At 44.7% G+C, this 57,132-nt stretch carries 57 protein-coding genes and 3 pseudogenes (2 of these 60 running past the window's edge); 23 read left to right on the forward strand and 37 right to left on the reverse strand.

What is annotated here, in order from left to right; genetic code table 11:
- The 3 genes in view from ACTJKG_RS18295 to ACTJKG_RS18305 are tightly spaced (at most 51 nt apart) and all read left to right on the forward strand, a layout consistent with a single transcriptional unit that may run on beyond the window.
- Positions 1–881, forward strand: partial view of an NmrA family NAD(P)-binding protein gene (locus ACTJKG_RS18295; protein WP_440740042.1) — the 3' portion only. Its footprint begins 25 nt before the window's first position; only the last 881 of its 906 coding nucleotides appear in the window; the start codon falls outside the window, past its left edge; the stop codon is at positions 879–881.
- Between the two features lie 13 nt (positions 882–894).
- Positions 895–1,506 (forward strand): TetR/AcrR family transcriptional regulator, encoded by a 612-nt coding sequence (locus ACTJKG_RS18300; RefSeq protein WP_440740043.1) that lies wholly within the window; start codon positions 895–897, stop codon positions 1,504–1,506.
- 51 nt (positions 1,507–1,557) lie between these two features.
- Positions 1,558–2,010 carry a hypothetical protein gene (locus ACTJKG_RS18305; protein WP_440740044.1) on the forward strand — a complete coding sequence of 151 codons (453 nt, stop codon included), beginning with the start codon at positions 1,558–1,560 and terminating at the stop codon, positions 2,008–2,010.
- A gap of 84 nt (positions 2,011–2,094) precedes the next feature.
- On the opposite strand, the gene ACTJKG_RS18310 is transcribed toward ACTJKG_RS18305, so the two are convergent.
- The 11 genes from ACTJKG_RS18310 to ACTJKG_RS18360 form a co-directional block, all read right to left on the reverse strand.
- Positions 2,095–2,934 carry an SDR family NAD(P)-dependent oxidoreductase gene (locus ACTJKG_RS18310; protein ID WP_440740045.1) on the reverse strand — a complete coding sequence of 280 codons (840 nt, stop codon included), beginning with the start codon at positions 2,932–2,934 and terminating at the stop codon, positions 2,095–2,097.
- The gene (locus ACTJKG_RS18315; RefSeq protein ID WP_440740046.1) at positions 2,912–4,138 is read right to left on the reverse strand and encodes a multidrug effflux MFS transporter; all 1,227 of its coding nucleotides are present in this window, start codon (positions 4,136–4,138) and stop codon (positions 2,912–2,914) included. Before ACTJKG_RS18315 ends, ACTJKG_RS18310 begins: the two co-directional genes overlap by 23 nt.
- Positions 4,139–4,395: 257 nt before the next feature.
- Positions 4,396–4,845, reverse strand: a complete 450-nt coding sequence (locus ACTJKG_RS18320; protein ID WP_440740047.1) for a peroxiredoxin — start codon at positions 4,843–4,845, stop codon at positions 4,396–4,398.
- 310 nt (positions 4,846–5,155) lie between these two features.
- The gene (locus tag ACTJKG_RS18325) at positions 5,156–6,070 is read right to left on the reverse strand and encodes a helix-turn-helix domain-containing protein (RefSeq protein ID WP_440740048.1); all 915 of its coding nucleotides are present in this window, start codon (positions 6,068–6,070) and stop codon (positions 5,156–5,158) included.
- A gap of 286 nt (positions 6,071–6,356) precedes the next feature.
- Positions 6,357–7,847, reverse strand: a complete 1,491-nt coding sequence (locus ACTJKG_RS18330; RefSeq protein WP_440740049.1) for a catalase — start codon at positions 7,845–7,847, stop codon at positions 6,357–6,359.
- A 154-nt stretch (positions 7,848–8,001) separates the two neighbouring features.
- Complete coding sequence (locus ACTJKG_RS18335) at positions 8,002–9,561, reverse strand: MFS transporter (protein WP_440740050.1); 1,560 nt, start codon at positions 9,559–9,561, stop codon at positions 8,002–8,004.
- 19 nt (positions 9,562–9,580) lie between these two features.
- Positions 9,581–9,892, reverse strand: a complete 312-nt coding sequence (locus ACTJKG_RS18340; RefSeq protein WP_440740051.1) for a putative quinol monooxygenase — start codon at positions 9,890–9,892, stop codon at positions 9,581–9,583.
- A gap of 63 nt (positions 9,893–9,955) precedes the next feature.
- Complete coding sequence (locus ACTJKG_RS18345; RefSeq protein ID WP_440740052.1) at positions 9,956–10,585, reverse strand: Crp/Fnr family transcriptional regulator; 630 nt, start codon at positions 10,583–10,585, stop codon at positions 9,956–9,958.
- A gap of 80 nt (positions 10,586–10,665) precedes the next feature.
- A complete protein-coding gene (locus tag ACTJKG_RS18350) occupies positions 10,666–13,260 on the reverse strand; it encodes a BamA/TamA family outer membrane protein (RefSeq protein WP_440740053.1) in 2,595 nt (864 codons plus the stop codon).
- A gap of 5 nt (positions 13,261–13,265) precedes the next feature.
- Positions 13,266–14,507: a Pycsar system effector family protein gene (locus ACTJKG_RS18355; RefSeq protein WP_440740054.1), complete on the reverse strand. Its 1,242-nt coding sequence runs from the start codon at positions 14,505–14,507 to the stop codon at positions 13,266–13,268.
- 234 nt (positions 14,508–14,741) lie between these two features.
- On the reverse strand, positions 14,742–15,719 hold the full coding sequence (locus ACTJKG_RS18360) for a zinc-binding dehydrogenase (protein ID WP_440740055.1): 978 nt from the start codon (positions 15,717–15,719) through the stop codon (positions 14,742–14,744).
- A gap of 505 nt (positions 15,720–16,224) precedes the next feature.
- Here ACTJKG_RS18360 and ACTJKG_RS18365 point away from each other — a divergent pair.
- Positions 16,225–16,911, forward strand: coding sequence for a type 1 glutamine amidotransferase domain-containing protein (locus ACTJKG_RS18365; RefSeq protein ID WP_440740056.1), 687 nt, complete (start codon positions 16,225–16,227; stop codon positions 16,909–16,911).
- Between the two features lie 70 nt (positions 16,912–16,981).
- Here ACTJKG_RS18365 and ACTJKG_RS18370 read toward each other — a convergent pair whose 3' ends face one another.
- The gene (locus tag ACTJKG_RS18370) at positions 16,982–18,556 is read right to left on the reverse strand and encodes a GMC family oxidoreductase (RefSeq protein WP_440740057.1); all 1,575 of its coding nucleotides are present in this window, start codon (positions 18,554–18,556) and stop codon (positions 16,982–16,984) included.
- 352 nt (positions 18,557–18,908) lie between these two features.
- Between ACTJKG_RS18370 and ACTJKG_RS18375 the strand changes: the two genes are divergently transcribed.
- Positions 18,909–19,412, forward strand: a complete 504-nt coding sequence (locus tag ACTJKG_RS18375; protein WP_440740058.1) for a DUF1569 domain-containing protein — start codon at positions 18,909–18,911, stop codon at positions 19,410–19,412.
- A gap of 378 nt (positions 19,413–19,790) precedes the next feature.
- On the opposite strand, the gene ACTJKG_RS18380 is transcribed toward ACTJKG_RS18375, so the two are convergent.
- The 11 genes from ACTJKG_RS18380 to ACTJKG_RS18430 all read right to left on the reverse strand — a co-directional run bounded on the left by ACTJKG_RS18380 (position 19,791) and on the right by ACTJKG_RS18430 (position 29,355).
- Positions 19,791–20,171, reverse strand: a complete 381-nt coding sequence (locus ACTJKG_RS18380; RefSeq protein WP_440740059.1) for a tautomerase family protein — start codon at positions 20,169–20,171, stop codon at positions 19,791–19,793.
- Between the two features lie 50 nt (positions 20,172–20,221).
- A complete protein-coding gene (locus ACTJKG_RS18385; RefSeq protein WP_440740060.1) occupies positions 20,222–21,265 on the reverse strand; it encodes an aldo/keto reductase in 1,044 nt (347 codons plus the stop codon).
- Between the two features lie 306 nt (positions 21,266–21,571).
- Positions 21,572–21,991, reverse strand: a complete 420-nt coding sequence (locus ACTJKG_RS18390; RefSeq protein WP_440740061.1) for an OsmC family protein — start codon at positions 21,989–21,991, stop codon at positions 21,572–21,574.
- 296 nt (positions 21,992–22,287) lie between these two features.
- A complete protein-coding gene (locus tag ACTJKG_RS18395; protein ID WP_440740062.1) occupies positions 22,288–23,142 on the reverse strand; it encodes a helix-turn-helix domain-containing protein in 855 nt (284 codons plus the stop codon).
- Between the two features lie 65 nt (positions 23,143–23,207).
- Positions 23,208–23,561 carry a hypothetical protein gene (locus ACTJKG_RS18400; RefSeq protein WP_440740063.1) on the reverse strand — a complete coding sequence of 118 codons (354 nt, stop codon included), beginning with the start codon at positions 23,559–23,561 and terminating at the stop codon, positions 23,208–23,210.
- Between the two features lie 43 nt (positions 23,562–23,604).
- Positions 23,605–24,531: an SDR family oxidoreductase gene (locus tag ACTJKG_RS18405; RefSeq protein ID WP_440740064.1), complete on the reverse strand. Its 927-nt coding sequence runs from the start codon at positions 24,529–24,531 to the stop codon at positions 23,605–23,607.
- A gap of 1,158 nt (positions 24,532–25,689) precedes the next feature.
- Entirely contained in the window at positions 25,690–26,436 is a 747-nt protein-coding gene (locus tag ACTJKG_RS18410) for an SDR family oxidoreductase (RefSeq protein ID WP_440740065.1), read from the reverse strand.
- Positions 26,437–26,479: 43 nt separating this feature from the next.
- Positions 26,480–27,388 carry an SDR family oxidoreductase gene (locus ACTJKG_RS18415; RefSeq protein WP_440740066.1) on the reverse strand — a complete coding sequence of 303 codons (909 nt, stop codon included), beginning with the start codon at positions 27,386–27,388 and terminating at the stop codon, positions 26,480–26,482.
- 3 nt (positions 27,389–27,391) lie between these two features.
- Positions 27,392–28,408 carry a zinc-dependent alcohol dehydrogenase family protein gene (locus ACTJKG_RS18420; RefSeq protein ID WP_440740067.1) on the reverse strand — a complete coding sequence of 339 codons (1,017 nt, stop codon included), beginning with the start codon at positions 28,406–28,408 and terminating at the stop codon, positions 27,392–27,394.
- 10 nt (positions 28,409–28,418) lie between these two features.
- The gene (locus tag ACTJKG_RS18425; RefSeq protein ID WP_440740068.1) at positions 28,419–28,715 is read right to left on the reverse strand and encodes a putative quinol monooxygenase; all 297 of its coding nucleotides are present in this window, start codon (positions 28,713–28,715) and stop codon (positions 28,419–28,421) included.
- Between the two features lie 10 nt (positions 28,716–28,725).
- Positions 28,726–29,355 carry a nitroreductase family protein gene (locus ACTJKG_RS18430; RefSeq protein WP_440740069.1) on the reverse strand — a complete coding sequence of 210 codons (630 nt, stop codon included), beginning with the start codon at positions 29,353–29,355 and terminating at the stop codon, positions 28,726–28,728.
- 113 nt (positions 29,356–29,468) lie between these two features.
- Here ACTJKG_RS18430 and ACTJKG_RS18435 point away from each other — a divergent pair, with 113 nt between their 5' ends.
- On the forward strand, positions 29,469–29,894 hold the full coding sequence (locus tag ACTJKG_RS18435; protein WP_440740070.1) for a winged helix-turn-helix transcriptional regulator: 426 nt from the start codon (positions 29,469–29,471) through the stop codon (positions 29,892–29,894).
- Positions 29,895–30,298: 404 nt separating this feature from the next.
- Here the strand turns inward: ACTJKG_RS18435 and ACTJKG_RS18440 are convergent, their stop codons facing one another.
- Positions 30,299–30,640, reverse strand: a complete 342-nt coding sequence (locus tag ACTJKG_RS18440) for an EthD domain-containing protein (RefSeq protein ID WP_440740071.1) — start codon at positions 30,638–30,640, stop codon at positions 30,299–30,301.
- A gap of 116 nt (positions 30,641–30,756) precedes the next feature.
- Between ACTJKG_RS18440 and ACTJKG_RS18445 the strand changes: the two genes are divergently transcribed.
- The 8 genes from ACTJKG_RS18445 (at position 30,757) to ACTJKG_RS18480 (ending at position 36,679) form a co-directional block, all read left to right on the forward strand.
- On the forward strand, positions 30,757–31,332 hold the full coding sequence (locus ACTJKG_RS18445) for a Crp/Fnr family transcriptional regulator (RefSeq protein ID WP_440740072.1): 576 nt from the start codon (positions 30,757–30,759) through the stop codon (positions 31,330–31,332).
- A gap of 69 nt (positions 31,333–31,401) precedes the next feature.
- On the forward strand, positions 31,402–31,743 hold the full coding sequence (locus ACTJKG_RS18450) for an EthD domain-containing protein (RefSeq protein ID WP_440740073.1): 342 nt from the start codon (positions 31,402–31,404) through the stop codon (positions 31,741–31,743).
- 32 nt (positions 31,744–31,775) lie between these two features.
- Positions 31,776–32,309 carry a hypothetical protein gene (locus ACTJKG_RS18455; RefSeq protein ID WP_440740074.1) on the forward strand — a complete coding sequence of 178 codons (534 nt, stop codon included), beginning with the start codon at positions 31,776–31,778 and terminating at the stop codon, positions 32,307–32,309.
- 36 nt (positions 32,310–32,345) lie between these two features.
- Complete coding sequence (locus ACTJKG_RS18460; protein WP_440740075.1) at positions 32,346–32,822, forward strand: SRPBCC domain-containing protein; 477 nt, start codon at positions 32,346–32,348, stop codon at positions 32,820–32,822.
- Positions 32,823–32,836: 14 nt separating this feature from the next.
- The gene (locus ACTJKG_RS18465) at positions 32,837–33,736 is read left to right on the forward strand and encodes an SDR family NAD(P)-dependent oxidoreductase (RefSeq protein WP_440740076.1); all 900 of its coding nucleotides are present in this window, start codon (positions 32,837–32,839) and stop codon (positions 33,734–33,736) included.
- 171 nt (positions 33,737–33,907) lie between these two features.
- On the forward strand, positions 33,908–34,687 hold the full coding sequence (locus ACTJKG_RS18470; RefSeq protein WP_440740077.1) for an alpha/beta fold hydrolase: 780 nt from the start codon (positions 33,908–33,910) through the stop codon (positions 34,685–34,687).
- 213 nt (positions 34,688–34,900) lie between these two features.
- A complete protein-coding gene (locus ACTJKG_RS18475; protein WP_440740078.1) occupies positions 34,901–35,767 on the forward strand; it encodes a helix-turn-helix domain-containing protein in 867 nt (288 codons plus the stop codon).
- Between the two features lie 63 nt (positions 35,768–35,830).
- Entirely contained in the window at positions 35,831–36,679 is an 849-nt protein-coding gene (locus ACTJKG_RS18480) for an NAD-dependent epimerase/dehydratase family protein (RefSeq protein WP_440740079.1), read from the forward strand.
- Between the two features lie 61 nt (positions 36,680–36,740).
- Here the strand turns inward: ACTJKG_RS18480 and ACTJKG_RS18485 are convergent, their stop codons facing one another.
- Positions 36,741–37,160 (reverse strand): SDR family oxidoreductase, encoded by a 420-nt coding sequence (locus ACTJKG_RS18485; protein WP_440740080.1) that lies wholly within the window; start codon positions 37,158–37,160, stop codon positions 36,741–36,743.
- 737 nt (positions 37,161–37,897) lie between these two features.
- Here ACTJKG_RS18485 and ACTJKG_RS18490 point away from each other — a divergent pair.
- Positions 37,898–38,278 carry a hypothetical protein gene (locus ACTJKG_RS18490; RefSeq protein WP_172337259.1) on the forward strand — a complete coding sequence of 127 codons (381 nt, stop codon included), beginning with the start codon at positions 37,898–37,900 and terminating at the stop codon, positions 38,276–38,278.
- A gap of 660 nt (positions 38,279–38,938) precedes the next feature.
- Here ACTJKG_RS18490 and ACTJKG_RS18495 read toward each other — a convergent pair.
- From ACTJKG_RS18495 to ACTJKG_RS18510, 4 genes and pseudogenes are all read right to left on the reverse strand, one after another.
- Positions 38,939–39,376 (reverse strand): annotated as a pseudogene (locus ACTJKG_RS18495) (Hsp20/alpha crystallin family protein).
- A gap of 128 nt (positions 39,377–39,504) precedes the next feature.
- Positions 39,505–40,314: a helix-turn-helix domain-containing protein gene (locus ACTJKG_RS18500; protein WP_440740081.1), complete on the reverse strand. Its 810-nt coding sequence runs from the start codon at positions 40,312–40,314 to the stop codon at positions 39,505–39,507.
- Positions 40,311–41,357, reverse strand: coding sequence for an SDR family oxidoreductase (locus ACTJKG_RS18505; RefSeq protein WP_440740082.1), 1,047 nt, complete (start codon positions 41,355–41,357; stop codon positions 40,311–40,313). The genes ACTJKG_RS18500 and ACTJKG_RS18505 overlap by 4 nt, the downstream gene beginning before the upstream one ends.
- An 80-nt stretch (positions 41,358–41,437) precedes the next feature.
- Positions 41,438–41,783, reverse strand: a pseudogene (locus ACTJKG_RS18510) (zinc ribbon domain-containing protein YjdM).
- A 93-nt stretch (positions 41,784–41,876) separates the two neighbouring features.
- Between ACTJKG_RS18510 and ACTJKG_RS18515 the strand changes: the two are divergent.
- Together ACTJKG_RS18515 and ACTJKG_RS18520 are read left to right on the forward strand one after the other, a co-directional pair.
- Positions 41,877–42,071: a hypothetical protein gene (locus tag ACTJKG_RS18515; RefSeq protein WP_172337256.1), complete on the forward strand. Its 195-nt coding sequence runs from the start codon at positions 41,877–41,879 to the stop codon at positions 42,069–42,071.
- An 11-nt stretch (positions 42,072–42,082) separates the two neighbouring features.
- Positions 42,083–42,280: a hypothetical protein gene (locus ACTJKG_RS18520; RefSeq protein WP_172337255.1), complete on the forward strand. Its 198-nt coding sequence runs from the start codon at positions 42,083–42,085 to the stop codon at positions 42,278–42,280.
- Positions 42,281–42,827: 547 nt separating this feature from the next.
- Here ACTJKG_RS18520 and ACTJKG_RS18525 read toward each other — a convergent pair.
- The 7 genes from ACTJKG_RS18525 to ACTJKG_RS18555 all read right to left on the reverse strand — a co-directional run bounded on the left by ACTJKG_RS18525 (position 42,828) and on the right by ACTJKG_RS18555 (position 51,066).
- Positions 42,828–46,469, reverse strand: a complete 3,642-nt coding sequence (locus ACTJKG_RS18525; RefSeq protein ID WP_440740083.1) for a hypothetical protein — start codon at positions 46,467–46,469, stop codon at positions 42,828–42,830.
- A gap of 21 nt (positions 46,470–46,490) precedes the next feature.
- Positions 46,491–47,381 (reverse strand): ABC transporter ATP-binding protein, encoded by an 891-nt coding sequence (locus tag ACTJKG_RS18530; protein WP_440740084.1) that lies wholly within the window; start codon positions 47,379–47,381, stop codon positions 46,491–46,493.
- The gene (locus ACTJKG_RS18535) at positions 47,378–48,121 is read right to left on the reverse strand and encodes a hypothetical protein (protein ID WP_440740085.1); all 744 of its coding nucleotides are present in this window, start codon (positions 48,119–48,121) and stop codon (positions 47,378–47,380) included. The genes ACTJKG_RS18530 and ACTJKG_RS18535 overlap by 4 nt, the downstream gene beginning before the upstream one ends.
- Positions 48,118–48,513, reverse strand: a complete 396-nt coding sequence (locus ACTJKG_RS18540) for a GntR family transcriptional regulator (protein WP_172337251.1) — start codon at positions 48,511–48,513, stop codon at positions 48,118–48,120. The genes ACTJKG_RS18535 and ACTJKG_RS18540 overlap by 4 nt, the downstream gene beginning before the upstream one ends.
- Position 48,514: 1 nt before the next feature.
- Positions 48,515–49,288 carry a hypothetical protein gene (locus ACTJKG_RS18545; protein ID WP_172337250.1) on the reverse strand — a complete coding sequence of 258 codons (774 nt, stop codon included), beginning with the start codon at positions 49,286–49,288 and terminating at the stop codon, positions 48,515–48,517.
- A complete protein-coding gene (locus ACTJKG_RS18550) occupies positions 49,281–50,129 on the reverse strand; it encodes an ABC transporter ATP-binding protein (RefSeq protein ID WP_440740086.1) in 849 nt (282 codons plus the stop codon). The genes ACTJKG_RS18545 and ACTJKG_RS18550 overlap by 8 nt, the downstream gene beginning before the upstream one ends.
- A 556-nt stretch (positions 50,130–50,685) precedes the next feature.
- Positions 50,686–51,066, reverse strand: coding sequence for a hypothetical protein (locus tag ACTJKG_RS18555; protein WP_440740223.1), 381 nt, complete (start codon positions 51,064–51,066; stop codon positions 50,686–50,688).
- On the opposite strand from ACTJKG_RS18555, the gene ACTJKG_RS18560 reads away from it, so the two are divergent.
- On the forward strand, positions 51,007–51,228 hold the full coding sequence (locus tag ACTJKG_RS18560) for a hypothetical protein (RefSeq protein ID WP_440740221.1): 222 nt from the start codon (positions 51,007–51,009) through the stop codon (positions 51,226–51,228). The genes ACTJKG_RS18555 and ACTJKG_RS18560 overlap by 60 nt on opposite strands.
- Here ACTJKG_RS18560 and ACTJKG_RS18565 read toward each other — a convergent pair.
- A complete protein-coding gene (locus ACTJKG_RS18565) occupies positions 51,178–52,065 on the reverse strand; it encodes a helix-turn-helix domain-containing protein (RefSeq protein WP_440740087.1) in 888 nt (295 codons plus the stop codon). The genes ACTJKG_RS18560 and ACTJKG_RS18565 overlap by 51 nt on opposite strands.
- Positions 52,066–52,323: 258 nt before the next feature.
- Between ACTJKG_RS18565 and ACTJKG_RS18570 the strand changes: the two are divergent.
- The 5 genes and pseudogenes from ACTJKG_RS18570 to ACTJKG_RS18590 form a co-directional block, all read left to right on the forward strand.
- Positions 52,324–53,533, forward strand: a pseudogene (locus ACTJKG_RS18570) (alpha-L-fucosidase); the annotation flags it as partial.
- Between the two features lie 222 nt (positions 53,534–53,755).
- Positions 53,756–53,947, forward strand: coding sequence for an alpha-L-fucosidase C-terminal domain-containing protein (locus ACTJKG_RS18575; protein ID WP_440740222.1), 192 nt, complete (start codon positions 53,756–53,758; stop codon positions 53,945–53,947).
- Between the two features lie 247 nt (positions 53,948–54,194).
- Positions 54,195–54,797, forward strand: a complete 603-nt coding sequence (locus ACTJKG_RS18580) for an RNA polymerase sigma factor (RefSeq protein ID WP_440740088.1) — start codon at positions 54,195–54,197, stop codon at positions 54,795–54,797.
- Positions 54,798–54,872: 75 nt separating this feature from the next.
- Positions 54,873–56,057, forward strand: a complete 1,185-nt coding sequence (locus tag ACTJKG_RS18585; RefSeq protein ID WP_440740089.1) for a FecR domain-containing protein — start codon at positions 54,873–54,875, stop codon at positions 56,055–56,057.
- A 273-nt stretch (positions 56,058–56,330) separates the two neighbouring features.
- Positions 56,331–57,132, forward strand: the start of a protein-coding gene (locus ACTJKG_RS18590; RefSeq protein ID WP_440740090.1) for a TonB-dependent receptor. Its footprint extends 2,465 nt past the window's final position; the window shows 802 of its 3,267 coding nt (coding positions 1–802); its start codon is at positions 56,331–56,333; the stop codon falls past the right edge of the window.

Genomic DNA, 57,132 nt, shown 5'->3' on the forward strand with positions numbered 1-57,132 from the left:
GCGTGCTTGTGCTTGGGGCAACGGGACAAATAGGAAGCCTTATCGTTCAAAAATTGAGAGAAGATGAAAATGTCGAGCTCAGGGTAACTTCCCGGAAACCTGATGAAGTGAACAGGTTAAAAGCAGAGGGCCTTGATGCTGCTTATCTTGACCTGGATAAACCGGAAACTTTTGCTTTGGCGCTGGCCGGTGTTGATCGTGTTTTTTTGTTAACAGGCTATACCGTGGCCATGCTGACCCAAAGTAAAGTATTGATTGATTCTGCAAAAAAAGCGGGTGTCCGGCACATCGTTCATCTCGGTATTTTCGGCCAGTGGGATTGTACAGATCCGCATTTCGTCTGGCACCAGCTGATTGAAAGTTATATTAAGACCAGTGGCATCAGCTGGACTAATCTCCACCCTAATATGTTCATGGAAAATGTGCTGGCATTTTTCGCACCTAAAGGAGGTGTATTCACCACCTATTGGGGATCACAGCGCATGGGATGGGTTGCCGGAGAGGACATTGCTTCCGTGGCAGCGACTGTACTCAGTGAAGGACCGGAACGCCACCATGGTATGGATTACTGGATGAGCACTGAAGTGCTTGATGCCAATGAAATTGCAGGAATTCTCACGGAGGTGACCGGGCAGGAAATACGTGGTGAGGTGGGTTCCCACGAGGATTTTAAAGCCGTATTCACAAGCGGTAGCGTTGCAGTTGAAAACTGGTATGCCGAAGGTGCCATTGAGTTTACCAGACAGGTGAGTAATGGTGAAATGGGATATATCGGAACTGTCAGAAATGATACTCCTTTTATTACCGGAGTACCTGCAATGGGGTTCCTGGAGTGGGCTGAAAACAACAAGGCAAAGCTTATATCTTTAATCATTAACTAAACGGTACAGTCAAGTGGGCAAAGCGGAACAGACGAAAACCTATGTCACCAGAATAGCCGCTTTTTTGTTTAATAAAAAGGGCTACTTTGGGACCTCGGTGGACGAGATTGTAGTTGCTGCACGGCTCACACGGGGCAGCCTGTACGGTCATTTTGAAAATAAGGAGGATCTGTATATTTCAGCCAGCGAATACCTCCTCGAGGAATGGCTGAAGGGTTTGCGAACTGCCTTAGCGGGTGTAACATCAGCCGGCCATAAAATGGAAGCATTTTTTCAATGGTACGAAACGGAAGCTGTTGCAGCTGCTTATGGCGGGAGTCCTGTGATCAACCTGGCAACAGAGGCTGATGATCTAAGCCCGGCAGTCAGTTCAAAAACCGGAACCTCGATCGCAAGGCTGATGCGTTTGTTAAGCGAGACACTGGCGGATGGGATTGCAAATGGTGAGCTTTCCGATCAGCTGGATCCCTTAGAATTTGCCTGCCTGACCCTGTCAGCCTTAGAAGGAGCAGCTGCTTTAACCAGGGTAACCGGAAACTTGCACAATCTCAGATCGGTTTGTAATTTTCTGCAGGAAGAATTGCACCGACTGGAGAATTTCGATCGATCTGCGAGAAGCAAATAACAGTTGGATTATCAAATTTCTGTAAATCAATTAAATTATAATAAGTAGGATATGAGTTCTTTGAATATTTTGGATAAAATTTATGACTTCAACCAGGTGATGGTGATCGCGGTGGTTTCACACACACCGGAGCATACCTGGTCGCTTATCGGCGATTTTGCGACGGCAGGAGAATTTCTTAATGTCAGCGGGAAGATCGTTGCAGGCGAAGGGGGACCGGGTACGGTAAGGCTAATCGGTGATGGGATATTGGAAGTCCTTGCCGGCGAAGGTCTGTGGTCTTACACCTATGCGCAGATAGCAGGTCCGATGGCTGCTTTTAGTTACCATGGGTCAGTCGCTGTCCGCCCACAGGCCGAAGGTGGTGCTATGATTACTTATGTTCTGACTTACGACCAGCATTCTTTCGACACGGAAAAAAGAAGTTCCGAGCATGATAGACTGACCAAGCGTTTTCAGGGAATGGTGGATGCTATGAAAATCAAGGTGGAAAACCACGGATAAAAGCTTTCTGTGGGTAGCTAAAGATAAAGGGCAGTACATGGTCAACCCAGGTACTGCCCTTTCTTATAAATAACAGATTGATTATTACGCAGTCAGGCCGCCGTCTGCTGTAAAGGTCGCGCCGGTAATGAAACTTGAATCTGGTCCCGCCAAAAAGTTTACCAAAGCTGCGATTTCATGTGCTTTTCCATAACGGCCGATAGCAATCTTTTTACGGAGTGAATCCGCGAAATCACCTGAATCAGGGTTCATGTCCGTATCAATCGGGCCTGGTTGTACGGTATTTACCGTAATTCCCCTGGCTCCTAAATCCCAGGCGTATCCTCTGCTATAGGCTGACGCTGCCGCCTTGGTTGCCGCATAATCTGTCAGGTATGGACCACCAAGGTAATTAGCTACCGCTGAACTGATGGTTATGATCCTGCCACCTTCTTTCATGTGCTTCGCTGCCTCACGAATGGCTGCTGCTACGCCTCTCACATTTACGTCGATTTGTTTATCAAATTCTTCAGCTTTAGCATCAGCTTCATCGATTGAACCTACGATAAAGATACCCGCATTGTTAACCAGGATGTCCAGCGCTCCAAAGTGTGAAACGGTTTGGTTTACTGCTGCTGCGATTTCTTTAGGGTTCCCACTATCTGCTTTGATGGCCAGGGCTTTGCCACCTTTGGCTTCAATTTGGGCTACGATTTCGTTCGCCCTATCTGGTGAACTTACATAGGTGAAGGCAACTGTTGCGCCTTCTGATGAAAGCCTTTCTACTGTTGCCGCACCGATACCGCGGCTACCGCCGGTCACCAGCGCTACTTTTCCATTTAATGTTGACATGTTTTTCTTATTAATGTTTGTTTTAATATAATTTTTGACGGGATGGTACATCATCCCGCTCAGATTACTTTCAATGCATGACAGGTATTCCACCTGTGCTTATTTTTAACTGCTTTTTTAGTACCCGCCCGCCTGTATAAAATATCATCATTGATAAGAGTGCTGATACCGTCATGATGATCGCCAGCGGCACTGGTGTCTTACTTTGGAACATACTAACCGCGAAGCCGGAAAGTCCTGCAATTCCCCATTGTACCAGCCCGAACAAAGAAGCAGCTGTTCCCGCGTTTTGCTCGAAGGGCGCCATCGACAGCGCCGCTGCGTGTGGGTTAAGAATTCCCATGCAACTCAGGAATATAAATAATACCGCGGCGGTACCATATATATTAATCAAGTTGTGCTCAAGGCCATAAAGAAATATCAGGCTGGTAACCGCCATACAAGTAATGGCCCCGCTAATGATCTGTCCGGGACGGAAGCGGCTTTCGAAAAAGCGGTTCAATTGACTGGAACTTACGAATCCGATGGCCAGGGCAGCAAAGATCCATCCGTAGGTTCTGTTGGATACGCCGTATCCCTCCATAAAGATCATCGGTGAATCAGTTACATAGGCAAACAGCCCCGATAATGCTATTCCGCCACCAACCGAATAGGTCAGGAATTGCGGGTTTTTCAATACAGCCAAAAAACCTGATAGAATAGGGCCCGCTCTCAGGGAGTGACGGGGATCGGCTTGCCTTGACTCCGGAAGAAAGAACACCGTAGTCAGCAGGATGGCCAGCGCCAGTATGAACAGGGCGATGAAGATGGCATGCCAGCCAAATGCCGATGAGATAAAACCTCCTAAGGTTGGTGCGATCATCGGTGATGCACCGAGCACCAGTAATAACAGGGCGAAAATTTTCGCGTTCTCTTCCACAGGAAACAAATCCCTGACCATCGCCATGGAAACAACCCCGGCCGCGCAACTCCCCACCGCCTGTACAAAACGTAAGGCGATCAAAGTTTCAATATTAGGGGCAAAATAGCAGCCGGCGGATGCAATCAGATAAAGCGCCAGGCCTGCGTACAAGGGATTTTTTCGACCATAACGGTCCAGCAATGGGCCATACAGGATTTGACCGAGGGAAATACCCAGGAAAAATGAGGACAGGCTTAAAGTCACCTTGCTTATTGAAATTCCAAAACTTGCGGCGATTGCCGGAAAGCCGGGAAGGTACATGTCGATCGAAAACGGTCCTAACGCGGTTAATGCTCCTAAAATGGTGATCAATAAAATACGCCGTTGCTTAGTCATGGAATAATTATAAAATAGATAATTTTGTCTTTTTTAATTGATGCGTTTAACTTTTAAATCGCTTGGATTTTATTTGTTTTCAAAGCTAATTCATAATTTTAAACTACTTTGATTACTTTTTAAATTATACCTTGCTATGACAGCAGAAGTGGTTTATTTTAAATTACCGACAAAATAGTATAGGTATTGATCCGTTGATTCCGCTGACATTCATAAAGCATGAGCGTCCCGGAACCATTCCAGGACGCTCATGGGGCTTATATTTTTTCGAGGTGTTCCAATACTTTTCCGGAATGACTTTTACCGTCAAGGAACGCGCGGTATTGATAGGCGATACGTCCGTTCTCATTAATGATGAAGGTCTCCCTGCCCGTTAAGAAAAGCCACGGTTTAATGCCAAATTGTTTCAGCACCTCATTTTTAGGATCGCTGAGCAATCTGAAAGGCAGCCTGTTTTTTTCTGAAAATTTTAAATGGCTTTCAACGGATGCGGCATTGATCCCGACTACTACGGCACCAAGATCAGTAAAGTCTGCAAAGCTGTCCCGGAAGGCACAGGCTTCTGCCGTACAAACAGCGCTTTCATCTTTTGGATAAAAGTAAATCACCATTTTTTGGCCTGCGTAATCAGCTGTACTAAATTCTTTTCCGTATTGGTCTGTCAATGTAAATTCTGGAATTCTATCACCTATTGCTAAAGTTTTCATGTTGTTATTTTTTTATCAAATTTAGGGGGCGACCTGCCCTGAAAAGTTTAACCCAGGTTAAAATCGTAAACCCGGGTTAGAGTAAATATCAATTGCAAAAGATGGTTATCAGTTGCAGCAGCTCCACGCAATAGAGAATGATGCGCCCTTTCATTAGAATTTTTAATGCTGTTCTCATGGCAGTAATTCATTTAAGATGTAGTACAAAATTAGCTTAGCCTGGATGCTGCATCAATTGCAATAAGTCCTTTTGAATATCCAATTCATCTGTTTCTTACCGTTATGAATCCCGGTAGAGCTTCATTCCTATTTAATGGTCCCCTGACCGGTAGGTGCCAGGGTTGAACCCGCAGGAACGTTTAAAGAACCGGCAGAAATGGGAACTTGTCTCAAAGTTCAACTGCCCTGCAACTTGTTTAACGCTAAGCGTCGTCGTGCTAAGCAGGTATTTGGCTTCCTCAGCAAGACGTTTATGAATCAAATGCAAAGCATTTTCGCCGATTTGGGACTTTACGACCTGCGTGAGGTATTTGGACGATACAAAGAGCAGGCTGGCATATTCCTGCACCGTTTTCATTTCCCTGAAATGCTCGTTGATCAGTTTTTTGTACCTGGACACCAATTGAAATTGTCTGTCCGTTTGCCGGTTCGAGTTTTGCAGGCACTTTTCACATACCCTGTTCACTTCGTAAAGGAGTTCAAGGATCAGCAGCCTGATAATTTGCAGATGGAAGGGTCCTCCATGGCTGACTTCATCGCTGATCTTTTCATAAATGGATTTGATAGACTGCAGGGCTTTATCCGGGACCCCGAATATCGGGGCGAAATCTTCATTCAGGCTAACGAGGTTCTCCAGCATATTCTCCCTTAAAATACTGTCCGAAAGAAATTCTTTCCTAAAAAGCACCTGGTAAACATGAAAATCATCGGAAACCAATTGATGGGAATGCAATTTGCCGGGCGTTACAAAATGGATGGAGGATGGGTAAACCTCAAAAATGAATTGCCCGACCGATTTCTTACATCCTCCATTCAGGCATAAGGAAATGTTGTAATAATCTATTTTCACCGGTTGGCAATGCCGGACTACCTGGGTTCCTTTCAGAATAGCGAAATCACTATAAAGAAAAGATTGTCCGGTGGGCGGTTGAGGATCCGGGTTAACTAAGGAGTGATGTCCGGATATTGTGGAGGGTATATCCAGGACCATAACCTGATTGTTCATAAGTACTTCTTAAAATAAATATTCTCTGCTCAGTTGCTGATGGTAATCGTTCCATGATGATGCCGGTAATTAAAGGGCATATAATCAGCAACTTGCAGGATTTGTCTTATTGACGATGAACGATATTTCGGGGATCTGTACTGCATTTTACGCCTGGTCAATAAACATAAACTCTATGTTGTATGACCTTTGATCAGGAAGAGGAATTGCCGGCAAAAAAGAAAGGCTGCTCAGGTAATGAACAGCCTTTTCTTTACGCTATCTGTGTATCCGGAAGAATTGCAGATCAGCTATGCGCATTCATATTAATATCAAGGTCGATATTCATACCCTTGGCAACTGCCATACCTAGGCCAACGTCTGCCCTGAACCAATGACAAAGTTGTCGGTTGACGATCGTTTCTTTTTTAGGCCCTTCAATTCCGCTCATAGAATGTACGATGTTACTGATCAGGTCCTGCCTGGCCTGCTGACTCATTAGTCGGTACAGGTCGCCCGGTTGGGAATAATGATCATTTTCACCTTCTGCATTCCTGTCGTACCAATCTGCCACGGCATGACCAAGGTCTAAGCCCGGCTCTTTGTAGGATTGGTCAGCAACGATATCATCAAAGCTATTGGGGAAATAATTGGGAGAGGAACCGCCATTTCCATCAACCCGCATCTGTCCGTCACGCTCATAGTTATTGACTGCAAACGGACACCGGTTCACCGGGATCTGCTCATAATTGCTGCCCAGGCGGTAACGATGGGCATCCGGATACGATAACAACCGGCCCTGTAACATTTTGTCGGGTGAATAACCAACTCCATCGACGACGTGCGCCGGCGCAAATGCAGCTTGCTCCACATGCGCAAAATAATTGGCCGGATTTTCATTAAGCGTCAGTGTACCGACATCGATCAATGGAAAATCACCATGAGGCCACACCTTGGTCAGGTCAAAAGGGTTCCAGCGGTAATTTTTCGCTTCCTCTTCCGTCATCACCTGGATTTTTAAATCCCAAACTGGAAATTCACCTTTATCGATACTCGTCAACAAATCATGCTGTGCAAAGTCAGGGTTTTTACCGCGCATTTCTGCGGCTTCCTGGTCAGTGAAATTTTTAATGCCCTGACGTGTTTTAAAATGGAATTTTACCCAATGGCGTTCGTTGGCCGAATTGATCAGGGAAAAGGTATGACTACCGAAGCCATCCATGTGACGGTACCCGTAGGGCGTCCCGCGGTCACTCATCAGGATGGTGACCTGGTGCAGGCTTTCCGGGTTCAAGGACCAGAAGTCCCACATCATCGTGGCGCTTTTGCTATTGGTATAAGGGTCCCTTTTTTGCGTATGTATAAAATCACTGAACTTCTTCGGGTCTTTAAGGAAAAATACAGGGGTATTGTTCCCAACCAGGTCCCAGTTGCCATCCTCCGTGTAGAATTTTACCGCAAAACCTCTTGGGTCACGCTCCGTATCTGCCGAACCCTTTTCTCCACCTACCGTAGAAAAGCGTAGAAATACTTTTGTTTCTTTGCCGATTTCACCAAATAATTTAGCCCTGGTATAGGCGGAAATATCATGGCTTACCTTGAATACGCCATAAGCACCGGAACCCTTGGCATGTACAACACGCTCCGGTATACGTTCGCGGTTAAAATGTGCCATCTTTTCGTGTAAAATGAAGTCCTGCAGCAAGATCGGACCACGTGCCCCGGCTGTCATAGAGTTTTCATTTTCAGCGTACGGTATGCCCGATGCTGTCGTCAGTTTTTTTGAATCATTGTTCATTTTCGTGTCGTATAGGAATTGAGCAAATGCAACTGGCAATCCTAAAGCCAGTTTTTAATTGATTGATTGTGAGGTAACCTGATGAATACACCAATGGCGCAATAACGCTATTTCATGATTTGTCGATCAGGGTTTCCGAATAATCGGGACATTTTTAATGACGATTAACCTGGTCTGTCCGGCCCTTTTTATCGTCGCCTATCATCATGAGCGCAATGAGTGCCCCGGTAAATGCAAGCGCCGCTGAAATCCTAAGAATAGTCTGGTAAACGTGAATGAAACTATCCCGGTATGCTGTCTTTACCATCGCCCCCTTGACTCCGGTGACGACCAGCGGCAATTGGGCATTGCCCAGATTTGCCGCTTCTTTCATGACCGAGCGCTGTTCTGTCAGAGATAGGGAAAGGGGTTTTAATTCCTGTTCGAGGTGTCCGCTAAAAAACACAAAGGCCAGTGCGCCGAATACGGCATAAGCCAATACATTCGCGATTCGCGTGACTGCGTTATTCACCCCCGAAGCGACCCCGGAATATTTTTCGGCGATCGCCCCCATTACCGCACTGGTGAGCGGGGAGACGGTAAAAGCCATACCCAGGCCAAATACAATTATACCAGGTAAAAACGTTGTCCAATAAGCACCGGGCCCCGAAGTCTGACCTACAAGCGAAAGTAGTAACATGCCAGCAGCCGCAACGGCCGGACCCGCGACAAGGAATATCTGGAAACCATTCCGGTCAGCCATTTTGCCTGCAATACCGGCAAATACCAAAACGGATAGGGTGAAAGGAAGGAAGGCCATCCCGGATTGCAATTGGCTGTATCCTTGAACCTGTACAAGATTTAGGGAGAGGAAGAGCATGGCCGAACCTAAAGCTGCATACAGGAAAAAACTAAGCAAGTTGGCTCCCGAAAAAACGCGGTTAGCAAACAAACCCAGTGGCATCATCGGATGAGCACTCCTTTTTTCGAGCCGGATAAACAGTAATAGTAATAGAATTCCTATCCCAATAAAACTCCATGATTTCAGCGGATTATTGACCGCGGAACCGAGGCTAAGCAGCCCGAAGGTTATGCAGGCCAGCGAAATGGCAATGGCTATGGCGCCTTTGACGTCTGCTGGTGGTGCTGGGGCTGGACGCAAAGGCTCACTGATTTTTCGCCATAGGATTAATACAGCGACCACACCGATCGGGAGGTTGATGAAAAAAATATAACGCCAGAGTCCGGCATCTGCAAGCGCTCCGCCAAGTACCGGGCCACCCATCATTACCAGGGTGGTTAGGGATGACCACTGGCCGATTGCCTTTCCCCTTTCTTCTTCATTGATCGAGGAAGAAATCAAGGAAAGGCTGCCCGGGATCATAAAAGCCCCTCCGGCTCCTTGCACAGCCCTGCAAATGATCAGATGCATGGCACAGGCAGAGAATCCACAGGCTGCTGATCCCAGAGTAAACAGGATAACACCACAAAGGAAAGCCCGCTTATGCCCGAAACGGTCACCAACCGATCCTCCGACAAGCATCAGTGCAGCAAGCATCAAAAGGTACGCGTTTAATATCCAAAAGAGATCGCCCCCGCTCGCATGAAGACTCTTTTGCAATGTCGGAAGTACAACATTGAGCGCGGTTCCGTCGATGAAGGCCATGGACGAAGCCAATGTAGCTGCAGCCATGATCCACCTTCCCTCGCTGCTGTTAAGTTTTATTCCGGACATGTTTTGTTGTTTGCTGGGTTTACTGGGTTACCTTCACTTCTTCAAGAAAGGTCGCTTTAATGCCGTCCCCTTTAAGCTTTCCCTGGACAGCTTTGAAAAAATGCTGGGTATGATCAGCGTTTTTATTGATTTCGAAAGCTTCCTTACTATGGTAAACTTCGAAAAATACAAACCTGCCAGGCTCCGCTATCACTTCGCTGGAAGAATAATAAAGGACTTCCGGCTGTTTCCTGCAAATAGCTACCAGTTCTTTAATCAGTTCAAGGATCTCCTGCTCAAAACCTGTGAGTGCGGTCAGGTCTGCGATCACTGTAAATTGTTGCTGTTCCATTTTTTGTCGTTTATGTTTTATTTGTTATTAGATAATCAGTGTTATGTATCTTCAATCGTGTCGCTATACAGCAACTGCTAAATGGTGATGGCTGACAAAGTTTTTGATCCTGCTGAGCGATTGAGGGGCGAGGCTGAGGTAGGAGGCCACATAATCATTAGAAAACATCTGCTGAAGGTGCGGTTCATCCTTTAGCATTTTTTCATATCGCTGGGTGGCCGACATCGTCATAAGCGTGAAAACACGTTCATAAACCGTCATGAAAAATTCCTGGTCCAGTTTTCTGATCCATTTGTTGAACGCCGGTATATGCTCAGCAAGGTATTCGATATTGGCCGTACTTAATTGCACGGCACGGACATCGGTTAGGGCTTCAATGGTAAGGCTTCCCGGCGTATTGGTCAGGAAGCTTTTGTAATCCGTGGCAAAATGATTTTTAGCGCAGCCGTATGGCGAATTAAAATGAAAGAACCATGTTATTTTTTTACCCTGCTCATCGGTATGATAGGATCTGGCTTTTCCCGATAGAATAAAATAGGTATACTTTGAGTGCAGGCCATCCCTGGTCAGTAGCTCCCCTTTGCTAAAACTGACTTCACGGGAATGGGAGGAAATAAGCTCAGCCTCCTGCTCTGTCAGTTCAACGGTTCTGTTAATAAACCCGGTGATCGTATCGCAAATATGTTCTTTCATGCTAAATTGAATTGATGGAAAACGGGATCCTTGATCTGTAAAAGGACCCCGTTCACTGTTGTTAAAAATGCTTAATGGGGTCAGAGTCGGAAATTGAAAGCGATATAAGGGTACCAGCCTTCTTTGGAATGCCCTGCAATGATCTGGATCACGGTCATGCTGGCCGGAGCAAAATAAACCCCGCCGCCTGTGCCGTTATGCCAGGTGTCACTATGTTCACCATCGATCCAAACCCGGCCGACGTCATAAAAACCAGTCAGACCCAATTGCCCCGGCAGGATATATCCTGGAAGTTTGGCAATTTTTAAGCGCGCCTGGAAATCATTAAATGCCATTTGCTGACCGGCAAACCTGTTTTGCAGGTAGCCCAGCAGGTTGCCCTGACCGCCCAAAAACATGGATTGGTAAAATGCCGGGTCTCCGAAGCTCACACCACCACCAATGCGGTCGGAAAGAACTAACCGGGCACCAGGATCAACTTTTTGGAAAATAGTGAACTCCGGTTTGATTTGGGCGAATGATTTGGATTGACCGTTTAAACCGGCGTATCCCTGCAATTTGACGTCTAAGTAATAACCACTTGTTGGCAGGACCTGGTTGTCCTTGGTATTGCTGACGTAATTCACGATGATACCGGCATGCACACGGTTTGCGCTAACGCTGGTACTGTCATAGCTTTTAACCAGTCCCGGGCTGAAAATAGATCTGCCGGTATTATCAGATGCATCGAAATGGTAGTACTGGATAGATGGCCCGGCGCTGATAAAGCTCCTGCTGCCTGTTTTCCAGCGCAAAGCAGGATCAAACTGGTAAAGATCGAAGCGCGTACGATAATGCCTGCGGTAGTTTCCGGTTTTGTCCAGTGTGGTTTCATTACCCTGGCCGAAGAAGTTCATCGTATTGTCCGGCGCATTCACTGTCGCCTTCATCGTGAAATCTGCCTGGCCTACGACCGCCGTCCATTGCCCGTAATAGTTCATTCGAAACGCCTTGGTGGCAAAAGAGTGGGTGACCATGAACTCCTGTTGGGTCGAGAACGGTAATTTTCTGAAACCGCTTCTGCCGATGTAACGGAAACCCACGCCAAGTAAAAATCCGTCATCCTTATTCAGGGTTCCGGTGGCCAGTGGTGTCCAGGTACTATAGGGGTTGGTCGTTAGGAAACGGGTATTGAGGGTATCATTGCTGAGGTGTTTACTGATACGATTCGTTTTGCCCGTAAAGGTGACACTGTCCGTCTTTCCATAAACCTGCAGGCTCCGGCTGGCTTCTTCAATATCGTAGGTTTTAGTTCCTGATGCGCCGATAACACGGAGGCGGATCGGTGAGCTTTGATTGTTAACCACCACTCGGTCGTCTCCATCCCCGGTATATAACCTGATTTCATGAGTGATGTCCGGCCTGTAAGTTGCATTCATTAAGGTATCACCAGCCTTGCCTTTGTTGAACTTACGGATGATGATATGCATACTGCGGGCTTCGCCATTTTGAATATCCACCACTTCATCCTTATCGGTGGCCCTGATATCAACAATCTGGTTGATAAATCGATAGTATTCATCCATCGCGGCCGGGATTGCATCCCGTCTTTGTTTAAGCTCATTGTAAAGGGCCTCATTTCTGATCCCGCTTAATTCTTTGGGAAGTTTACTGATGGCCTGACGTAGCACTCCATCGTTCTCTTCTTTAACGAAATCTTTGACGATCGCCATCCACTGGTCATAACCAATCTGGAAGTCCATGTATTGTTGGATAAACCTGGTTTTGAATAGTGAGTATTTTACCCTTGGAATATCACTGCTGAAATTACCCAGGACCGGGTCAATCCAGGGTAGGGAGGCGATTCCCGGAAATAATCCCTGGTTAACGTGGAATACCTGGTCCCTGTCCCTTGGGATACCAGTGTAAATTTTCTCCTTACCATTTTTCTCAGCTTTCCAACGCCACTGATCTTCGTGGCGGTCCCAGTCACCGACCAACAGGTCCAGCATTCTCGCTTTTAAAAATGCCGCGCCATTGAGATGATTGTTATAATTTTCCTTTAAGTCCTTAATCATCTTTAGGGTATTCACAGAACTGCCTGTCGGTTCCCTTTCTTCCATTAATACGACCCGGCCCGCGAAATCCGTTCCGAATTGTCCCAGCGCAGGGTCAGGTGCAAGCACCCCGATCACCGGGTTCGCATGGGGAACACCAACTGCATCTGCAAGGGGAGGTACGATCAGCGCGGAATAGGGATGCTGACCACTATATTCATCTTCTACCCAGTCCACTGCAAAAGTGCCTTTCAGATTTTCCGGTATGAGTTTATCCGGTACCTTTTCAACACTTCGGATGACCCACTCACTTCCCTTGGCATCCTCCAGTCTGACAGATTTGGTTTGCATACCACCACCGTTTTGCAGGACTTTAAGCCCTCCAGACACCTGGCTGATCCTGATGATGGGTAACGTAACTTTAGCAGCCCACTCTTTCCGGTAATTTTCGCCGAATAGCTTGCGGTGCATACCACTGACATGATCATAGGAAGGATGGATGGTCGTGCTGATGCTATCCGCGTTTTCTGGTATATGCTCCACACGTACCGGCAAATGTTGCGCCTGTACCTGCCCTGAGCCCAGTAGCACGGCAAGCATACAGCTGAAAGTGGTTTTTATATATAGATTTTGTTTCATGATTTTTAAAGATTAAGAGTTTTAGGTGCGCCTGCCGGAACAGCCGGGACAACCGGGTTACTGTGAAAAGCGGAAACGACAATGAATGCAATGACCGAAAGGATCAGTCCGTACATGAAAATATTATAAGATACGCGCAGGAGACGGTATTTTTTGCCCAGAACCGCTCCCTGTCCAAAAACATCCCGGATGAGGGTGCTATATAACAAGTCCTTATCATCCATGATCTTTATCATGCCTGACTTGTAATCCTCAAACGGCATCCTGTAAAAATTGCCGAAAAATAACAGGTTAGTTTTCTCCAGGTCCTGATCCTGTAAATGCAAGCCACCACCATGTGGAATGGATGGTCTGGTAGCGAGAATAGCAAATGTCATCGCACCAAGGCTCACCGCCAACAACAGGAAGGTTGGGTATGCCAGGAATGCATAGGCTTCGAGCCTGCGCAGCAATAAACTGATCAGCGCAGAAAGTATAATGGAATTAACAGTAATCATGATATGGGCCTTATTGTCTGCCATATCACTGAGCCGTTGATTATTGGACGAAGTGATCCTGAACATCGTTTCAATCCCCTTTTCGGGTTTTTCTTTTTCATGGTGATGCTCGTGAGCGGGCTCCTCAATCGTCAGGTGTTTGTTTTTTGGAGCATAGGATTTTAATTCATCATTGATCTGGCTGATGTTTTTTTTCTTACCCGGATTGAGCTCGGTCAGCGCGAAAGAGGTATGGTACTGGTGATCAAGCAAAAATTGTAAGGTATCCTGCAACCATTCTTCATTACTGATACTCTTTTGTTGCAGGATCTCCCGTTCCTTTCTCAAAAGCTCACTTTTTTGAAATAAACTTTTCCTGCCCAGGTTAAACAGGTCAGCATCGCAAATAATTTCCTGTAATATACCAACAGGTTTTTGGGGTATCCGTGTTGCCTCTATCAGCCCTGAAAGTTGAACCAGAAGCTCCTCACTGATAATTTTATCGGCGAAATAATCACGCATGATTCCAACGCTGATTGCCTCGTGGTCAGTCATAGCTACTGTGATCCCGGTGTCATGGAACAAGGCGGCAGTTTCTAACAACCAGATCTCAGTTTCGGGAAGTTTATAGTATTCAGCGATTTCCCGGGCATGTTTGGCCACGCCCAGGGTGTGGTCCAAGTTATGATAAAGCAATCCGGCATGGTTTGCTTCCGCAAAATGGGCTGTCACGTATTGTTTTATTTTTTTGATCGATTCCGGATTTTTCATCGACCAAATTTTTCAATTGCTGTGCCTTGTTTTAATTGATTGACGTTTAGTGTCTTATATTGATGTTTGAGGTTTTGTTTTACGATATTTCGGGGAATTGAAAATGACCTTGCCGATATAAAGTTATTATCGGGAAATGTAAAAGAAGGATCTGAATGATTGAATCAGGACACACCCTTGAATAAAGAATGTATCCTGACCTGATAATTTAAGCAATGCGCTTATTACCTGAGTTTAAAAGAGGAAGACCTGCTTACCTTCACCTGCGTTGGTAAGCGTCAGTGATACCGCCTCCCGGTATTCCTCTATTTTTTGCACCTTGGCTATCTTTACTTCAAAGCCTTCCCGGGTTGAAAGGTTGATCACTTCATCCAGGAATGGCTGGTCCTCCGGCTTTGGTGGGGATAAAAGGTACCGGTAGATATATGGACGGATAGATAAGCCATTGAACAAAATGTGGTTATTGTGCAGTTCAAATTTATCAGGACTCATATTCCCGTTAATAACTACTGTACTGCCGAATGCAGAGGCCTGTATGAGATCCTCCATGGTTTTGCCCCCGACATTATCAATTACGCCATTGATGCCGTTTTGAACTGTTAATTCGAATAACGTACCTCGCAATGAAGCCTCCTCAGAAAGATCAATTACCGCATCTGCATGCAGGTTTTCCGGGCCATCGCCGGATTTTAGTTTACGTACGATGGAAATAACCTTGATACCAAGGCCTCTGGCAAACTGGGCAGCTAATAATGAAACAGTCGAATAGCCCGCTGTAAGAACCAGCCAGCCGTCTTTTTTAACGCCCGAGCCCTTGACCAGGTCCAGCGCAGTAATTAAATTGACAAACTGTGATGCCTTCATCAATGAGTAATCTGCCGGCAGGGAAATTAGCCATCCTTCAGGTACGACGGCAAATTCTGCCCATGTATTATAATATGTGAAAAAAACGAAAGTGCCTGGTTTAATGATGGCATTTTTACCGGTTTTTACCACGATCCCACATCCGTGATTGCCACCTGTCTGATGTGGCAGAACTGGTTTTTTGGGCTCGGGGTACATATTTTGGATAAATAAAAAATCTCCTGGAATGATAGGGGATGCTGACATCTTTACCAGTACGTCATGATCCCCGACCTCAGGAAGTTTAATATCAGATAAATACAAAACATCAGATGGGGTTCCGATAGTGTCAAATACGATCGCTTTCATAATTTTTTAAGAGTAATAATTTGTTTAAATGGTGTCGTTAAAAATTACCTGGTGTTGAACCGTTATAAGAGGCTTCTGGCCACTAGGATTTTCCAGGTAAAAAATAATGTTGCCAAAATAGATAATATTATCTATTTCAAAATATTCCCTAAGTCAAATTAATGCGCAATGAAATTTATGGTCTCTTTTCGAAATGGTTGCGGCTTTTACGCGAGGTCGTTAGCTGAAAATCAAAAACTCGTTATTTCGTAATTTTGATTTTAATAATATCGTAGAAAGTACTGTAATTAAGGAAATTACAACGTGGCATTTGTTTAGGTATCCAGTTGAATAGTGAAGCGGATTTAAAGGTTGAATTATTTTTTAGAAGCCGGTTTGTTTTCCGTAAGGTTTATTACTTAACTGGCAAACTCATCATGGTTCTTAAAAAGATAAAATTGTCTTAATTGGTTTATTTTCCGCTTACCAGATTCGCATGCTTTAAACTTTAACAAATTCCATTTTTATGAAAATTTTATTTATTGTTAGTTCGGCGCAGTTAGGCTTTTGGCTTGCCGAGTTAACCCACCCTTACTGGCATTTTTCAGAAGCCGGACATGAGATCGACATTGCCAGCCCGCAGGGTGGTAAAGTTATAATGGATCCGACCAGCGATCCTTATACCGAGAAATCCTGGGAGAAAGCCGACCTGGTGAGTAAGGGCTTTCTATCAGACACGGTCCTTATCGATAAAATAGAGAACACCATTCCATTGTATAAGATCAATGTATCGGATTATGATGCCCTGCATGTGGTGGGGGGAGGGGGCCCTGCCGTCGATTTGTATCCGAATACCGAAGTGAAAAATATACTGGAGGCTTTTTGGAGCGCCGGTAAATTTATCGGTACCATCTGCCATGGTTCAATCGCGCTTGGAAACGTCCCTGAGTTGGTGAAAGGAAAACATGCTACTGGTTTTTCAAGAGAGGAAGATACCCAGGCAGAAGCCCTTTATGGAATTAACTTCATCCCCAATTTCCCTCAGCCTGTGATGGAAGGTGCCGGCATCTTGTATGAATGTACCGATCCTTGGGAGCCGCGTGTTGTGGTGGATGGAAAACTAATAACTGGCCAAAATCAGCAATCAGCTTCTGAGTATGCCATTGCCTATAATCATTTAATGGCTGGTGAAACACCTGTGTTTAATTATTAGAATAATATAGGTCTAATTGAGCAGCCGGAAGTATTCACTCCGGCTGCTTTTTTACAGGGTTATCCGTTGGTTAACCAATCAGCTCCTTTACTAAATATTCAGCGATCATCATAGTTGGCGCATTGGTATTTGCGGTTGGTATGACTGGCATGACTGAAGCGTCAGCAATGCGCAAGCCCTGGATGCCACGCACTTTTAATTCCGCGTCCACGACCGCTTGTGGCCCATTCCCCATGGCGCAGGTTCCAGTCGGATGAAAATAAGTCCCGCAAGCGTCCTTAATAAATTCCCTGATAGATGCCCTATCCCCGAAATCCGCTGGAGCAACCCATTTACGAATGAGTTTTTTGAGTGCCGGCTCTTCAGCCAGTTGCAGCGCCAATTCAACACCACTGATCATCGCCTCCATATCTTCTTCAGCCTGCAGGATATTGGGCTGGATTTTTAATGGTGCAGCCGGATCAGCGGAGGTCAACCGGACAGTACCTGTACTCTTAACGTCAACCAGGTTAACAAACAGGCTGAATGAGTTCTCCGGTATCGGATGCTTGGCCATGATCTCAGCAGATTGGACCGGATATTGGATCGGTATGTACATCAGATCAGATTTAGTTTTTGCGGTAGTGCTTTTGCCGTACATGATCGTTCCGCCAAGGTTATTGGTAAATGGACCGACAGGAACACTGGCTTCAAAGGTGATGGAAAGCAAAGGATGATCCTGCAGGTTTTTACCGACACCGGGCAGGTCTATAATGGATTCAATTCCTACAGATTCCAGCTCAGTAGCTTCCCCTATGCCGGAGAGCATTAGTAATCTCGGGCTTTCAAATGTACCTGCTGAGATTATTACCTCTTTTCCAGCAAATGCGGTGTGGGGTTGTCCATCTTTAGTGTATTCCACACCTCTGCAGATCTTTTCTTCATCGATTATCAACCTGGTCGTTACTGTCTGTGGAACAAGGCTCAGGTTTTTATGGCCGAGTACAGGTTGCAGGTAAGCGCTAAAAGGACTAGTCCGTTTCCCTGATTTTATGGTCAGGGGTTCCGGGCTCACACCAAATGGATTTTCTCCGTTCATGTCCTGCCTGTAAGGATATCCAAATGATTTAGCTGCCTCAATAAATCCAAGATCGATCTCGCCAAACCCTTTAGCAGTTTCAATGCCGAGCGGTCCGCCGCTTCCATGGAACTCGTCTTCTCCAAATTCCCAGTCTTCAATCTTTTTAAATAAAGGCAGTACCGAATCAAAAGCCCATTTTTTACTGCTTAAAGTCGCCCAATGATCGTAATCTTGCTTATCGCCACGTGCCCAAATCATTGCATTGATACTTCCGGTACCACCCACTAATTTACCGCGTGGGGCGAATATCGTCCTGCCGTTCAGCGTATCATTGGGCTCGTAAGGGTAAAGATAATCGTGGGTGCTGCCGATATTTTCCAGCCATCTCAACGGATTGTCGACGGTATCGAGCTGGGGATTGAGCGCTCCCGCTTCCAGTAAAAGCACTTTAGCCCCGTTGTCAACTAACCGTCTTGTCACTACGCAGCCAGCAGAACCCGCGCCAACGATAATGTAATCAAAGTGTTGTCCATTTTGATTGTTACCATCCGGGATGAATGATTCCTGATTTTGATTATTTTCCATGTTAGATATAAATTAGATCAGGCAAAAATCTTATCTAAAAGTTTAAAAGACTTTAACCTATGTTAAAAAATAGACAAAATTATCTTTTTTGACGCAAAGACTTCATTAGTTCCTTGCTGCTCATAATTGGATTTTATTTCTGTTATTCTGCCGATCCGATCATTGGGATCCTCAATAATGGTTTGATGGTCTCCTAAATAGCGTAATAGGTACATTATAAATTACTAAATGACGTGAATTAGAATTGGGTAGATATTGTCATTGTGCTGGTTATCTGTACTTTAATCTTTGGTAAAGGCTTTGCATGTCATGGAGCGGGGGACGTATGCCTCCATGAAAAAGCAAAGGGAAAATGATTGAGATTTCAGATTATATTAGGAACAGGGAAATATTCCACGAGACGGTAAGTAGCCTTCAGCAGCATGTATCGCCACTATGGGGAAAAATGAAACCGCAACAAATGGTCGCACACCTGGCGGATGAGGTTAAATGGAGCAATGGTAAAGCACCCTGTTGCTGCATCGTGTCCGAGGAACAGGCCCTTAGGAACAAAGAAATAATGATCTATACAGATATTATCATACCAAAAAACTATTATATAGGGGAACTGCCCCCACATTATCTTACTATGGATCTGAATGATGCTGTTGGACAATTGATGGAGCAACTATACCGCTTTGACCAGCATTTTGTAGATGAGCTGCATGCAGAGGTTCATCCCAGGTTTGGGCCGCTGGTCAAAAGCGAATGGGTGATTTGGCAACAAAAACATTTTTCACACCACCTGATGCAATTTTCAATTATTCCGGAAACGATCGAATCAATGAACAATCAGGATCTAAATGATTGTATCTGAAAAGTGTTGACATTTGAAGTTTATAGGAGAGGTAATTGCTGGATTGTCAATATTTACATCTCCAAAGGTAATGGTTTAGCCCTTTGTGTCCAGTAATTCGGTATGGAAATCCGAATTGACTGCGAGGAAATCCTGCCTCGGTGTAATCGTCTGATTGTTCCCTGACTACTGGATAAAGCGCTAATCAGCTAATTAATTTCAGTCTTCACATAAAGCCGAGCCATATTTTGAGAAGCCAATGCGGCATCATATAAATATGTTTCATAAGCTTGCACGGAGTCAAGCTGACTGAAAAATAAAAGATAATTTCGTTGGTTTATGAAATTCATCCTACAGAGGTAAGGTTAGTTTTAGCAGGTTGGTTTTCAGGGAGCTATCTCAAATATGGATAAGCTCCCCCTTCGCGAATGACCAATTCTCCCATGCGGTTTCCTGAAAACTCACAAATACATCTTCCGGTGAAAACTCCAGCTCCTTCATTTTACAGACCAGCAATTCCAGTATCTTTCGTTTTACTTTGACGCTCCGTCCAACGGAAAACAGGATTTCGATGATGATAAAGTTTGCAGATCGGCCGATTTCCAGGTCGGGGTAAAATTTATCATAGATGAAACTTTCCGGATCCAAATCCAGGAAGCGCTGAAAGCGGTCTCCGGCCGGCACGCCTGCTGTCACAATGGAGGCGTGGATCGCTTCTCCTATGGCTTGCTTTTGTTCTGCTGTTCGGCCTTTGTGGGAAGTAATGGTTATGAGTGGCATTAGTTTGAAGTTTAAAAACAAGGCTACCCCATTTAGGGGTAGCCTGCAAATCAATAAGTGCTATATAGATCAGGTGCGGCATTTAACATGCCGAACATCCGCTGATGTGCATACGGGTAAATCGGCTTAACATCGTTTGCTGCATCCAGTCGTTTAACCTGTTCCAGGCTTAACCTCCAGCCAAGTGCACCTAGGTTTTCAGTTAATTGTTGCTCGTTACGCGCACCGATGACGATGTTCGAAACGGTTGGACGCTGAAGCAGCCAGTTTAATGCAATCTGGGATAATGATTTTCCCGTCTCCACCGAAAGCTCATCGAGGATATCCACGATCCTGTACAATCTTTCCAATGCGGCTTCGTCAGTTGGGCTGTCGCCTCCCTGGGCAACACGCGCGTCCTGTGGAAGCGGTTGGTTACGGCGGTACTTACCACTTAGTTTACCTCCTGCAAGCGGGCTCCAGATCATACTGCCAACTTTGTGCTGGATGCCAAGGGGCATCAGCTCCCACTCATATTCTCTATCCAGCAGGTTATAATATACCTGTTGTGAAATATAACGGGACCATCCGTGACGCTCCGATACCGAAAGGGATTCCATCAGGTGCCATCCGGAAAAATTTGAACAGGCAATGTACCTTACCTTACCGCTATTCACCAGTGAATCCAGGGCCTTCAGTGTTTCCTCAATGGGGGTGGTGGCATCAAACCCATGCATATGATAAATATCGATATGATCGGTACCCAAACGTCGCAGGCTGTCTTCACAGGCCGTGATCAGGTGCTGGCGTGATGACCCGAAATTATTAGGGCCCTTACCAATCGGAAAAGTCGCCTTGCTCGAGATTAATGCCTCATTCCGCAACCCTTGCAGGGCTTTCCCCAATATTTCTTCCGAAAGGCCATCCGAATAGACATTGGCTGTATCGAAAAGATTGACGCCGGCTTCTAAGCAAAGCCTGACCATCCTGCTGGCTTCCTCTACCTGCGTGCTTCCCCAGGCTTTGAAAAACTCATTGCCACCGCCGAATGTAGCCGTGCCCAAACTCAGTACCGGTACTTTCAGCCCTGAGTTTCCTAATGTTCTGTATTCCATTTTTAAGAAATTTTAATCTAAGTGTTGATGCTTCAGGAAAATCTTTGTGTTTCGGTAAAACAGATAATATTGTCTTTTTTTGGCTAGAAGTTTTCCAATGATCTTTAATTTCTAACAGCAATTATAAGTTTTCGATAGGATAAACAGGCCAAACCTAAGAAAAGCTGTCCCGGAAAACCCGGGAGCAGCCTCCGATCATCACCATTGTAACACAAGCCCTCAAACAGTTTTTCAATATTTTTATTTAAATGGGAGATAGAATAGGGAAGGGTGTTCATTCACCTAATTTTATATCCATTTAAAGATTTATGCATAAACCACGTTCAGGGTAACCGGAACACTTAATGATTTTGAAACAATACAATTCGCCTTTGCACCTTCTGCAATTTGCTGAAATGTTTCTTCTTCTACCCCTTCAATTTGGCTGGCTTTAAGTTCCAGGTGTATTCCATTGATCACCAAAGCCTGCAGGTCCAGGTCAACAATGGCCTCGGTTGACAGCTCGCCAGGCGTAAAACCAGCCTGGGTCAGAGCTGCACTCACAGACATGGTGAAACAGCCAGCATGTGCCGCTGCGATTAATTCTTCAGGGTTGGTCCCGATACCATCTGAAAACCTGGTTTTAAAAGAATACTGGGTTTTGTTAAGAACGGTGCTTTGTGTACTGATCTCTCCTTTCCCTTCCTGTAATGTGCCACTCCAGTGTGCGTTTCCTGTGCGTTTCATAGTTTTTATTTATTTTTAGACACTCCAAAGTTACCTCACCGGCGCCGTTGAAATTTTAACACAGGTTAAAATCGACCGGGGGTGAAAAATTAATAAGCGCGGAAATTGACACCGATGATGAGACGGATGCGCCAAGAAGTACTAATATTTATGAACGTAACTAACTTTAACCATTTTCAACGGCGCTTTAAAATAAGGCTTGAAGATTAATACGATAATCGGTATTACCCCGTGGGATATTTAATCTTGTTTCATCTAGTTCTTTGGGTTTCCCGGCTTCAAGGAAAATATACGGATCAATTGAACTTCTGCCTGAAATCCAATGGGCTTTGACTGGTCTTACTTTTGAATAACTTGTTGAACGACTGCGGATGCTCAAAACCGAGCTGATATGCGATCTCGCTGACAGAAAAATCTGTGGCGGATAATTTTTCCTTAGCTTTTTCGATCAGTTTTTCGTGTATGATTTGTTGAGTGGTCTGACCGGTCAGCTGTTTCAACAAGCTACCCAGGTATTTTGAAGAAATATTCAGTTTATCGGCAAAATATTGTACTGAAGGTAACCCGTTTGAAAGCAAAGCTTCATCGTTCAGATAACCGCTCAGGATTTCTTCCAGGCGGCTCAAAATTCGGTGGTTAGTGATTTTACGGGTGATGAACTGGCGCTGGTAAAAACGTTCGGCATAGTTAAGAAGTGTTTCCAGATTGGAGACGATAATGTCCTGGCTGAACTTATCAATGTTGGCATAATATTCTGTCCGGATATTTTTGATCAGTTCATTGATCACCGTCTCTTCTTTGTCAGAAAGAAATAATGCTTCATTGGTGGCGTAACCAAAGTATTCATACTTCTTGATTTTGGTAGCCAGCGAAGTGTTCCACAGAAAATCAGGATGCACGAAAAGCATCCAGCCTTCCAGGTGATGCGGCACACCATTCACCTCACCCCGCAGGATTTGGCCAGGGGCCATAAACCCCATCAACCCTTCATCAAAATCATACTTTTGCTGGCCGTAGAACAGGTGGTCGCAGCCCCTTTTCATGGATACGACATAGAGGTCAAATATTACGGCATCGATGCCCGGAATATTCCTCAGGCCTTTCAGGTCAACGATGCTGATGAGCGGATGGTGGGGTTTGGGCAATTCCATCAAACGATGGATTTCCGTAATAGATCGTATCCGATAAGGCTTGGTATTTGGCATAGGGCAAGTTATCAATTTTTGAATGGATATTTTAGGGCGATCATGATCACGGGTATGGCTAAAAATGGGATCTCTAACAGCGCCATTTTGAAATTGCCCACGCGTGCAGCCAGGCACATGATAAAAAGGATCGAAACTGCGTTCAGCAAGTTGCCCAGAAAGTAAGTCTGAGGAATGAGCAAGAGCACAGCTATCAAAACAATAAACAACGCTAAAAAAGGAACAAACGATCCGCTGATACCTAGTTCGGACATCATTTTTGCGGATTCGGGATGGTCTTTGTAATGGAATGCATCCCAGCCATGTTTGAAATTCAGTGTCACGGATACGATTAGTAATACTAAGGATATGCTATTTTTGATCATCGTTTTAAATTAAATAGAAGCTTTTAATTAAAAAAATCGCAAACTAAAATTTCACTTTTGCTAACTCTTCAGATAGCTTCCATAATTTTAAGAAAACATCTGCATCCTTTGCCTGTGCAGGTATTTTTGCGATAGCAGGAAATCCCCTGGTCTCCATCATTTTGTTCGGGCCGTAATACAAACCTCCCTTAGCCTCCGGAGAGGTTGCTGCATATAACGTCGGCAAGGCTCCTTGTGCAGTTGGCTGGAACAAAAACGGAAAAAGTGTTCTCATTATCCCCGCAACACTCCATCTTCCTGCACCAGTGATCAATAGGTTGGTTCGTGACACACCCGGATGCGCAGCGATACTCGTTATTCCCCAACCGTGCTTTTCACTTTGTCGTTGAAGTTCCAAAGCAAACATCAGGTTGGCAAGTTTTGACTGACTATATGCTTTACCTGGAGAATATGAAGACTTTGACTGAAGGTCATAAAAATTGATCGTTCCTGCACGATTGGCTACGCTTGATACCGTAACCACGCGGGCATCCGTTGATTTGCGTAATAACGGTAGCAATTGTGCTGTCAGTGCAAAATGGCCAATATGGTTGGTGCCGAACTGCAATTCAAAACCATCGGCTGTTTCGATCCGCTTTGGGGGTGTCATTACACCTGCGTTATTGATCAAGAGATCGATGGCTTGGTCTTTTAAGATCATTCTGGAAGCGAAGGCTTTGATCGAGGCCAGGTCTGCCAGGTCTATTTTTTCAAAACTCACTTTTGCTTTAGGATTCTGCCGATGAATTTTAGTGATCGATTCAGCCCCTTTCTGAGCGTTACGCCCCATCATGATTACATTCCATCCCGCTGATGATAATGCCAGTGCATCTTCATATCCCACACCTTCCGTACTACCAGTAATCACAGCTAAACCTCCGTTTCTTCGTGGGATCTGGGATGCAGTCCAATTTTTTATTCCTTTTTGCATTTCACTTGTTTTTGTAATGCAAAATTGGGAAGGTGCCGACAAGCGAGTGTAGCCAAAAAGCACAATGTTGTAGTGGAAAGTCTGATATTAAAGCATAAGACGTCCCTTAGTGCAAAAAGGAGGTTGGCGCTGAACTTATGGAAGCTTTCAAATCGGCTATCAATAAATATATTTTCTGACCGAAATTACCCGATATCTGACGAAATGGATACCAGGGGTACAAAGCATTGTCAGCAACAACTGCGAAATGCCAGCACCCGACCATAATAGTACAAAGACAACATAGACTATCTGAAATCGGAAAAGCATCAGATTAGCTGTAAAGCTTGAGACATTCTGGCGCCAATGATCACCCCGTTACCGAATAGCAAAAAGTTAATTCCGTAACGCTTAGACCATATTAATTTATTGATGATTAATCGCGGTTTTCTTATTGCTTACACAACTCTGTGCTCCAAAGCGCACGAAATAGCTTTGTCAAGTCTCCCGGAATATCGATTCATAGGTCCTGAAATAAGCTAAGTTACCGATTTGTCCGAAAAATGATGGGCGGGTGATGTTTTTAGATAGCAACGAATTTTAGTCCTTATGTTTTGCTTGAAAGCGCTTACTTAACATCACTGCCATTAACGATAGGCCAACGAAGCACGTTATTTGCAACGATAAAAATTGGGTGACGTGCACACTGACCAACAGCAGCCATCCGACAGCCAAGTTAAATAGACTCCAAGAAACGTTTAAAGTAGACGACGATAGGCCAACTCCTCTTGGTGTGGCAAATGGGGTGGGAAACTTATTGCCTGATATACCGTGTACAAAGTGCGGCACCGTGTTGGCAAGGAAAGCTCCGGCAAAAAAAGCGGCAACATAATGATACCATTCCATATTCTGATTTTAAAATTTACGTAGTTAATCATTCATAAAAGGGAGCCCGGTTATCACCCCGGCCTCCCAAATCAACACAAACCCAAACAACACGACTCACAAAAGCGAACGTCGTAACGCCCCAGACCTTTTCCACGTTCGTCATATGAATTGACGTGTCGTCCTTCACTACTCAAATTGGTTTAATTGATATACTTTCATAGCATTAGGATCGGGCAACGCCGTTTCCCCAACATTGGGAACAGCGCCGCGTCACCTTTCAATTAAAATGGATTAAAATAAATCCTGATTGAACTTTTCCACCGCAGCAACAGGGTTTGCGAAATAATCGGCCCATTGTCTTCCGGTTTCACCGACATAGATCTCGAAACGATCCTCTTCAATGCCATTAAAAATATCTTCAGCGACCACTGACGGCGGTAAACCATGTTGCTCGCCGCCCATTTCTTTGGTTGCGTCCGTATTGATCAGCGAAGGCATCACTTCAAATAACTTAATGTTGGTTTCTTTAGAAAGCGTTAACCTCAACGCTACAGTATGCGAATGCAAAGCGGCTTTAGTATCTGAGTAGGTAGGCAACACGACTAATGGATGAAAACTTACGTTAGAGGTGATGTTCACAATAGCTGCCTCCGGCTGCTTTTTCAATAATGGCAGCAAAGCTTCAGTCAGGCGAACCGGGCCGAAATAGTTTGTTTCAAACTCTTGCTTTGATTTTTCGAAAGCTCCTGCACCCTCTCCAAGTTTATATAAATTGGCTACGCCTGCATTATTGATCAGAACGCTGAGATCGGCATATTCCGACTCCAGCTTGTTAACCAGGCTGTTCACGGCGACTGCGTCGGTTACATCACAGGCAATGTAATCCAGTCCCAATTCCTTGCCGGCTTTCTCAATCTTTTCAGCATTACGGCCGGATATGATCACTTTATTGCCTTTTTCACTTAGATATTTTGCGGTTGCATAACCGATTCCTGAACCGCCACCGGTTACGAGGATAGTTTTGTTTGTAATATTCATGATTTGTTATTGTTAAATGTTGTTTCTTAAGATTGAATGCTTTTTATAGCTTTTGATCAGTCAGGAAGAGGTTCCGGTGCTTTGTAAAGAATATTTTTAAGGTGACGGGATCCCTTCCGGTTACCTGCCTAATCAGGTCATTGTGCATATCAAAGTTTCCTGCGCGTGTATTCATATCGGTCATGATCACAGTAGGCGCAAAATTGGGCTGGATGCCGATCGATGCCAGCTCTTCGGCTATCTCCGAATCGTCAACCTGTACCACATCGATATGCTTTTCAAATAGTTCGCTGGCTATTGTTGAAATTTGCTGAACGGTAAGAGACTCGGCGCCGGTGATATCCCAATAGGCTTTTCCATGTGCTTTGAGTAAGGCTGATGCTGTTACCTGAGCCACGTCTTCACGAGCAACGTAAGCGATACGGCCGTTTCCTGCCACGTTGGGCCATTTACCGGCAGCTATGATTTGCGGAAGAAAACCAAGCAGGTTTTCGGCGTACCAGCTAACGCGCAGGCTGGTAAATTCGATACCGCTCGCTTTAAGTGCTTCCTCGGTGGCTACATGATCCGGAGCAAAAGGGATTGCTGTTGCATGCTCAGGCTTTGGCATGGAGGTATAAACAATATGTTTGATACCCGCCGCTTTAGCTGCGTTGATCGCGTTGATATGCTGACGGGCACGTGCGCCGGGCGTATGCAGCTCATCCGTCGAGATCAGGAGCAGGCGTTCAATGCCCTCGAAAGCTGACCGAAGACTTTCCGGCTCATCAAAGTCAGCCCGTCTGGTCTCGATACCCGCATCGGTAAACGCTTGTAATTTGGAGGGAGTACGGCTTGCGCCAACAAAATTTGTATGACCAAGTTCGCTTAAAATTTCCAATACACGGCGACCGAGGTGCCCGCTGGCACCTGCAACCAAAATCTTTGGCTGTCCATTTTGATTAGGTTCCATAATTTAATGGTTAAAAGTGAAAAAGTATTTGCCTGGCCGGCCGGGTTGTTTTGCGGCCTGAAAGGCTTCCTGATACTTTTCAATAGAGAAAGTGCCACCAACAGTAGCGGAAAGCCTGCCTTCACCTACCAAGCCGGTCAAATGTTGGATCAGCCTGTCGATCTGCTCTTTGGGGGTTATCCTGAACCAGTCGATGACCCAAAAGCCGTGGTAATGTAACCGGCGATAAAAAAGGTCGAGCGGATGTATAACAGGCGTTTGACCACTTTCACTGGAGTAACCTACAATAGAGCCCCGGCTTTTGAGAAAACCAGCTATCGTGCCAATGGTTGTACCGCCGACTGTATCCAAGACATGATCCAGTTGCTTACCATCCAACGCTTTTTCTATCTGTGTCGCCAGGTTGCCACCGATGATAACGACTTCGTCTCCGCCGATTGACCGGACGAATTCCGCTGATTCGGCTCTCCGGACAATATTTAATGTTTTCCAGCCATTGATCTTCGCCAGCCCGATCACGTATTGCCCAACAGCGGAGTTGGCTGCCGTTTGGCCGATCCAGTCACCTTGGTTTAATTCAGAATAGTCAAGGATCGTCAGAAAAGCGGTTACCGCATTAATAGTGAGCTGCGCAAGTTGCGTGGCGTCGATGCCCTCATCAACTATCACAATGTTCTTCAAGGGGGCCACGAGATGGGTAGCCCAGGTTCCCTGCTCGTAGTATGGTAGAATGATCACCCGTTTACCCAAGTAATCGGTAACGTGCCCTGAGCCGACGTCGATTACCCGCCCTACTCCTTCTGCTCCCAAAGGAGCAGGAAAAGAGGGTTTTACCCCGTAAATCCCGCCGACAAGCATAAAGTCGGATATATGGATCGGCGCGGCTTCCATTTCCACTAAAACCTCGTTAGGCCCGAGCGAAGTGATCACACCTTCGTGCAATTCTACTACATCTTCCGGCTGACCGTTACCGGTCAGGCGTAATTGTTTAAACGGCTGGTTGATAATCTTTTTATCCATTGTCATAGCCTTAAAATTCACTTAAAATTGAGGATACAGGTTTGCCGGACAGTTTGTCTTTAACAGCCGCGAAAAATTCTTTGGTATAATCAGCTGCCAGGTGTTCGTCCAGCGCTTGTTGAGATTTAAAGACTTCAAAGAACACCAGCGTATTCGGATCGTCATTCTTTACGGTCTGATAAAACGTTTCCACACCTTCTTCTTGAAGTGTCGGAATGAGGGCTTTAGCGGAGATCGCTTTCACCTCTTCCAGGAATTCCGGTTTCACCGGGATCTCAGCGAGCACGATCACTTTTGAATTTGACATGTGCTTTGGATTAGATGGTTTGAAAAATTTCCTCTTTGGGTTTGCGCACTTTGGGGATCGCCGCAAATTCATCCTCTTCCGAGCGATATCCGATCACAAATAATAAAGCAGATGTCAGGTTTTTTTCTTTCAGACCGAGGATAGCATCAACAGCTGCGTTATCGAAACCTTCCATGGGAGAAGCATCAATACCAGCTTCAGCAGCGGCACTTACAAAAACGCCGACAGCCAAAAATGCCTGTTTTTCCGCCCAGAAGATACGCTGGTTGTAATCAAGTTTGCTCAAAACTGTGTTCACGAATTGCTCACGTGGCTCCAGGTTTTTACGCTCTGTTTGCCTTGCTGCTGCCGCTTTATCAATATAGCTGGCTACAGTTTTCTCGTCAATGTCGGTTTCCACTGCCAACACCATCACGTGTGCACCAGTAGTGATTTGTGGCTGCCCGTGTGCCGCTCTGCTGATTTCTTCCAGCTTTGCTTTGTCTTCGATGAGCAGAAATTTGTAAGGCTGAAGACCGAACGATGATGGTGCAAGGCGTACTGTCTCTGTCAGATCTTCGAGCACAGCCGGATCGATCTTTTTTGATGTGTTATACTTTTTGGTAGCGTAGCGCCATTCAAATGATGTAACTAATGACATAACTTCGATTTTTCGTTTAATTATTATTCTTTAATTTTGCTTGCTATTAGCAAGTAAACAAAGGTATATTATTTTACTTGCTATGAGCAAGTAAAAATTAACATTTGAATGTCATGAAAGTAGTGCAGCATCGATCCAACTGTCCGGTGGCTTATTCTTTAAATTTTATCGCGGATAGGTGGGTGTTATTAATTTTAAGAGATTTAGTGTTTACCGAGAAATCAACTTATGGGGAATTTTTGGCGTCTGAAGAAAAGATAGCTACTAATGTTCTGGCAGACAGGCTTAATCTGCTGGAGGAACACGGTTTTATTGAGTCGACTGTCTCTGAAGAAAAGAAAAACAAATTTATCTACAGCCTTACTGAAAAAGGTATTGATCTGATTCCTGCTATTGCGGAACTCATGGTTTGGGGATCAAAGTACAATCCCCCCGGTGCGGTTGATGTAGTTAAAGAGTTAGCGAAAGATAGGGAAGGAGCTATTCTGCGTTACAAAAACAATGCAAGAGCTAAGATGAAACCCGCTTCACAGGCTTAATCTCTAACATAAATTATGGAGCGTATTTTAAATAACCCGATTACAAAAGACCAAGAAGCGAAAAACTAAAAATCAACAAAACCTTTTTTCAGAACAAAGGCACGTTATTGCCCGGGCAAGACTAAACTCGAACCGTTTTATGGCTGATTTGCAACGTTTCGCACTATTTGTTACCATTTAGATTTTGTTAAGGGCTACTTGCTTTTACTAGCCCAAAATGGACAATTCTCGTACTGTTTTCTGGGAGGATTTGCGCAGAGTAGCATTTTAAGCTACTGATTCGAGTATAGTATCAGAAACCGCAGCGGCCACAATACGCTATTGGTGGCGTTTTGGTAGTCAAAAAATATAGGTATAACAAACGGAAACAAACGATATCGTTTGTTTCCGTTTGTAGCAAATAACTATATAACCACATTTTCCGTAGAGATCAGAAAGCTGCAACCATGCAGATCGATGAATTTCTCCTCATCCGGGCGAATGATCTCCATATACTCTTCATCAGTGAAAACTTTTCCAAGCGCATCCATATCGTCCAGCCAGATCTCGGTGATGCCGTCGTATACCGGGGCTGGCAGTCCTGGAGGGTTTTCAGGCAGCGAGTGACATTGTACATATTTTTTTACGTTCTCCTTTACGACAGGTATGGATGCAAATAGTTGCGCATGGTTTGTTTTGTGATAGTTAACAAACTCGTCGTGGCTTAATTCTTTTTTCCTGGCTAGCAGGATGCTTAATTTGATCATGATTTTATGTGTTTTTTACTAACCCAAAGGTCATGGCAACGCCTATCGCAATTCGTTGACTTTGGTTAAGAAATGTGATTGACCTTATCCTTTCATTTATTAAATTTACCGGACAGATGGACAGCATAAAAGCCGCTATACGATCGATCACGCCTATGTCCGACGCGGACCTGAGTTTACTGGAGCCGGTGCTTGCTACCATACAGGTTAAGAAACGGACCCATCTATTGGAGGAAGGTCAGGTATGCAGGCACGTTTATTTTCTCAATAAGGGATTCTTCAGAATGTATTATGTAGACCTGGAAGGCAACGCGATCAATAGCCGGTTCGTAGAGGCTCCGCAATTCTTTGTTGATTTTAACAGTTTCCTTAGCCAGCAGCCATCCCGTTACTATTGGGAAGCTATGCAGGATTCCGAGGTATTCACTATTAAATACGATGATGTACAAGCCATTTACGCCAAATCAGCGGCTTGGGACCGCTTCGGACGATTAATGGCCGAGCACGTATATAAGCAGGTCAACGAACGCATCGAAATGCTCCTTTTCCTTTCACCGGAGGACCGTTACCAATTCCTTTTAAATAAATATCCGCAACTATTTAACCAGGTTTCCCAGTTCCATATTGCTTCTTATCTCGGCGTGAAGCCCGAATCCCTGAGCCGCCTGCGCAAACGCTTGCTGCGCAAATAATTTCTTAACCAAAGTCAACGTTCTGCTTTCCGGTCCTGCCGCACATTTGTGTCATCAAAGCACAAAGGCATGATCAAGTTAACCATTTTACTCAAACGTAACCCGCAGCAAAGCCACGAGGATTTCCTGTGGTTCTACCAGAACGAACACGCCCGGCTGTTCAGTTCATTGCCGGTTGTTCAGAACGAAGTTCTACAGTACGACCAGTTTCATGCTTTACCTGTAGCTATGCCGGGTCTCCCTGAACCGTCTTTTGACGGAACGGCAGAACTGTGGTTCAGGGATGTACAAGCGATATTCAGCGTATTCACATCGGAAGAATACAAAAGATTGATACGGCCATCCGAGAAACAATTTCTGCAGCTCAGCGAATGCAGCGTACTGATCTCTGTTCACCACCGTATCATTTGATCTTATAAACTCACTCAACAGAAAAATACATCATGAAAACAACCTTGTCAAATCAGCAAACTGTCAACAGGAAACACGGCGTAAGATATACTGCCAGTTTTCCCATTGATCTACCGGCAGAACGCATCGACCTGTATCAATGGGTCACCGAAATGACCGAACAGGATTATGCTTCCTACTCCAAAGCGCACCAGGCAATGGGCAGCCATTTTAAAGACGGCGTATTTTACACCGTGAACGTCGAGAATATTGGAAATGAAACGATCATACAGCATTACGAGCTTAAATATCATACCCCTTCCCACGTTCAATTTTACTCGGAAAGATCCAAGGCCTACATCTGGCGTTGGTTGCCGGCCGTGGTCGGCGTTCCATGGGAAATGCAGATCAGGCCGATATCTGCCAATACCTCAGCCATCGTATGCCTTATCGGCGTAGATTTTCCGAATGCATGGCTGCGGATCGGCTCATGGTTCAATGGCCTTAACGGCTATTTTTTAAGAAAACATCTTCGTAAAGAGGGATTCGCTTTTGCCAAAGATATCACCAGCAAATTTTCTAACTAAGCTATTTCACACCAACAATAATTTAAAAATAAAGCAATGAAAAACGATAAGATACTATTTCCGGTCGGCTTTGAGCCGGCAAACAGCCCGGTATTCGTACACAACGAGATCCAGATCAATGCTACCCCCAGGGAAGTATGGGACTGGCTTACCAATGCCCCCACATGGCCCGACTGGTACTTTAATGCTGCTAATGTAGAAATTGTCGGATCCAATGGAGACCATCTTGTTAAAGGTTCTGTATTCAAATGGAAAACATTCGGCAACACTCTCCAGTCCGAAGTGAAAGAATACGTACCGAATGAACGCATTGCCTGGCTGGCCCTGGGTACCGGTATCAAAGCTTATCATGCCTGGCTGATCATTCCTAATGGCTCGGGCTGTAAGGTTGTTACTGAAGAGACGCAACACGGCTGGCTTTGCCGGCTTGGCAAGGTCCTGTTCCCCAAACGCATGTATAACTACCATCAGATCTGGCTGGAAGGCCTTAAAGCAAAAGCAGAAATCAATTAATAATCAAATATCATATGAAAACTAAAAAAAAGGTTGCTATAGTAACCGGCGGCGCATCCGGGATTGGATTTTATGCAGCCCAAAAATTGGTTGCCAGTGGTTACCATGTCGTTCTTGGTGTCAGAAACATAAAAAAGGGGGCAGAAGCTGCCTTACAGTTAAAATCGGCGAGTGCGGATGCTGACGTAGATGTTTTACCATTAGATCTTTCGGATGCACGTTCGATACGGGAATTTGCTGAGGACGTTGCCGGGCGTTTCGAGAAAGTAGAGATACTGCTGCACAATGCTGGTGTAATGGCGGCAGCTGAGTCGCGGACGAGTGATGGCTGGGATTTCGAATTGGCAACGAATTTCATCGGTCCCTTTCTCCTTACTAATCTACTTTTACCATACATGGATAATGAATCAGGTAGAATTATTACCGTTACTTCCGACGAATATGAAAAAGTAAAAGCTCAGGATATAAACATTCAGAACCCTCTGGAACGGAAAGAAAAGACCGACCCCATGCGATGGTACGGGATCACCAAATTATACGTACTCATGTTCGCAATTGAATTACAGAAAAAGCTGGAACGTTCCGGTTCGAATATTAAATCCCTTACAGCCCATCCAGGTCTGGCGGGAACTGATCTGGCCGCTAATATACCATCTCCAACAACTCGTTTTTTTATGAAGTTCGGGATGAAGCTAATGGGGCAATCTCCTAAAAGCGGTGCCAGGTCTTTTGTTCACGCAGCCCTATCAGCAGATGTTAAAGGCGGACAATTGTGGGCACCGGGCGGCTTCGGCGGTTTGCGCGGCGCACCGGTCATTAAAACGATCTTCCCCTTAGCGCTTGACAGGGATGTTACCGCTAAAGTATGGTCCGCTGCTGAAAAAGTAACGAATATGCCTTTTAGCATAAATTAGAAAGTTTAACACCGCAGCAATAAATAATTATTCAGACCCCAAAAAATCAATTTGTCTCTTAGATTCTCCATCAGGTAGATTGCCCATTCTTTAAAAATCGTATACAAAACTTACAAGATAAATTCTGGTTCATAAAGTACCGAATTTCAGTAATCAATTTAAGTATCAACCATGAAAACAAAATATCGCTTTCTTATAGCATTAGTTGCCTTTATTATTAGTACAGCAGCAATGCCTAAATTACAGGCACAGACAAAAAAAGTCAACAATATTGTATTAGTCCATGGTGCCTTCGTTGACGGATCAGGCTGGAGACCTGTTTACGAAATACTGGTTAAAAAAGGCTACCATGTATCTATAGTACAGCAAACACTTACCTCATTTGATGGCGATGTTGCCGCTACGATCAGAATTTTGGACCAGCAGAATGGTCCTTGTATTCTGGTCGGTCACAGTTATGGCGGGGCGATTATTACTGAAGCGGGAAATAATCCTCATGTTGCAGGTCTGGTGTATATTGCCGCACACGCCCCTGATAAAGGGGAGAATGAAGCTGACCTGGGCAAAAAAATACAATCAGCCTACAAGTCATTACAAAAAGGTGCGGATGGTTTCGACTACATTTTACCAGCAAGTTTCCCTGCGGACTTTGCAGCAGATCTAAATCCCGCCTGGGCACGATTCATGGCTGTTTCCCAACCACCGACCAGCGACAAGGTATTTCATGGTGTCATCCAGAATGCGGCATGGCGCACAAAGCCAAGCTGGTATATGGTTGCCGGAGCAGACCGGATCATCAATCCTGACCTGGAACGGTTTTATGCCAAAAGGGCGAACAGTCACAAAGTCGAAGTAAAAGGTGCCAGTCATTCTGTTTTTGCTTCAAGACCGACTGAAGTTGCCACATTGATCATAAAGGCTGCTAATGGAGCTTTAGCAGAACGACCGTAACTATCCTATATGTCTGTCTGTCAAATGCTTGTCAGCCCAATATTATGCTGTAACTAAAACATCAACAAACTGCCATTTTTTAGGAAAAGCACATTTTTAGCCCGGGCAGAACTTGAACCCATTTATTGTGAAGCGAATCGGTAAATCCAAGAAATCGGAGGAACCATACGCGGCCAAGTTCAAGTACAGGTTTGATTTTATTAACTTTGCCACATGGCCGTTGAAATGTTCGATGAAATACCCGGGGTAAATATGCGGGACCTGAGGCTGAACGGCTTCAAGGTCCATGAGCTGCCTGCTACAGCAGACATACCGGTGTCCCGTGGACGGCGTGATTATTATAAAATGGGACTGGTTACCGGGGATATGACCATTGGCTATGGCGGCCGGTTGCTGGAACTAAAGGATTCCGTGCTCTTTTTCGTTAATCCAAATGTGCCCAGATATGTTGTCCGCCGTTCTGCTGATACGACCGGCTACGCCTGCATTTTTACGGAGACGTTTATCAAGCGGACGGAGATATTAAAGGAATCACCTTTGTTCCAAGCCGGTGATAGCCCGTTGATCAGGTTGAACGCGGAACAGGTGGTATTTATGACCGGCATTTTTCGAAAGATGCTGACGGTCTATAATGGTGATTATGCCCATAAGGGCGACCTGGTCAGGAATTGTATAGAACTGATCATTCACGAAGCCCTGCGGATACAACCCTCGCAACACGCTTCGCCGGTGATCAATGCGGCGACGCGGATCACGCATTTATTTATGGACCTGCTGGAAAGGCAGTTTCCAATAGAACGGAGCAGTGACCCGCTTCTGTTGCGGACCGCGCAGGATTTCGCCGAAGGTCTTTCCGTGCATGTTAATTATCTCAACCGTTCGGTCAAGGAAGTGACCGGCAAACCGACCTCGGTACATATCGCGGAACGTGTGGTAGCCGAAGCCAAAGACTTGCTGCAGCATACCGACTGGAGCGTGGCGGATATTGCCTATGCCCTCGGTTTTGACTATCCCACCTATTTCAATAATTATTTCAAGCGGGTGACCGGCAGCGTGCCCAGGTCTTTTAGAAAAGTTTGAAAATCATACTTATTGGTTTGATTGTCTTTAGCAGCCCGGCAATTTTCTGAACAACTTTGCTTTATGAAAATATTAGTTACCGGCGCTACCGGAAAGGTAGGCAGCAGATTTGTCCCGCGGCTTTTAGCCAAAGGCTATGAAGTGAACATATTGGTGCGTGATGAAGCCAAAGCAGCGGCTTTGACTGCACTCGGTGCAACGGTGATCGTTGGCGATCTCTTTGATGAAGCTACCTTAGCCCCGGCAGTAGCAGGCGTTGATGCTATCGTTCATTTGGCCGCGCTGTTCCGCACCTTTACAGATAACGACGGTATCGTAAAAACCAACCATACCGGCACGATCGCGCTGGCTAATGCCGCTATCGCAGCTGGTATCCGGAAATTCATTTTTGTCAGTACCGGCAATGTGTACAGTTCTGGTTACGGACACCCGGCCCGTGAAGATGATGTCGTAAACATCCATGATGCGCGGGCCTATTCAGCCAGCAAGATTGCAGCCGAACAGGAACTATTGAAAATGGATCTGGACGTAACCGTACTGCGTTTAGGGTTTGTTTACGGCGATAAAGATCCTCATATTGCCGAGATCCTGCCTTATTTAAAAATGCTCACAAGGCATTCCGGTTCGCGCATGCACATGGTGCATCACCTGGATGTAGCCCAGGCTTTGATCCTGCTCATCCAGGCAAAGGATTTGAAGGGCGAGATCTTCAATATCGCGGATGACGCACCGATTTCTTTATACGAACTGGTTGAATCCGTAGGAAAAGCCAGTGCAATTTTTGACGCAAACGAAGGCGCATTAAGCGATCCTTTTGAAGGTATCATGGACATTTCTAAACTCAGAACCCAAACCGGTTTCAGGCCGTTGGTACCAAGCTATTACGTAGCTAAGGATCTGGATTTATTATAGAAAAATAAGCATAAAAGGCTGTCTTAAATCAAGGCAGCCTTTTTAAATTGTTTAAACGGTGTTAAACTACCGGAAAATCTCCGCCGTCAACAACATAGTTTGCCCCGGTGATATAAGAAGCTGCCGGCGATACCAGGAAGCTAACCAGTTCGGCGATTTCTTCGGGCTGCGCCATGCGGCCAAGCGGTACACCGCCGAGTTTGGCCATCAGGTTAGCTGCCATTTCCTCCACACTAATTCCTGCACCAGCGGCGAGATCGGTAATAAATGCCGCCATCGATGGTGTTTTGGTCAAGCCCGGTGAAACTGTAACCACCCGAACCCCTTGACCGGCTACTTCACTTGCCAAAGTCTTACTGTAAGCGTTTAAAGCTGCTTTAGCCACACTGTAGGCCATCGTGGCTTCCCATATCGGGAACATCCCGCTGGTAGAGGAAATATGAATAATTACCCCACTTTTTTGCGCCAGCATCGCCGGCAATAAAGCGCGGTACGATTAATGCCTTGCTCAGCACAAATTTTCTCAATAGATAACTACTTGGTGGTTTGCGCCTTTAAATTTAGCGATTGCCCTAAAGTCATTTCAGCACATCTGTCCAAGGGCTGACGACAGAATAACCAACTTGTTTCTTATATCTGCCCCTAAGATATTTAGGTCGCTATCCAGAAGGAATTTTCGGCATTGACTTCAAAACAGTTTCAATTTTGAAAGTAACAACTACAACATGATTTGAATTTATCATGGATTACGCTACCTTTGAAATAATTAATTGTATTTCTGTTTAACGCGTAACACATACGTAACAGAAATTTTTTAGATGATTGTAAGACATTGGCTATTAATCTGATATAAGAGCCGAACCTCTCCCTGTTAATCAGAGGGTCGCTGGTTCGAGCCCAGCCTCAGGAGCCTTAAAATCAATGATTTAACCCAACTCTGGCGAGTTGGGTTTTTTTATTCTCACACATTTCTCACACAATTTTGAAGTTTTTGCATTGAACAAAATTAATGGCGCTTGATTTATTGGCGATTTAAGTACACTGATAAACGGATATTTGGTATCAATAATAGTGAGCCCATTGCGGAATGATCAGACATAGCGCTTTTTGTGAGGTTGCGTACATCAAGTTGGTATGAATGAGAATTTACTGATTATTAGGATAGTATTTAATATTATACTAATTTTCCAAATACTAAATATAAACCTCTTCACTATAATGTATAAAACCATTTACGGCACTTTTAATGGCGACAGCTGGGAAGATTTCTGCCAACTATGCTTTAAGCACAAATATGAAAGCGACGACTATCAGGAAATGCCTGCCTGGCAAGGTGATTTAGGAATAGAAGGCTTTACCAGATCTGGCGTTGTTTTCCAGTGTTATTGCCCTGATATGGATTACAATCCTGACAAACTTTACGAAGTACAGCGAGATAAGATTACCGCTGATTTGGGAAAACTAATTACCTATAAAAGCCAACTACAGGGGTACTTTAACGGTGTTAAGATATCGAAATGGATATTTGTAACAATCCTTATCATCTACCAGAGCAGCACTTCTATAAACAAGCAGTTGAAACATTCAAATCCAACGTAGATCTGTTTCCGAACAGTTGGAATGCTTATGACAGTTATGCTGAAGCGCTTTTAGCCGACGGAAAAAAAGGAAGAAGCAATAAAAATGTATCAAAAATCACTGGAAATTAATCCCAAAAGTGAAAGTGGTAAAAAGGCATTGCAAAAAATTCTGGATAAAGCTGGATATTGAGACATGCCCGACCATGTTGTTCCGTGTCCATTAGACCAATGATGAATCGTGTTAATGAATATCAAATTTCAAATATCTGATTCAGAAATATAGTATGGGCAAAGTGAAACAAAACGCTCTGAACTCTAATCCGGAGCCGTTGATCAACGGCTCCGGATTATATATCGCTATGAAAGTCATAATGTTTGCCACTCAATCCTATCGATATCGGATAGAAAAGAATTACCCTATATCAGCCGACATTCTTTTTCATTATCGTTTAGATATCACTTTTCAAGTTGGGTCAGCCGTTTCGAGCAAATCCTCAAAACGCCATTCTACGTAAATCCTCCAAGAAAATGTCGAGTCTTGTGGCCTGTAGGCTCAAGTATGAGCTGCTTCACTTGATTGGTTATAAAGATCAATTGCACACTTTGCAAATCAGATGGAAGTGTTGATCGACACTTATGATCTTAAAGATTCGCAAAGCCCTAAAAACTATCGTTCCACTTATTTGATCTCGATCTGCCTGCGTACGGTTTTCGCTTCCTCGCGTTTGGCGATGTCGATGCGCAATACCCCATCGGTATAGGTCGCGTCGATGCGGCTGTCATCCGCGCTTTCAGGCAGCGTGAAACAACGCACGAATGAACTGTAGCTGTATTCACGTTTGCTTTAGTTCTTCTGGTTATCCTGGTGATCAGCTGATTGTTCCACCGAAATGGTCAGGATATTGCGTTCCAGGTTCAGTTTGAAGTCGCCCTTCTTCAGGCCCGGTGCAGCCAGCTCGATATGGTAATTGTCCGGAGTTTCGCTGATGTTCGCCGCAGGGACACGTGGCACCATCCGGTCGTTAAAAAAAGTGTCGCTAAAAATTGATTCGAAAACGTCGTTAAAGCCTGGCAATAACGCGTTATCGGTTTTGTTGTTCCATTTAACAAGTGTCATGGCCTAATTCTCCTTTAAAATTTTTTAAGAATTGATTTAACAGACATTTTACAAGCATTATGCCAGCGCTGAATGCGGTAAAAATTGCAGAATTGCGCTGAAAAAATTAAAGTTTCAATGCCAGATTTTCAGCAGGAGGTTTGATCCATATTGCCCTGCAATTGCTTCGCGGTCTGCCCGAACGCCTTTTTGAAAGCATAGGAAAAATGGGAAAGATCCTCAAAGCCGAGGTCAAGGTATATAGCGGATGGCTTTTGTTGCTTTTTAGTGATGAGAAAATAGGCTTCTTTCAGCCTTTTATGGATCAGCCAGCGGCTGGGGGTATCGTTAAAGAGCTGTTTGAAGTCGCGCTTAAAGGCCGAACGGCTGCGTCCGGTCAGATAGGCGAAGCGTTCAATGCTGGCATTGAATTTATAATTGCGGTTCATAAAAGCTTCCAGGTCTATCTTTTCGGGTTTGCCGAAGTCAAACAATACGCCTGCCAGCTCAGGGTGGGCCTGCAGCAATAGTTGTAGCAGTTCCTCCCGTTTGACGTCGGCGACCTGCTCGTCGATCTTCCCCGAACGGTCATAATAAGGCAGCAGCGAATCGATATAGTCCGGTATCCTCTCATCATATTGTAAAGCGATAAATGCGGCCTCCGGTTTGGCTGCAGGCAGGTTAGCCGGGTGTTTTTCCTGGAACTTTTTCAGAAAGCCTTCATCCAGGATGATTACCACCTTTTCAAACTCGCCGTTCACCCGTTCCTTGTTATAACGGGCCAGATGGTTTTTGCGAACCAGGCAGTACTCCCCCGCAAGCAGCCTGGAATACCGGTGCCCGTCATAGCCATTAATGATTCCCTTAGCGATATACAAAAAGAAATGCTCGGCAATGAACTGTTCGGGCGAAATCTCCGGCCCGATGTAGCATGATTTGATCTCGCTGGCCCTCATCATTTGATATTGCCGAATTTAAGCATACTTTCCACCGATAACAAGATGGCCTCTTCATTGGTAGCGATGGGTTCCCAGCCCAATACGTTGCGGGCTTTCCCGTTGCTCACATTACGGCTAGCCTTCAGCATTGAAGCGATGGCCTTAGCTTTCGGGCTGAACAAAGCGGCGATACGGACCACCCAGTCAGGCAAGGTTTTCGTGGATACCTTTGCGGATATCACCGGCATTTTCTCCCGAAGCAATCCGGCGATCTCCGGCATGGAGATCTTTCCGCCCGCCAAAGCCAGGAAACGCTCTCCCTTCGCTGCCGGGCTCGTCATGGCGCGGACATGCAGGTCGGCCACATCGCGGACGTCAATGATATTCAACGTGAGATTAGGGATCGCCATCATAGTGCCGTCCAGCAGGTTTTTGACCAGCTCGAAGCCGCTGGAAATATCCGGCCCTAAAGACGGCCCGAAGATCCCCACGGGGTTGATCGCGCTCAGTTCCAGGCTGCCGCCTTCCCGCTGTATAAAATCCCAGGCCGCACGTTCCGCCATGACTTTCGACTTATTATAGGACGACAGGCCTTTTTCGTTCGGGTCGGTCCACTCTTTTTCGGTAATGGCGGTGTAAGGGTCTTTATGACTGTAGCCTACTGCGCCGAAATTGGAGGTCATCACCACCCGCTTTACGCCTGCATCCCTGGCTGCTTTCAGTACGCGCAATGTACCTTCTACCGCCGGGCGGATCATTTCATTCTCATCTTTAGGCAGGGCCAGAAAGATCGGTGACGCGATATGCAGCACATAAGTACAATTCCTGACCGCTTCTTTCCAATTGTCATCTTTCATCAGGTCTGCTTCAATAAATCGCAGGTTTTTAAAATCAGCAATGCCGCCATGACGGAGCATATCCAGCACTTCCTCTTTCCGTTTCAAGGATCGGAGTGTTGTTTTGACCTTATATCCTTTTTGCATGAGCTGTAGGATCACATGTACGCCTACAAAGCCGGTGCCACCGGTTACCAGTACCCAGGTATCTTTTGCTGAATTTTCCATTGTGTTTAGCATAATAACACAAAGATCGGCCGGAAATTAAAAAGCAGTTTTGTTGAGCGGTCCAATTTCAGGAATCAGCATCATGCTTTTTTAACAAACTCCGATTTCAGTACCATTGCGCCGAAGCCATCGATCTTACAGTCGATGTTATGATCGCTTATCCACCAAACGGATGTTCTTTACCTTGGTACCGGCTTTGATGGATTGGGAGGTTCCTTTTACCGGCAGGTTTTTGATGGTCACCACCGTGTCGCCATCAACCAGGATATTGCCATTGGTGTCCTTTACGACAAAACCTTTCTCAATTGTCATCTCTTTAGCAGCTTGCCACTCATGCCCGCATTCCGGACAAACCAGTAAGCTTTCGAATTCATAAGTGTAAGGGGATCCGCAGATCGGGCAGGGTGCAAGTTCAGTCATGGCCATTATCTGTTAAAGCGCAAAGATAAGAAATCTCAATTCCTGAAAACATTGAACCAGCAAGGTGGGTTATTTGATTAGCATAAATATCGTATGACCATGGAAACGACCGATCCCAAAGACCCCAAAATGGCCAGTAATGAAAAGGCTATCCCGCGCATTTTTAAGCCCGAAAGGGACGCCGCAGACCAGGAGGACTATCCCGAAACCGGCGCAGAAACGCTGAGCGGTTCTGAGACTGACAGCAGCGACTTGGAAACCGAACCGCTGTACGATGAAGATGATGACCTGTAAACAATTTGATCATGATAAAAAATGAGAACGTGAGCGGTTCGGACCGCAAAGGCAAGTCCTTGGGCGACGGACGCGAGAGCGAGACATTGCAGGAACCAACCAGCGAAAGTTATGAGATCGAAAACCTGGACACCGGTGAGTTGGAGGTGCAGCACCCGAACCGAAGCCTGCACAAGGGTGAAGTCAAAACTTTTAAAGACAAGGAGTAATAAGTGGATAAACCTATTACGCTGACCCTTCTTCGCCAATTTTCTTTCTTTTCATAAAATCCTGAACTTAAGCACTAAAGATGGTTATTTTGGAATTGGCCAAACGGGATCAATCAGGTGTGGTTTATCCACATCATCGATAATTTTTCCAACGTCGAAAGTTTCATGTTAGGTCTGAAAGACCTTGGATGCATTTCAAGCCCGAACAGGACTAATATCGAATCGATTGATAGATTCAATGCGCATTCTACCAGGCATTTAGTAAAACCTAATCGGTTCGAGAATTAGAAAAATTCCTGTTCGGGTTGATCTAGTGGGAGCAAGACTAATGTCGAACCGTTGATAAATTCAATGCGCAATTTATCAGGCCTTTAAAAAAACCTAATTTGTTCGAGTATTTAAAGAAGTCCGCTTCGGGATGTTCGAGTCCGCAAGAGAAACTCTTCGAACCGCTTTTTAACAGCCTTACTTTTATTAAAATAAAACAGACTTAAGATTGATCCTCCTCCAAATACCACCCCCGGCCTAATTTCGGAAGCGTTAGTTTTTATTGCTTCGTCGAGTGCCAGTTATCAGCCGGATTCCTATCGATAAGGTAGCCCACCGGATCAATAGCTACCGCTCTTGGCCTCCCTTTCGCAATAAAGTTAAGTTCATGCATTCCGCGCGTTAGTTTAAAGCGTTTCCGGTAGATGAAATGTGAAACCGTCCTGCCATCCTTACCTTTGGTATCATCACCGAATACAGCGATATCGATATAATCGTTCATGTTGGTAGCCGGAATTTCTTTGCCATTGCTGTCTATCCAAACTTTATCAATATTTACCTTTAGCGTAAACTTGTATTCATCTTTTTTATTTGTCGACTTTAGCTCGGTCGATATGATCTTGTTGTCGTACAGCGTTACTTTTTGCCAGGTGTCCGTTAAGTAATATTGGAGCGAATCGGGTGTGTGTTTTTGGAGATAACGATACAGATCGTTTGCGCCGGCGAATGGTCCGCTTGTTTTAAATGCGTAGGCATTTTTAAATTCACGAAGCGCATTGTTCAGGCTATCCTCTGCTATCAGTTCTTTCAATCCATAAAGCGCGGTACCGGTCTTGGCACTCCATTCGATAGACTGATCAGCTTTGATAATGGGGTGTTCCGGCTCGTCCTGGTGCCTGCGAATAAATAAGTAATACCATAAGGGGCTCAAAACGATATCGCGCATATTGGCCTTGCCATATTTCCTCTCGCTCATTACCAGTGAGGCATAATTGGATATCCCTTTTGGTATCACCAGGGAACCGATGGTGTTGTTAGGTGCCACCTGAAAACGCCACCATTGCTGGGCGGTTTGAAAGGTTGCACCCGAATACAGATAGTCGTTTTGATCGGGGCCGGTAAAATTGGCGTTCCAGCCGTTAAGCTCGTTCCGCACATCGAGCGTTGCCGTTGAACCTTCGCCCGGACCGTATGGAGAAGCCTCAACCAAACGGATGTTGTTGGACGGATAGCTGCCGTACACCGAGCTAAAATACTTCAATCCATCCTTATACGCCTGCATATACCTGCTGACGTTGGCACCGTGCTGCGCATCATAATAAATATCAATATATACCTTGTGATCCAGCATCACACTGTCGCGACTACGCACGTACCTGGCCGACAAAATACCGAAGGGCATGTACATTCCCGGCTTGTTTTGTATATAATGAAAATAGTTACGGCCATTTTGCGTCCACTGCTTTACTAAATCGCCATTGGCTACGGCGGTTTGGTCGCCCTCCGTACTTACGGTAATGTCCAGTGTGAGCATATCTGCTGACCGGCCAGCCTTTAAATTATTAATACCAGCTGGATCATTCTGCGCAATCTCTTCTTCGTTTTTAGGCGGCAAACCGGCCTTTTTTCGTTCGTAAGGGCTACTTAGCTCATCGTCATCATCATAACCCAATCCCGGTAATCCGCCTTTAAAGAAGGTGCCGTTATCCAGCATATTTAGCGCGAAAGGGCCATTCTCAAAACCCCGATGGGCAATCAGTGACCTAACCTGCAACACAGCAGTGTCACCGGGCGCGAGCGGCTTATCGAACTTGTATAACCTGAAATCGGCGGTATCTTTTTTAGGCCCAAATAGACTGAACATGCCGCGGGAATAAAGCAACGGCGTTGTGAACGACAACGGTTTACCGTTTATATCGATAGAATACGCAGTCAGATCGTCACCATCCAGCAGCATTTCGCTGATAGGTTTATTGTTCTTGTTAACGATGGTCACCACCGCCTGGGTTATGGCTTTCTTTTCAGCGGGGAAAAGGTCGGCGTTGATCTTGATGCTAATCACCTTGGGCAGTGGCATATCCTGGTAATGCTTCAGGGTTTTCTCGTAGATAACGGCGCGGTCGAGGTTTTCGCCCTTCGTCAAAAACTCATTGAGGTAGCTGATGTTGTAATAAATATAACCGCCTACCATCAAAAATAAGGACAGGACAATTGCGAAGGCCGTTTTAGTTTTCGTATCAAACCGCTCCGGAATCACGCTTAAGCGTTCCTTAAATGAAGTGCTTACTCCACGGTTATAAAACAATGCCGCTATTACAATAAGCACCCCGGCAGCCAGCAGCCAATACACATCGAACCAAAGTACCGGTTTAACCATGTGCCCCATGCCGTCCATATCGTTCATGCCCGACTTTGGAGTGTAGGAATACATCAGCAGGTGATAATCGAATATGCCGGTGGTATCCAGGAAAAACATAGCAACCCATAACGTCACTGTGACGGCGTAGGCCGCAAATTTATTATTGAAAACCACCTGGATCACATAACAAAACACCGCTCCGGTAAGCAATTTAGGCAGCAGCATCACTAGGATGTAGGTTGTATATAGATGAAGCTGAATATGTGTAAAGCCTTTGATCAACTGTACAAAAACTCCTAAAACCAACGGCACGAATGCAAGCCCGGCCGAGATAAGCAGCATCGATACCAACTTTGATCCGTTCATTACCCAATTTGGCGGCGGCAGCGAGTCGTTAATAAAGGAATACCTGGTTAACCGGTCGCGCTGGATGGTTTCGCCGGTGTAGAACATGATAATAAAGAACATGAAGAACGGAAAGGCATCGGCAAAAATGCCCAATTCAACCACCGTTCGCGGCAGATCTGGTACGCCGTTATGCATATCGCCCAGCCACAGTACAAATCCAAGGAACACGCTTCCGGCCCCGACGATGATCCAGAAATAATTATCGCGGATAATGTTCATCAACTCCAGCCGCACTAAACTTTTAAACGTAACCCGATTGTAGGTGCCCGAAAAACTTACCGACGGCGTACGGAGGATCTTACCGGTTTTAACCCCTATTTTGTCAATGGTCGCTTTATCACGCTTACCGGCAAAAAAGGTCTCAAAATTGAACCGCAGGTAGGTGATCAGCAAGACAATGAAGCATAAACCTGGCCACAGGATACGATTGATGGCCAGCGGCCCGCTTACAGTGATCAGCATATTGTTATGCTCGGCTGCGCTGGCGTTATTCATCTGGAAACGCACCCCGTTAAGTCCGAAGGGATCGGAGATGGCAATAACCGTCAGATTATTGGTATGGTTCAGAAAGAAAAGGGCAATGGCGTAAAACAGGAACAACAGTATGCCACCAAAATAGATAATCTTAACGTTGCGCAGCACCGCCACCAACCCAAAAAACAGCGATGAGGTAAATAAAATATTCGGCAGTGCGATGAATAGGAAAGGATAGGCATAATAAACCAATTTATTAGGGCCGTATTGCGCGAGGATCGTTTTTCCAGTGAGCGGGCCGATCAGTGTGCCCAGGTAAATACCCAGCGGCACAGCCAGCGCAATCAATATCATAAAAGTGAATGAGCCGAAATACCGGCCCCAGAAATAGCCATTCCGGGTGATGGGGTACGTCAGGTAATAATCCTTGGTTTGATATTCGATGTCACGGAATATTGCCGTGCCCATTACTGATGAGCTGATGAGGGTCATCATCATCGTGATGCCGCAGCACCAAAACGTAATCAGGTAGGGCGAATTGATATGCTCCTTCTCGCCCACCGGCAGCGAGCCGGTAGCAAAAGAGAAGGTGGTAAACACCAGTATGGCCAAAAAATACAGGTAAACGGCAGGCCTGCGGATCCGGTTTTGGATCTCGAACAGAAAGATTTTCAAAAACATAATGATTTGTTTTGTAGTGATTTACATGGTATTTACATCTACACGCGTAGCAATGTTGCTGAAGTAAACATCTTCGAGATTCGGCGCAGCGGATACAAAACCGTCAGCCGGCTCACCGCTCTCCTGGAGGATGCGGATATGAAGCTTTCCGGATTTTAACTGTGTGGATATTACGCTGTAAACATCCCGGTAATATTGTATTTCGGCCTGCTTGATGGCTTTGGAGTAGATCTTGCCTTCAAGTTCTTTAACGGCCGTCTCGGGGTCGCCGGCGTAAAGTACCTCGCCCAGGCAGATGATGGCAAAATTGGAGCAAAGCGTGCTTACGTCCTCCACAATGTGGGTCGATAGGATCACGATGGTGTTTTGCCCTAACTGGCTCAGCAGATTATAAAAGCGGTTCCGCTCGGCGGGGTCCAGGCCTGCGGTTGGTTCATCTACGATAATCAGTTTCGGATCGCCGATGAGCGCCTGGGCAATACCAAAGCGTTGTTTCATCCCGCCGGAATACGTGCCGAGATGCTTTTTCCGGTCTTTAAACAGATTTACTTTTTCCAGCAGGCCAAGCACCAGGTCCTTGCGTTCGCCAGCGTTGCCGACGCCTTTGAGCTGGGCAATATGGTCGAGCATGCGCTCGGCGGATATTTTGGGATAAACCCCAAACTCCTGTGGCAGATAGCCGAGCAATTGACGCACCTGGGTTTTGTTTTTCAGTACGTCGAGCCCGTCCAGAAAAACAGTGCCGCTATCGGCTTCCTGCAAGGTGGCTATGGTACGCATCAGCGACGATTTACCAGCGCCGTTTGGCCCAAGCAAACCGAACATGCCGTTATCCAGCGTCAGCGATACATCTTTAAGGGCATGCACACCGTTGGCATAAGTTTTTGAGAGTGAATTGATGGTTAATTTCATGGCTGGGGGGATTTAAAGAGTTGTTTACTGATACTGCCGGTTACGAGCAGCCTGGCGCTGTCGGCAATTTGATAGGTGATATGATTCCCTGCAGGGGATAGAATGCGTAAAGTGCTTTTATGCTGAATATCCAAAAAGGCCGATTTAAACCGGTTGCCCTCGCCCAATGTGATCATCGCGCCCGCGCCCGGCTGCGCGCCCGCTGTAAGCAATACTGAATTAATGCGATTATTCTCAAGCATCACGTTTGCAGCATGTAAGGCGATTAAACGGAGACTATCGGCATCAAATCCGGTTATCCGGCTGTATTTCCAGTTAAAGTCGTTCGAAACAGAATCGGTTACTTTCAGGTCGCCCGCTGTGTAGCGGGTATCGGTAGTAAATGCTTTCAAATCCGGGCAGGATACAAATACCACGTATTCGCTGTTAATATTGCGATAATGATCTTTATAACTGGCATCAAAAACCAGCGTCCGGCCCCGTTTGGTTATTTTAACAAAATCCATGGCGGTAGGCTCAATCGTCACTTTATAAGGCCCCCTCAACACCATCAGGTTAATGGCCGACGCCGAATGCAGGTCGATCGAATCAAAATCGCTGAAATCGGTGGCGATATAATCCCGGAACGGGTTTTTGAAATCGCCTCGCAGGTATTCGGCCTTCAGTTGAAAATCGTAGATGCCCAGGGTTACAATTACCAGCACCGTTGCTGCAATTAATATTTTGACACTTGTTCTCATTGTTCGTCGGTATTGCTTTTTGGAGTTGACTGATGGGCCAGGAATTCCTGGTATTGCTGCCTGATCTCGTCAATAGAGATATCCAGCAGGTAGATATTCTTAAAAAAATCGGGCAGGTGCTGCTGCACAAAGTTTTGCCTGCGGTAGGCTTTCACCTTTTCAAAACCGTCGTCGGCCACAAACAGCCCCAGGCCGCGTTTATTGTAAACGATCTCCAGCCCCTGTAAAAACTCGTATGACCGCATCACCGTGTTGGGGTTAACTTCGAGTTCCACGGCCAGATCGCGCACAGATAAGATCTTTTGTCCGGCAGGCCATTTACCGGTTAAAATATTATCGCACACAAATGATGCTATTTGCAGGTATATCGCTTCGTTATCTTTAAACTCCATATCACACCTGCTTTTCTTTTAACCTGAAATAGGCCGCAGCCCATATCAATGCCGCCGCCAGGAATATCGTGATAAGTATACCGGTTGAAACAGGCCCGGTAGTAACCACCGAATAAAATTTGCTGCCGATGCTGAAATTGAGAAAGCCAAACGGCAGTGCCATTTTAATTACTGTTACGCCGGTAATGAGCTTAAGAAACATGGTATTACACATCGTTATTACAATGTATCCGATAAAAAACGCAAAGCCGGTTTTGATGAAATGCAGCTTCTCAAAAAAGATGGCCCCGAAAATGCAACAGGAATGAAGTGAGGAATAGATCACCAATACCAGCAACATTTCGGGCTGAGACAATGACATTATCTGCAAACGTATACCCGGAAAGTGCACCAGTTGGCCCAATGTAAAAAGCACCAAAAAGAAGATGCCGGTATAAATAGCCATAAAAATAGGATACGAATACAACCATCCCACCAGGTATTTTTCAAACGACGAGGCCGGTAAGGTGATAGCCGGTATGGCTTTGCTTTTATTGCCATAATCACCGAATACCGTACTGGTGAAAATACTGCCCGACACCAGCATTAATAAAACAAAACATGCGGTTTGCATGCCCGTATCCGGTGGCGCAGGGAAAACAAAAAAGATAAAAGTACCGCCGAAAACAAATACCCCGAAGATCACTGCTGTCGACATCAGGTAGGTCCGGTAATGTTCTATCGTGTGCTTAATGAACAGGCGGCTAAACCGGCGGAGACTGAAAAAATTATTCATTCCCGGTTCCTCCATTAATAACGTCAACAATTTGTTGATTTCCTGTGGTAATGGCGTTGAACAACAATTCCAGATCAGGGCGGCTGTACTTACGATTATTGTTTTTCAGAATGGCGTATTTACCGCGCATTGTCTCCTCCTCATATAATACCGGCATCCCGGTAGTGTCTTCAAAAAGACCGAAAGTTAATTGTTCGCTTATTTCGTCAACAGCCTTTTTTACCACAATCCGCTGATTGTCGAGGATCAACACGGTATCTATCAGGCTGTCCAGATCGCGCACCTGGTGAGTGGAGATCAGGATACAACGTTCATCATTTAGCACCGACGCGATTAGTTTGCGGAACTGCACCTTGGAGGGAATATCAAGGCCGTTGGTGGGCTCATCCATGATCAGGACGCTGGTATTGGTGGCCAGCCCGAAAGCAATCATCGCCTTTTTTTGCTGACCGTAGGACATTCTATCCATGACTGCATCAGCATCCACGTCCAGCGTTTTCAGGTAAACATAATAATCCGTCAAACTGAATTTAGGATAAAAGGTAGCCGTGCTTCTCAGAAATTGTGCTGAGGTTAATGCCGGCACATAGATCTCCTCGGGCAGAAAAAAGAGGTCTTCCAGTAAAGACACCGGGCGCTTTGATGCGTCGATCCCATTGATCATACATTTTCCGGCCTGCGGAAACGCCAGGCCGGCCATGCTTTTGAGCAGCGTTGACTTTCCTGCCCCATTTTTGCCGAGCAAACCATAGATATGCCCGGGCAGCAAATCGAGGTTGAGCCTGGTGAACACCGGGCGCCCCTTTTTATATGCAAAGTCCAAATTCTGAATTTGAATCATTTTAGTGTATTAGTATAGTAGTACACTACAAATGTAATGATGAAAATGGTAAAACAAAATTTAATTATATATTTAAATATGTTGACGACTACCTTTTAGCTGGAACAAGATTGAACTCGAATCTCTTGATACAATATAAATCTGCCTGTTAGCATTTTTAAATTAAGCGGTTCGGTAATTTCGAAAAGTCCGATTAGGCTTCACAACGTGGTCGATTTCTAATGGGTAAAACTGATCCGATGTTGAGACAATATTCATGGCCAAAGAGAATGATTGGGCAAAATATCCCGAAGTTAGAGATACATTAATGTGTTACCCATGATGATTATTATCAAGATTTCCCAAGGGACTTGAAAATCGATTTGGTTACAGATTTTTTAGAATGCAATGGCAACTACCTAAATGGAACAAACGCATTTAATGGCCTTTGTTCCTAATAGACTAGGGAAACTTTCAGAACTACTTTTTTAAGACTTTGAGCTTGTTAAACGTATGTAATTTTGAATAATTAATTGATTTTCAATGATCTGTTTAAACAAAATCACCCTAAATAATTTTAAACTATGTCTGATATTATCCGCCTGTCCACAAGTTCCGGAAATACAAATTTATTTTCTGTTTTATATTGTTGCTCACTTGCTTTTAGTTCTCCTAATTTAAATAATTGACGTTTCTTTTTATTTGATAGCCTTCGTATAAATCCCCATCCGTTAAGAACACGTGGCTTATTAAAGATATATGATCTTCCAAAAACTTCAGTTGCAGTTATGAGAATCAATACTATAAGTATTATTAGTTGTGCACTATCAGGTAGTTGCTCAAATTTGTTAGTTAAGGCAATTATGAAGGCATATTTGATGTCAGGCGGTTGGTGGCGATGGGAGGCTTCAGCTTTCACAGTGAAATTTTCGTTGAGGTGAGCGCCGTTGGTACCCATCCCGATTATCAGGGCAGAGGCTATGCGAGACAGTTGATCTTAAGCCAAATCAGTAAAATAGAATTCCGCTTTGAAATACTTAGCTGGTTACAATGCTGTTATGTGTTATCCTCAATTTTCAAACCCAACCTGGAATATTTGCTTTTTATAGGCGCTGGGTGACATGCCTGTTAGCTTTTTGAAGGTTCTTGAAAAATAGGAGAGGTTGTCAAAGCCCGTTTGTACGCAAATCTCTGAATAAGGCATCCTTGTTGTGGCCATCAGGTATTGTGCACGCTCTACGCGTTTTTCGTTTACAAAATTTAACGGCCTTATACCGGTATGAAGCTTAAATTGTCGTGAAAAATAATCAATGTTTTGATTGGCCCGCGTGGCCAGTTGATGAATAGAAAGGTCTTGGTGTAAATTAACAAGTAAATAGTTCAGGGTTTCAGCTATTTTTAAGGGAATGGGATCGCGGCTGGGGTGCTTGTAAAGCTGGGGGTTAAGAAACTTGGCTATTAATTGCATGAGTATCCCTTGTGTTTCCAAGTAGGCTGAAATATTTTGCTGATTGTTTAGTCCCTGGTATTCTTTATAAAAAATATCCTTTTCATATATGCTGGGATTGTCTGACCTGTTGAGTCCCCTTCCGGGATTGATTTCCAATAAACGGTTAATAAGCCTGACATCTGTTTCCGATGCTTCAGTTTTTAGTATATTCCTATTGCTGGAAAAAAGGGAGTTCCCATCTATTGAGTCTTCAAAAAACTGTATGAAGTACTGACTCAGGAAATTGTTGCAGCTTAAATTACACAAAGTGAAACTTGGAATAATATATATGCACCCGGCCTCTAACTTTAGCGAATGGGTAGCATCTGATAAACTTCCTTCGCCATCATCGATATAGTAAATGCGATAGTACGGACTGATCACATTTCTGTAATTCCATTTCGAATTAAGTTTGACGTAATCAATATTAAGGAGCGAAAAACTATGCCCTAAATTCCTTTTGACCATCTGAGACGAAAATATACAAATATAAACTAAATATGCCATTGTTTATGAATGCTTTACCAGTTTCAAGGTCGGTTTTTTACAAAAAAAAGTCCATTTTATGCAAATTTTTGAACAATGGATGCTGTAGGTTTGAAAAATCAATATCACAGAACCTTAACCAATAACTGAATATTGCGAAGACTATTTACACCTCATGAAATGCAACGCGCTGCTTGTTACTGAATTAGTGGTTCAAAAATATATTGCGTTCTAAATGCTATGAAAAGAAGAACTTTGATAAAAGGAGGATTGACGGTCATACCCTCTCTGTACCTATATAAACTTTTTGGCCGGAATGCGATAGCTGCCGGAAAGACTGGATTATCGGCACATTTTCAGCCTACCTGGAACTCACTTGCCCAATACCAGGTGCCGGATTGGTTTCGGGACGCTAAATTTGGAATCTGGGCGCACTGGGCCCGCAATGTGAGCCCGAATATGGCGACTGGTACGCCCACGGCATGTACGAGGAAGGTAGTGAACAGTATAAGTACCATTGCAAAAAGGATGGGCACCCCTCAAAATTTGGCTTTAAAGATGTGATTAACGAATGGAAGGCAGATCAATGGAACCCTGATAAGCTGGTTTCACTTTATAAAAAAGCCGGCGCCAAATATTTTGTGGCGCTTGCGAACCACCATGATAATTTTGATCTTTTTCCAAACCCATACCAGCGTTGGAATTCAACGCAGATAGGGCCAAAAAAGATTTGATCAAAGGCTGGGCTAATGCTGCTAAGTCAAATCAGCTTCCTTTTGGGATAAGTGTACATGCTTCCCACGCATGGAGTTGGTATGAGGATGCCCAAAAAACTGATAAAACCGGCCCATTGACTGGTATTCCTTATGATGGAAACATGACGGCCACTGATGGCAAAGGAAAATGGTGGGATGGGTTTGATCCGCAAGATCTTTATGCCCAGCACCATCCTTTGAGTGCCGCAGGAAGGGATAATAATAAACAATGGGCCTGGGCTGATGGCGCTTGTCCTCCATCAAATGAATATTGTGACCGGTTTTATAAACGGATAAAAATGTTGATGGATAACTATCAACCCGACCTGATGTATTTTGATGATACCGTACTCCCTCTTTGGCCCGTAAGCAATGTTGGCCTCCAAATAACGGCTGATCTGTACAATAATAGTATACGGAAATATGGGAAGTTAAATGCCGTGGTAAACGGAAAGATATTAGATGAACAGCAACGTAAATGTATGGTTTGGGATATTGAGCGCGGTCAAAGCAATGAGATAGAACCTTTACCATGGCAAACTGATACCTGTATTGGTAATTGGCATTACGACCGTCGTGTTTACGACGAAAATAAATACAAGTCTGCTAAAACAGTTATACAAACGCTTGTTGATGTTGTGAGCAAAAACGGAAACCTATTGCTAAACGTTCCGATAAGGGGTAATGGTTCTATCGACGAAAAAGAACGCGCCATTGTTGAAGGTGTCGCAACCTGGATGCAGATAAACAGGGAAGCGATCTATGGTACCAGACCATGGGTGAAATTTGGAGAAGGGCCGGCATCAGAAAACGCGGCCCCTTTGGCGACCCAAGGATTTAACGAGGGCAAAGGAAAGCCATTTTCTTCGGCCGATATCCGTTTTACAACTAAAAAAGGCGTACTATATGCAATGGTAATGGGCAGGCCGGAGAGTCAGGTGTTAATAAAAAGCCTGGCTAATAAAAAGGATATCTCCGCTATAAGTTTATTGGGCTATGAGCCGAAAATAGATTTTAAAGCGAACAAGGACGGTCTCACTATTGCCTTTCCCGAAAGATTACCTGAGCAACCTGCTTATGTATTCAGGATAACAGGTGCCATTTCTTAATATTTAAGTATGTGGCTTAAATAGCGCCGCCCTTCTAGCAATTGTCTTGTGGTCAGCGTCAAACAGGGCGGCTTTTTTGCTCCCCGCTCCGGCAAAAACATCTAATCTATGTAAGCATAAATCTGTCAAGGGTAATTACTGGCGATAGTTTGATTTGCGCTCTTTGTAACAGGTTTGTTGTAATAGTTGTAGATAAATTTAACGGTATGATAAAAATTATATAATTTTAAGATCCATTAATTAAACATTGTCCATCAAGCCAATTCATAATGAAACCGAGATCCTCAGCAAAATTTCGGCTGGAGATGCAAGGGCATTCACTTGCCTGTTCGATTTTTATTATAAAAACCTCGGTCAATATGTTTATAGATTGACAGAATCACTTGAGGCCACGGAAGAGATTGTACAGGATGTTTTTGTAAAGATATGGTCGGGGAGGGAGAGCCTTTCGGAGATAGAAAGTTTTACAAACTATCTTTTTATTATAACCCGCAATAAAACCTATCGTTTTTTAAAAGATAAGGCAGCAGCTCGTACCAAGCAACAGCGGTTTGAACAACAATACCAGGAAGAATGCTCTTTTCAGCACGAAACCAATACGAAGAGAGATTTCTCTTATATGATAGACGAGCTCATTGGGAAGTTGCCACCGCAACAACGAAAGGTTTATGAGCTCAGCAAAATAAACCATTTAAAGTACAGCGAGATCGCAACGTTACTTTCGATCTCTCCCGAGACTGTGAAAAAGCATGTTGTAGCAGCTAATAAATTCATTAAAAACAGTATTTCTGAGAAGAACGACCAGTTGTTTCTGCTGTTTTTTATGGTTTGCGTTCATTTTTTAAAATAAAATATTTTTTTCTTGTTTTCGACTACCCCTTTTTTATTCTTTTTGACTCTTTAGTTGTATAAGAGAAAAAATAAGATGTCTGAAAGATTAAGCTACTTATTCCAACAGTATTTTAACAAGACTGAAACCCCGGCCGAGCGAGATGAATTAATGCAGTTCATCAATAAGCCAGGGTCAGAGATGCTGGTGCAGCGGTTGATGGAAGAAGTATTCAAATCAAATCAGTTTGAGGATGATCTTTTCCCTGCTGGTGCCCGTGATAGAATGCTGCACGCCGCATTGGGTGACCCAGTTTCCGATGATTTGGACGAGAAGATCATGCCGCTAAGAAAACGAACAAATAAATTCATCTATGTAGCTGCTGCCATATTGGTTTTGGCTTTATCATTTGGTATATATCAATACCGTTTGCGAAAAAGCAATGACACCCTCGCGGCAGGAAAAATACATCATGATGTTAGCCCCGGTGGTGATAAAGCAATTTTAATACTTGCCAACGGCGCTAAAATTCAATTGAACGATGCGCAGAATGGCAAGCTTGTGCAGCAGGGTAATACTGCGGTTGTAAAACTGACCAACGGAAGTCTTGCTTATGTGCCTGGAAGCCAGGCAGGTATTACTTCGTTGATGAACACCATGGCCACGCCGAGAGGCGGGCAATACAGATTGCAGTTGCCGGATGGTACAGTGGTTATGCTTAATGCTGAATCGTCTATTTCATACCCCACAGCATTTACCGGCAAATCAAGAAATGTCAGCATTAGCGGCGAGGCCTACTTCGAAGTTGCTAAAAATAAAAAAATGCCTTTTGTAGTAAGCTTCGGAAACCAGAAGGTAGAAGTGCTGGGTACTCATTTTGATATCCGTGCTTATAGTGAGCAACCGGGCAAAACAACTCTTTTAGAAGGCTCGGTTAAAATATCAAATGGCAATCAAAAGCATTTGCTGGTGCCTGGGCAACAGGCGGTTTATGATACTGGCGCCAGGAAATTTGATGTAAAAACAGTTGATACCGAAGATGTTGTCGCCTGGAAAAATGGCCTGTTCCTTTTTGATAATACAGAACTTGAGCAGGTAGTGCTTGAACTGGCCCGGTGGTATAATATCGATGTGGAGTATAGGGGGCCTAAACCGCAGCTCAATTTTACAGGCCTGGTTAAAAGAAATATTCCATTATCAAAAGCGCTGAAGTTGCTTGAAACAACCGGTGGCATTAAGTTTACTATTGCCGCCAATAAAGTGATCATAGAAAAAAAATAGCTTTAACCCAATTGTTAATTTAATTGCAAAATATGGATAAATAAAAACTTACCTCTTCAGCGGTGACCCCATAAAAAAAGCCCTCCCGGATTCCGGCCGGAAAGGCGATATGCCTGGATTAACCCAAATTTCAAATTCGACTCTGATTTAAACTTAACCCAAACATTCAAATGTATGAAACTACTCTTGCATTCTAAAATTCCTGTGCCTGTTCGGCACGGAGAATGTAACTACCAACAAACAAGAAATTATTTAAAACTGGTACTAAGGACGATGAAGATCACGGGCTTACTAATTTTCTTACTGGCAATGCAACTTAGTGCCCGTACCATGGCGCAAAAAGTTAGTATTACTAAAGAAAACAGCGAGTTGAAATCAGTTTTAAAAGAACTGCATAAACGCACAGGCTACTTGTTTATATTCAATAACACTGTTATGCTGAAGGCAAAACCGGTTACTATTAATGTAGTGAATATGGAGCTTAGCCAGGTGCTGATCCAGATATTTAAAGACCAACCCTTAACCTACGAACTTGATGATAATACCATTATCATTAAGGAGCGTATTACACCAAAGCAGCAGGATGAAGAGCAGCCCGCTGTACCCAAAAAAATAACTGGAAAGGTTACGGATAGTAGGGGGAGTCCTATTCCGGGCGTTACGGTATTGATAAAAGGCGGACAAACGGCTGTTTCTACCCTTGCTGATGGTTCGTATACTATTAATGCTAATAAGGGTGATATTTTACAGTTTCGTTTTTTAGGTTTCGAAACGAAGGAAGTATTGGTTGACGAGCAAACCTCGCTTAACGTTACCCTTGTTGAAGCTGCCAAAGGTTTGAGCGAAGTGGTGGTGATAGGTTATGGTAATGCGACCCGTGCCACATTAAGCAGCGCCGTTTCAACGGTAAATAATAAAGATCTGAACAAAGGGGCCATTACAGATGTTGGCCAGTTGTTACAAGGTAAAGTTCCGGGATTGAACATTACTGCCAGCGGCGACCCTAACAAACCTGCTGCCGTTGTTCTGCGTGGTGCATCTACAATAAACAGTTCGCAGGGGCCCTTTTACGTAG

The organism is Mucilaginibacter sp. 22184, assembly GCF_052045695.1.
Lineage (GTDB): Bacteria > Bacteroidota > Bacteroidia > Sphingobacteriales > Sphingobacteriaceae > Mucilaginibacter.

What these genes read in the sequence shown, in the direction of transcription:
- ACTJKG_RS18305 (WP_440740044.1), top strand. Translation starts at nt 1,558, where the DNA reads ATGAGTTCTTTGAATATTTTGGATAAAATTTATGACTTCAACCAGGTG.
- ACTJKG_RS18315 (WP_440740046.1), bottom strand. Translation starts at nt 4,138, where the DNA reads ATGACTAAGCAACGGCGTATTTTATTGATCACCATTTTAGGAGCATTA.
- ACTJKG_RS18320 (WP_440740047.1), bottom strand. Translation starts at nt 4,845, where the DNA reads ATGAAAACTTTAGCAATAGGTGATAGAATTCCAGAATTTACATTGACA.
- ACTJKG_RS18325 (WP_440740048.1), bottom strand. Translation starts at nt 6,070, where the DNA reads ATGAACAATCAGGTTATGGTCCTGGATATACCCTCCACAATATCCGGA.
- ACTJKG_RS18330 (WP_440740049.1), bottom strand. Translation starts at nt 7,847, where the DNA reads ATGAACAATGATTCAAAAAAACTGACGACAGCATCGGGCATACCGTAC.
- ACTJKG_RS18335 (WP_440740050.1), bottom strand. Translation starts at nt 9,561, where the DNA reads ATGTCCGGAATAAAACTTAACAGCAGCGAGGGAAGGTGGATCATGGCT.
- ACTJKG_RS18340 (WP_440740051.1), bottom strand. Translation starts at nt 9,892, where the DNA reads ATGGAACAGCAACAATTTACAGTGATCGCAGACCTGACCGCACTCACA.
- ACTJKG_RS18345 (WP_440740052.1), bottom strand. Translation starts at nt 10,585, where the DNA reads ATGAAAGAACATATTTGCGATACGATCACCGGGTTTATTAACAGAACC.
- ACTJKG_RS18350 (WP_440740053.1), bottom strand. Translation starts at nt 13,260, where the DNA reads ATGAAACAAAATCTATATATAAAAACCACTTTCAGCTGTATGCTTGCC.
- ACTJKG_RS18355 (WP_440740054.1), bottom strand. Translation starts at nt 14,507, where the DNA reads ATGAAAAATCCGGAATCGATCAAAAAAATAAAACAATACGTGACAGCC.
- ACTJKG_RS18360 (WP_440740055.1), bottom strand. Translation starts at nt 15,719, where the DNA reads ATGAAAGCGATCGTATTTGACACTATCGGAACCCCATCTGATGTTTTG.
- ACTJKG_RS18365 (WP_440740056.1), top strand. Translation starts at nt 16,225, where the DNA reads ATGAAAATTTTATTTATTGTTAGTTCGGCGCAGTTAGGCTTTTGGCTT.
- ACTJKG_RS18370 (WP_440740057.1), bottom strand. Translation starts at nt 18,556, where the DNA reads ATGGAAAATAATCAAAATCAGGAATCATTCATCCCGGATGGTAACAAT.
- ACTJKG_RS18375 (WP_440740058.1), top strand. Translation starts at nt 18,909, where the DNA reads ATGATTGAGATTTCAGATTATATTAGGAACAGGGAAATATTCCACGAG.
- ACTJKG_RS18380 (WP_440740059.1), bottom strand. Translation starts at nt 20,171, where the DNA reads ATGCCACTCATAACCATTACTTCCCACAAAGGCCGAACAGCAGAACAA.
- ACTJKG_RS18385 (WP_440740060.1), bottom strand. Translation starts at nt 21,265, where the DNA reads ATGGAATACAGAACATTAGGAAACTCAGGGCTGAAAGTACCGGTACTG.
- ACTJKG_RS18390 (WP_440740061.1), bottom strand. Translation starts at nt 21,991, where the DNA reads ATGAAACGCACAGGAAACGCACACTGGAGTGGCACATTACAGGAAGGG.
- ACTJKG_RS18395 (WP_440740062.1), bottom strand. Translation starts at nt 23,142, where the DNA reads ATGGAATTGCCCAAACCCCACCATCCGCTCATCAGCATCGTTGACCTG.
- ACTJKG_RS18400 (WP_440740063.1), bottom strand. Translation starts at nt 23,561, where the DNA reads ATGATCAAAAATAGCATATCCTTAGTATTACTAATCGTATCCGTGACA.
- ACTJKG_RS18405 (WP_440740064.1), bottom strand. Translation starts at nt 24,531, where the DNA reads ATGCAAAAAGGAATAAAAAATTGGACTGCATCCCAGATCCCACGAAGA.
- ACTJKG_RS18410 (WP_440740065.1), bottom strand. Translation starts at nt 26,436, where the DNA reads ATGAATATTACAAACAAAACTATCCTCGTAACCGGTGGCGGTTCAGGA.
- ACTJKG_RS18415 (WP_440740066.1), bottom strand. Translation starts at nt 27,388, where the DNA reads ATGGAACCTAATCAAAATGGACAGCCAAAGATTTTGGTTGCAGGTGCC.
- ACTJKG_RS18420 (WP_440740067.1), bottom strand. Translation starts at nt 28,408, where the DNA reads ATGGATAAAAAGATTATCAACCAGCCGTTTAAACAATTACGCCTGACC.
- ACTJKG_RS18425 (WP_440740068.1), bottom strand. Translation starts at nt 28,715, where the DNA reads ATGTCAAATTCAAAAGTGATCGTGCTCGCTGAGATCCCGGTGAAACCG.
- ACTJKG_RS18430 (WP_440740069.1), bottom strand. Translation starts at nt 29,355, where the DNA reads ATGTCATTAGTTACATCATTTGAATGGCGCTACGCTACCAAAAAGTAT.
- ACTJKG_RS18435 (WP_440740070.1), top strand. Translation starts at nt 29,469, where the DNA reads ATGAAAGTAGTGCAGCATCGATCCAACTGTCCGGTGGCTTATTCTTTA.
- ACTJKG_RS18440 (WP_440740071.1), bottom strand. Translation starts at nt 30,640, where the DNA reads ATGATCAAATTAAGCATCCTGCTAGCCAGGAAAAAAGAATTAAGCCAC.
- ACTJKG_RS18445 (WP_440740072.1), top strand. Translation starts at nt 30,757, where the DNA reads ATGGACAGCATAAAAGCCGCTATACGATCGATCACGCCTATGTCCGAC.
- ACTJKG_RS18450 (WP_440740073.1), top strand. Translation starts at nt 31,402, where the DNA reads ATGATCAAGTTAACCATTTTACTCAAACGTAACCCGCAGCAAAGCCAC.
- ACTJKG_RS18455 (WP_440740074.1), top strand. Translation starts at nt 31,776, where the DNA reads ATGAAAACAACCTTGTCAAATCAGCAAACTGTCAACAGGAAACACGGC.
- ACTJKG_RS18460 (WP_440740075.1), top strand. Translation starts at nt 32,346, where the DNA reads ATGAAAAACGATAAGATACTATTTCCGGTCGGCTTTGAGCCGGCAAAC.
- ACTJKG_RS18465 (WP_440740076.1), top strand. Translation starts at nt 32,837, where the DNA reads ATGAAAACTAAAAAAAAGGTTGCTATAGTAACCGGCGGCGCATCCGGG.
- ACTJKG_RS18470 (WP_440740077.1), top strand. Translation starts at nt 33,908, where the DNA reads ATGAAAACAAAATATCGCTTTCTTATAGCATTAGTTGCCTTTATTATT.
- ACTJKG_RS18475 (WP_440740078.1), top strand. Translation starts at nt 34,901, where the DNA reads ATGGCCGTTGAAATGTTCGATGAAATACCCGGGGTAAATATGCGGGAC.
- ACTJKG_RS18480 (WP_440740079.1), top strand. Translation starts at nt 35,831, where the DNA reads ATGAAAATATTAGTTACCGGCGCTACCGGAAAGGTAGGCAGCAGATTT.
- ACTJKG_RS18490 (WP_172337259.1), top strand. Translation starts at nt 37,898, where the DNA reads ATGTATAAAACCATTTACGGCACTTTTAATGGCGACAGCTGGGAAGAT.
- ACTJKG_RS18500 (WP_440740081.1), bottom strand. Translation starts at nt 40,314, where the DNA reads ATGATGAGGGCCAGCGAGATCAAATCATGCTACATCGGGCCGGAGATT.
- ACTJKG_RS18505 (WP_440740082.1), bottom strand. Translation starts at nt 41,357, where the DNA reads ATGGAAAATTCAGCAAAAGATACCTGGGTACTGGTAACCGGTGGCACC.
- ACTJKG_RS18515 (WP_172337256.1), top strand. Translation starts at nt 41,877, where the DNA reads ATGGAAACGACCGATCCCAAAGACCCCAAAATGGCCAGTAATGAAAAG.
- ACTJKG_RS18520 (WP_172337255.1), top strand. Translation starts at nt 42,083, where the DNA reads ATGATAAAAAATGAGAACGTGAGCGGTTCGGACCGCAAAGGCAAGTCC.
- ACTJKG_RS18525 (WP_440740083.1), bottom strand. Translation starts at nt 46,469, where the DNA reads ATGTTTTTGAAAATCTTTCTGTTCGAGATCCAAAACCGGATCCGCAGG.
- ACTJKG_RS18530 (WP_440740084.1), bottom strand. Translation starts at nt 47,381, where the DNA reads ATGAAATTAACCATCAATTCACTCTCAAAAACTTATGCCAACGGTGTG.
- ACTJKG_RS18535 (WP_440740085.1), bottom strand. Translation starts at nt 48,121, where the DNA reads ATGAGAACAAGTGTCAAAATATTAATTGCAGCAACGGTGCTGGTAATT.
- ACTJKG_RS18540 (WP_172337251.1), bottom strand. Translation starts at nt 48,513, where the DNA reads ATGGAGTTTAAAGATAACGAAGCGATATACCTGCAAATAGCATCATTT.
- ACTJKG_RS18545 (WP_172337250.1), bottom strand. Translation starts at nt 49,288, where the DNA reads ATGAATAATTTTTTCAGTCTCCGCCGGTTTAGCCGCCTGTTCATTAAG.
- ACTJKG_RS18550 (WP_440740086.1), bottom strand. Translation starts at nt 50,129, where the DNA reads ATGATTCAAATTCAGAATTTGGACTTTGCATATAAAAAGGGGCGCCCG.
- ACTJKG_RS18560 (WP_440740221.1), top strand. Translation starts at nt 51,007, where the DNA reads ATGGGAGGCTTCAGCTTTCACAGTGAAATTTTCGTTGAGGTGAGCGCC.
- ACTJKG_RS18555 (WP_440740223.1), bottom strand. Translation starts at nt 51,066, where the DNA reads ATGGGTACCAACGGCGCTCACCTCAACGAAAATTTCACTGTGAAAGCT.
- ACTJKG_RS18565 (WP_440740087.1), bottom strand. Translation starts at nt 52,065, where the DNA reads ATGGTCAAAAGGAATTTAGGGCATAGTTTTTCGCTCCTTAATATTGAT.
- ACTJKG_RS18575 (WP_440740222.1), top strand. Translation starts at nt 53,756, where the DNA reads ATGGGCAGGCCGGAGAGTCAGGTGTTAATAAAAAGCCTGGCTAATAAA.
- ACTJKG_RS18585 (WP_440740089.1), top strand. Translation starts at nt 54,873, where the DNA reads ATGTCTGAAAGATTAAGCTACTTATTCCAACAGTATTTTAACAAGACT.